A 55,472-nucleotide genomic window follows, 5' to 3' on the forward strand; every position below is an offset into this window, starting at 1 on the left:
GAACACCTCTATCGGAATGATGAATCACATTCTTTGGCATGCCTCGATCGTGCAATGCTTGCTCAAGTGCATCGAGTACCATATCTGTATTCATCCGTGTAGATACTTTCCATCCAACAATTGCTCGTGAGAACACATCAATAATAAAGGCGGTATAGACCCAGCCTGAATTTGTTTGAATATAGGTAAAGTCACCGACATAGTTGGTTTGGATAATCAGTAGTAAAATTACGTTTCACTAAATCATCCGCTCTTTTTTGATCATCTCGGCTACGGGTGGTGTGTTTATTCTTCCCACGCCAAACACCCTGTATACCTAGCTTCTTCATCAAGCGAACCACTGTACAGCGTGCAATAACATAACCTTCACGTTTCAGTTGTTGCCAGACTTTACGCACACCATATCGGCCTGAACTTTCTTTCCAAATTCGTTTGATTTTTTCAGCATGATGCAAATCATGTAGATCTCGCTTTGCTCGATGTTCTGGGTTTTCAGCAATATCTAGTGTTCGATAATAGGCAGAAGCCGAGATCGGTAAAATCCTACAAATCGTCTCAACACCATATAAATCTTTATTGTTATGGATGAAATCCACCATTATTTGTGTGGGCGGTCGAGCTCCGCCTGGGCGAAAAAAGCGGCTGCTTTACGCAGAATTTCATTGGCACGCTTTAATTCTTTAATTTCACGTTCCGTTTGCTTCATTTTTTCTTGATCAGAGATCTGTAGTACTTTGATAGGATTTTGCTCATCTAAATGCTTTTGATACCAAGCACGAAGTGTTTCAATAGTACAACCAATTTTAGGCGCAATAGCTGTGATCGCAGCCCAATTAGATGGATAGTCTTTTTCAGATTCAATCAATAATTGAACCGCTCTTTCTCTGATTTCAGAGGGTATATTTTAATTTGTTCATCGGAACATTCTCTCAGAATATTGAATCTCCGACAAACCCGGTAAGGTTCACTATATAGATGACTTTAAAGCCGGTGATTTTTATATTAATAATTCTGCTGATTTTTATTTAAAAGAAGGCGAATACCAATTTAAGGTGAAAAATTGTACAACTCATTGTGAAAATTATTCAGTTAGCTATTGTGTAAACGAAAAGTCACTTTTGAATAACTTATTACTTACAGTTGATAATAACGGCAAACCCGTTATATTAAATAATGATGGCACTAAGATTAATAATTGCCCGATTAGAGAAAATGCTCTAAATAATGTGATAAAACCAATTGAACCGAGTTTAGATAATATAAATTTAGCTGCCGATTCTTTATTTAAATTTAATGGTGGCAAACTAAATGATTTACTTCCTGCAGGTAAATCAAGCTTGAATGAACTAGCAACTAAACTTAATAACCAATATGCACGTATTGATATGATTAAGCTTACCGGCCATACCGACCGTTTAGGCAGTGAACAATATAATCAGCAACTTGCATTGCAACGTGCACTAACTGTCAAAAATTACTTAATGAACCAAGGGATTGCTGGAAACAAATTAAGTTTCGCTTCAGCAGGTGAAACTCAGCCTGTAACTAATGGTTGTTTTGATGTTCAAGATCGAAATACCTTAAAAGCTTGCTTACAAGCAGACCGCCGTGTTGATGTGCAAATTCTTGGTATAAAAAAACCTTAAATAAGTATGCGTTCCTTAAGCTAACTAGTGTTTAAGGAACGCTTTATATAAAAAAGATAAAATCTATTTCTTCGGACTTTTAAGCTTGAACGCGTTAAAATGCCTTTGAGAATTTTGTGCTACTTTGAAATGAATCATGACTTTCAGCACCACCAGCCTTCGTAAACAACTCCGCAAGCAGCGTCGTAGCCTAAACCTATGGACCCAACGACAAGCTGAACAACAAGTCCTACAGCGTTTAGTCAGACTCAGTCATTTTCAGAGCAGTCAGCATATAGGCGTGTATTTACATGCATTCGGTGAAATTCACACTCAAAAGATCATCCACTACTGTTTTGCACATCAAAAACACGTGTATTTACCCATGATTTGCAACATGAATCAGCAACTGGTTTGGGTTGAAATCTCACGTCATCAATATATTAGTAAACGTTTTTCTCATCACCCGCTCGGTATGAAAGAACCGATGGCAAGCCGCGGGAAGCATGTTTCTCACCTTGACCTTTTAATAATGCCCTTACTGGCTTGCGATAAGTACGGCACACGTATTGGTATGGGGGGTGGCTTCTACGATAAAACATTAGCGACTGCCCACTCTACCCCATACCGTTTAGGACTTGGCCATGATTTTCAACTCATTCAAGATCCCTTGGTCCGAGAAGCATGGGATCAACCGCTAGATGGCTTTATTAGCCCATCTCAAACTTTAAGTTTCAAACGTTAATTTGATATTTTTGACACTGAGTTACACTTAAAAATCACATATTTAGTCATTTTTTACACATTTTAATTGGCATGACCCTTGTAATTTAAAAAATACACATCACTATAAAAACATGGCAACACCGTTGTCACTCATTAGGAGTGCCCATGTCTGAGATTATTATGAATGAAGAAAGCTTGGAAACTACAATTCCGAGCGTATTACCGCTCTTAGCGCTACGAGATGTGGTTGTATATCCTCACATGCAAATTGCACTGTTTGTGGGTCGTGAAAAGTCGATCAATGCAGTCAATGTCGCACGTGACAGTGACAATCTTGTATTCGTAGTTGCACAAAAAGATTCGCTAACAGAAGAAATTGATCACGACAATTTATATCAATACGGTACTGTCGCGAAGATTGTGCAAGTTGTGAATCATGAGAATGATGAAAACTGTATAAAAGTACTGATTGAAGGCTTATATCGTGCCAAGTTAGAAAAAATTATCGATGCTGATAATTACCTGACTGCCGAGCATTCATTAAGCCCAATGACGGTTTCTGTAGACTCAGAAACTCAGAATAACCGTGTGGAAGAATTACGCACCTTATTTGCTCAATATGCAGAAGCAAAATTGCGTAACGCACGTGAATTGATTGCAGCAGCCAATAAAATTGATGATTTGCTACAATTATTATTCTTTGTAGCAACACGCGTGCCTTTGAATATTGATGTAAAACAAAAGTTCTTAGAGCATGATGAATTTGAAGCACATTTAGCTGAGCTGATGACGTATTTATTACAACAGTCAGAAGAACAGCAAATTGAGCAAACCTTACATGATTCTGTAAAACGCCAAATGGAAAAGAATCAGCGTGAATACTTCTTAAATGAAAAAATGAAGGTCATTCAACGCGAACTTTCTGACATGAATGGCGGTGGTGAGGATGACGTTGCAGAAATTGAAAAACGTCTAGCTGAAGCCGATTTACCTGAACATGTACGCAAGAAAGCTGAAAATGAGTTCCGTAAGCTAAAAGCTATGCAACCTGCTTCGAGCGAAGCTGCTGTCGTGCGTAACTATCTAGAAGTTATTTTAGATACGCCTTGGAACAAAGCCAGCAAAGTCAGCATTAACCTTGCGAAAGCTCAAGATATTCTTGATGCCGATCACTATGGTTTAGACGACGTGAAAGACCGCATCGTGGAATACCTTGCTGTTCAATCACGTGTAAAAAAACTTCGTGGCCCAATCCTGTGCTTAGTTGGTCCTCCAGGTGTAGGTAAAACTTCACTCGGTGAATCTGTTGCCAAAGCAACTGGTCGTGAATTTGTCCGTATGGCGCTTGGCGGCGTGCGTGATGAAGCTGAAATCCGTGGTCACCGTCGTACTTATATTGGTGCTATGCCAGGTAAAATTGTGCAATCTTTGTCTAAGGTTGGCGTAAAGAACCCACTGTTCTTACTCGATGAAATTGACAAAATGGCGCAAGACTACCGTGGAGACCCTGCTTCAGCATTGCTTGAAGTCCTAGATCCATCACAAAACAGCAAGTTCAATGATCACTACTTAGATCTTGATCTAGACCTTTCTGAAGTGATGTTCATCTGTACTGCAAACAGCATGAATATTCCAGAAGCTTTGCTTGACCGTATGGAAGTGATTCGTCTACCGGGTTACACCGAAGATGAAAAAGTGAATATTGCTGAACGTTACCTTGTTCCAAAAGCCATCAAGAATAATGGTCTACGTGCAAAAGAATTAACCGTTCACGAAGAAGCCATTCGCGATATCGTACAACGTTATACACGTGAAGCCGGTGTGCGTAGCTTAGAACGTGAAGTATCGAAAATTGCACGTAAAGTGGTAAAAGAAGCAGTGAGCAAGAAAGCGAAAAATCTTCAAATTGAAGTGGATTCGAAAAATCTTCCTGACTACTTAGGTCCACACAAATTCGACTTCGGTATGGCCGAAGAAGAAGCTGAAGTGGGTCGTGTAAATGGCTTGGCATGGACATCTGTTGGTGGAGAACTGCTAACGATTGAAGTTGCAGCAGTAAAAGGTAAAGGCAAGTTCATTACCACCGGTTCTCTTGGCGATGTCATGAAAGAATCGATCACAGCAGCGATGACTGTTGTACGTACCCGTGCAGATGAACTAGGTATTGAAGCGATTCGCTTTGAAGAAACTGATGTACACGTGCATTTACCAGAAGGTGCAACACCGAAAGATGGTCCATCTGCTGGTTTGGCCCTAACTACCGCACTTGTTTCAGCGTTTACAGGCATTGCGATTCGTCCAGATATTGCGATGACCGGTGAAACCAGTCTTGGTGGTCGTGCAATGCGCATTGGTGGTTTAAAAGAGAAACTTCTCGCTGCTCACCGTGGTGGCATCAAGCTTGTCTTTATCCCACAAGATAACGTTCGTGACTTGACTGAGATTCCAGACAATGTCAAAGAAGGTCTAGAAATTAAACCAGTGAAATCGATTGATGAGATTTTACCTCTAGCCTTGGTTGATATGCCTAAACCTCTTGCAAAGACACCGATTGTCAAAGCAACTGAAGGTGGCAAAGCTGCTCGTCACTAAGCGCTAGCAACTCGCAATAAAAGAAAAAAGCCCTGTTTCGACAGGGCTTTTTTATATCCATTATTTCATACTAAATATTCGAAACTTTTCATTCAAATTCTTCACAACCACTAGATTCAAGACAACAGCTACAACTATGGATTGGATAACTATTTCAAATTCGACATCAAGATCAAGAATAGCCAATTAGAAAGTCTTACAAAATTTGAATGCTATTACTTGAAATATCGCCCTCTATCCCACATATATAGTAGAGAGATATACGCGCTGTATGTTTCTTTATTGGTTCCAATCACGTCTAAAAGCGTGATGATCATTGGAACAAGATGGTCATCTACATCTCCAGGTAGATGACCTTTTATCGCAGTCCACAGGCTTTCGGGGCTGCGTTTTTTATGTCATGTTTTTAAAGACATGCTATTTCAAATTTAAGATGGTTTTCACCAAACCATCGATCACTTGAGCCATTTTGTCTAAGTTTAATTTATCCAAGGTATCTTGCTCGGTGTGATAGTGCTTATTACGATAAAATGCCGTATCAGTGATCATCATCGCCGGCATATCAAATTGCCAATAATTCATATGGTCTGAAAAATCCACACCCTGAATAAATGAAGGTGAAATCAAGCGCTCACATTGTAGTTGCTTCAAAGACTCCATCGCCGCACAATACGATGAGGTTAAGTCACGAGACTGAATATTCCCCACCGATGCAATAAAATTCGTATGAGATGGATAAATCCATTTCAGTCCAACTGGATAATCTTGAGTGACTTTGGGATCAAAATAACCAATCATTTCCAGAATATACACACCTGAAATTTTATCCTTTTCCTTTGCTACCGATTTTGCATGGATAAAACTGCCCATCGACTCTGTTCTAAAATATGGCGGTTCTTCGAGGGTATAAAATACAAACTCAATATTTTGTTTTAAACGCGCTTTTTCAGCCGAAAGAATCCGAGCAGCTTCGAGTACACCTGCAACGCCAGAAGCATTATCATCGGCGCCATGCTGCTCCTCAAATACATCGTAGTGCGCACCAACGATCACTCGGTTGCTATGCCCTGCATTTAAGGGACAGACCACATTACGGTATGGCTGGCTGTTTACGGTATAGGTTTGAAAACGACAATTCACACCAAATAAACGCATCTGCTCACGAATCCAAGCAGACACGCGATTTAACTCTTGAATGTTCTTATAGTTACGATATTCAGCTTCATTACCAATAATTTGTTCTAAATAGACTTTTAAATTATCTGGTTCAGCGGTTCTAATATTGTTGGCATACGCCGCAAATGAACACCATGCAAAAATTGAAAGCATTGCTGCTTGCTTGAGCAAAAATAATTTACCGTCCTGCCATGTTTTTTTCATTGTTATTATTCCAATTTTCATCTTTGATCAAATCTGTTTATGCTGCGTATTTAAACAGCAAGCAGAACACGATTTCAATTGCAAATTGTGTCTGAACATACAAAGCTCAAGCGAACCGTTATAATGCTCTTTTGTATACTTTCAGGCGCTGTATGAAAATTCGTATTCTGACAATCGGTCAAAAAATGCCAGCATGGGTTCTGACGGGTTTTGAAGATTATTTCAAACGTATTCAGCCATTTGTTCAAACGCAGATCATTGAACTGCCTATGGCTAAACGTGGCAAGAACGACTCAGAAGCCGACATTTTAAAATACCGTCAAATTGAAGGTGACAGCATTTTAAATGCCATGAAATCGAATGAAGTGCTGATCGCCTTAGAAGTCGGTGGTCGAGAGTTCAGTACCGAAAAACTAGCTGAAACCATGAAAGGCTGGATGCTTGAAGGCAATGATGTGGTTTTAGCCATTGGTGGGCCAGATGGACATTCTGAAGCAGTACGTAAAGCAGCAGCATGGCATTGGTCTTTGTCTAAACTGACTTTGCCGCATCCTATGGTTCGTGTCATGCTCATCGAACAGCTATACCGTGCAATGAGTATTAACCATAATCACCCTTACCATCGTGCGGGTTAATCCGAACTGACTCCAGTATCTACAGCAAGTACAGCGTTGCAACAATGAAACAAACCGTTGAAATTATCCGAATTGTTACGCTGAATAATTTAGTGCATGATCATCATATTCCTTTAAACAACCAACGGCGACCGCGATGAATTTACAAACACTTCCAGGTTTATTTATTTCCCATGGCTCACCTATGCTTGCCATCAATCCTGAGCAAGTCGGTCCTGCGTTGGAACGTTTAAGCCTGAATCTTCCAAAACCGGAAGCTATTATTATCATGTCCGCGCATTGGGAAAGTAACGCACTAGAAGTAAGTACCAGTGCCCGTCCTGAAACTTGGCATGACTTCCGTGGCTTCCCTGCGGAACTTTATGATATTCGTTATCCAGCACCAGGTAACCCAGAGCTCGCTGAAGAAATCCTTCATTTGCTTGCCAATGCAGGGTTATCGGCACATGCCAACAGCACCCGTCCACGTGATCATGGCGTTTGGATGCCGTTGTTGCATATGTATCCTGATGCCGACATTCCTGTAATTGAAATATCACTACCGATGACCATGTCTGCGCAAGAGATCTATAAAATTGGACAAACGCTTGCACCTTTACGTGACAAGCAAATCCTGTTGATTGGATCGGGCAGTATTACTCATAACTTAGGTGAATTGGCTTGGGATGGACGTGCAGCAGCCGTGCCTGAATGGGCGTCTACATTCCGTAATTTTGTGGTCAATAAGCTCACTCATCAAGATTTTGATGCAGTTCTCGATTGGCAAAATATCCCATTTGTGCAACGCAACCATCCGACCATTGAACATTTTGCACCCATCTTCTTTGCGATGGGTGCAGGCCCCCGCTTCTCTATTGTTCACAGTAGCTTTAGTATGGGTTCGCTCGGTATGGATATTTATCGTTTTGATTAAGCGTGAATAAACTTGATAGCTCGACTTATTCATAATTTATATTAATAAGTTAACAAATTATTATTTATGGATACATTTTGCTACTTATTTGAGCTGAATGTATTCATATTTTTTAAAATGAATGGGTTATGCTACAGGCTGAAATTCACTTAGAACAGTTAGCGTAATGAAATTAAAATATTTAGCAATTGCCCTCTTCCCTTTAGCCCTTGCAGCATGTCAATCAAGCGATATCCAAAAAGCTGGAGATTTAGCCGTGAGCGTATTACAACAACAAAATGCTGATAAAACTTTAGCTTCATATCAATGGAGCACCTCCACTGAAAATGCACCAAAACCTTTGGTTTTAAATTTTCTAGAAAATGGCACTTTGGGTATTTCAACCAGCTGTAACAGCATGTCAACCCAATGGAAAGTGGAACACAATACCCTCGTGACAGGTAATATTGCATCTACCATGATGGCGTGTCCTGATAATGCGATGAAACAAGAAGGACTTGCATCTTCACTCTTTAGTGACCGTAAAGCACCTTTTGTTTTAAATACTACAGATCCACAAAATCCAACGTTAACCATTATCTCTGCAACAGGTGAGAAACTGGTGTTCACTGGAAAATTAACACCTGAAACCCAGTACAACTCGCAAGGCGAAACGATTTTCCTTGAAATCAGCCCTGAAACTAAACAATGTACAGGCGTTGCCCCACAAACTTGCTTGCAAGTGCGTGAAGTGAAGTACGATGAAAAAGGCCTAAAAACACAAGTCGATAAAGACTGGACCTTATTTTACGATCAAATTGAAGGCTTTAAGCACACACCTGCAGAACGTCAAATTATTCGCGTAAAACGTTTTGAACGTAAAAACCCTGCTGCTGACCAATCAAAATATGCCTATATTTTTGATATGTCAGTCGAACGTGAAGCTGTAAAAGGTACGTTGTAAGTTACAGCCTATAAGAAAACCGAGGTCATCGCCTCGGTTTTTTTATATCCACAGTACGCTTTAGGATCTAGACTACCGATGAAAAATTTATTGTATTTTAGTATTTTATTCGGATTGTGTGGCTGTCAGAGTAATAGCGTATGGCAACCCAAACTTCAACACGAGACTTTTATCAGCCCAGCTTCAGATCAATTTCATCAAGTTTTACAGCACTATACATGGCAACATAATCCAACTGACAGCCGACAACCCTTTCTCATTAACTTTTCCGCACAACAGCTACACCTTTATGCGGGATGCAATTTAATCTCTAAACATTATCATTTAAATCAACAGCATTTGAAGACTGAATCTTCACAGCTGCAAACACTGATCGGCTGTTCAAAGCAATCAAATAACGATGTGCTGTTCAATCAACTCTTTCGCGATGTAAATCTAAAGCTACTTCAAAAGCAAAATGCCCTGCCTGAATTAATCGTGATGAATAATAATCAACAGACCTATATTTTTAAAGGCATACAGCGAATTGCTAATTTACGTGATTTTGAAGCAGAACAATTAACTCAAAAGACGTGGATTCTCGTAGAGAATAAGGCTCTACCTGTCCAAATAACTCTTACATTCAACAATGGCCGTATGACATTTTTTAGTGGTTGTAATCGCATTGGCCGCAATTATGATGTTGAAAAGCATACTTTGCGTTTTACAGGATATGTAGGGAGTACTGTGAAGTTATGCCCTCAGTTACATCAGCAAGAGCTTCATATTAAACGTTTGCTCAGCCAACCCTTAAATTTTCACTTCAACGTTATGGATAGCAAGATCCAACTTACCCTCATAAGCACTGAGCAACAATCCTATATTTTTCAAGCCATTCAGCCATAAAAAACCGAGGCAGAAGCCTCGGTTTTCAGTTCAACTTACGGAGAACTTAGTAAACGCCTTGAGCAAGCATTGCGTCAGCAACTTTTACGAAGCCTGCAATGTTCGCACCGTTTACGTAGTTCACAGTACCATCTTCTTCAGTACCGTATTTCACGCAGTTGCGGTGAATTTCTTTCATGATCGCGTGTAGACGCTCGTCAACTTCTTCGAAAGTCCAACCCAAACGAATTGCGTTTTGAGACATTTCAAGACCAGAAGTTGCAACACCACCTGCATTTGAAGCTTTACCTGGTGCATAAAGAATTTTCGCTTCAACGAATTTCTCAACTGCAGCCAAAGTAGATGGCATGTTTGCGCCTTCAGCAACACAGATTACGCCATTAGCAAGAAGAGCTTCAGCATCAGCTTCATCTAATTCATTTTGAGTTGCACATGGCAGCGCGATATCACATTTGATTGACCAAGGGCGTTGACCTTCTAAATATTCAAAACCGTGCTTAGATGCAAATTCAGAAATACGGCCACGCTTAACGTTTTTCAATTCCATTACTTCAGCAAGAAGTTCAGTTGTGAAACCGTCTTTTACGTATACAGTACCTGCTGAGTCTGAAAGTGAAACCACTTTCGCACCCAAGTACATTGCTTTTTCAGCAGCGTATTGTGCAACGTTACCAGAACCCGAAATCGTTACAACTTTATCTTTAAAGCTGTCGCCACGAGTTTTTAGCATTTCCTCAGCGAAATACACAGTACCGTAACCAGTTGCTTCAGGACGTGCAAGTGAACCACCGAAAGTTAAACCTTTACCAGTGAACACACATGCTGTGTCATTGCTTAATTTTTTCATCATACCAGCCATGTAGCCAACTTCACGGCCACCTACCCCGATGTCACCCGCAGGGATGTCAGTGTTAGAACCAAGATGACGGTATAACTCGATCATTAATGCTTGACAGAAACGCATGATTTCGCCTTCAGATTTACCTTTAGGGTCAAAATCTGAACCACCTTTACCACCACCCATAGGAAGTGTAGTTAAAGCATTTTTGAAAGTTTGTTCAAAACCTAAGAATTTAAGAATTGAAAGGTTCACTGATGGGTGGAAACGCATACCACCTTTGAATGGACCAATTGCTGAGTTGTATTGAACACGGAAAGCACGGTTAACTTGAGTTTGACCTTTGTCATCTACCCATGAAACACGGAACTGAATTGCACGCTCAGGTTCAACAAGACGTTCTAGCAAACCGTAGTCAGCATATTGTGGGTTCTTTTCGATGAATGGCCAAAGGCTCGTCATCACTTCTTCAACAGCTTGAAGAAATTCAGGTTGATGTTCATCACGTGTTTTAACGTAGTCTAGGAAGTCGTTAAGGCTGTTATATTTCAACACTTAATCCTCAGCAGATGTATGGATCAAAATTGATCACAATTTTGATCAAAGATATATTTTGGCGCAAAATATTAAATATCTTTTGTAACTAATCAGCAATAGTTTTTTTAAAAAATCTTTAAATTCTTTATAGAACAGCGATTTAAATTGATTAATCAGATATTTTAGTTATAAATACTATTACTTTTAGGAATATTTTAATGAATTATTTTGCTCATTTATGATGCATATATAGACCCATTTTTGCGCACAGCAATTCATACTGAAACATGCTAGAATTCAACGTCCTCTTTGGTTTTTCTCTGCCTTCATTTGTACTCGCGACTACCCATGACTTCTGAAATTTCCCTCATCCAACAAATTGATGCCCTATTGCCACAAACTCAATGTGGACTTTGTGGACACCGAGACGGCTGCTTACCCTATGCCAAAGCCATCAGTGAAGGAGAAGAAGCCAATAAATGTATACCCGGTGGTCAACCTGTGGCAGATTCACTAGCAGCGTTATTAAATCGTCCACACTTAACAGCAGAAGCCAGCGTTTGGCCAATCCAAAGTGATGGACGCCCGCAACGGGTTAAAGCTGTGATTCGTGAGGATGAATGTATTGGTTGTACCAAATGTATTAGTGCCTGCCCTGTTGATGCCATTATTGGCTCAGGCAAATTGATGCATACCGTCTTGACGGATTTATGTACGGGCTGCGAACTCTGCATTCCACCTTGTCCAGTGGATTGTATCGACCTTGTCGAAGAGCTTGATCAAGTGCCATCTGAAGCCGCTCGAATCGCAGAACAGAATGATTTACGTCGCCGCTACTATGCACATATTCAACGTGAGGAAAAGCGCAGAATTCATCGTAAAGGCCCAGTCGTACGTGCTGAAATTGACACGGAACTTTTTGCCCAATTTTCGACCCAGACAGACTCGGTACCGGTCATTGAAGTCGTGGAAAAACCTGCTACGCCAGTCGTTCAACTCGATGCAAAAACCACCATTGAACTTGCTAAAATTCGAACACAAATTAAGAAATTAGAAAAACAACTGAGTGTTCGAGACGATGCAAAAAAACGTGAGTTACTCCATACGCTCACGCAACAATTAACACAACTGCAAGGGGCTTAATCATGGCGGTTAAAAACATGACTAAGAAGCAAATTCAAACTTTTTTTGAACGCTTACGTGAGCAACGCCCCAACCCGAAAACTGAACTCAATTATAGTAGTCCATTTGAACTTTTAGTGGCTGTTACCCTATCTGCTCAGGCCACAGATGTTAGCGTCAACAAAGCCACAGATAAACTTTTTCCAGTAGCAAATACTCCTGAAGCTATTTATGCGTTAGGTGTTGACGGACTGAAGGAATATATCAAGACCATTGGCCTATATAACTCAAAAGCGGAAAATGTCATTAAAGCCTGCAAGATGCTCATTGAGAAGCACAACAGCATCGTTCCGAATAATCGTGCAGATTTGGAAGCCTTACCCGGTGTCGGTCGTAAAACTGCAAATGTGGTGCTGAATACTGCTTTTGGACAACCTACCATGGCAGTCGATACGCATATTTTTCGTTTAGGGAATCGAACAGGATTGGCTGTCGGCAAAAATGTTCTGGAAGTCGAACACCGACTCGTCAAAGTCATCCCCAAAGAGTTTATTGTTGATTCACATCATTGGTTGATTCTGCATGGGCGTTATACCTGTATTGCCCGCAAACCCAAATGTAATGAATGTATCGTTTCTGACGTGTGTAACTGGCCTGACCGTTTTGACTTTGGCGCATTAAGACCGATTAAAACCACCCAAATTGAAGATTAATCTCTTCAATTTCGGGGTAGATGGAATTTGTAAGAATCAATTGATCGAGTTGATGCTTAATTTTTATCTTGTTCTTTTTGTTTTTTATCAAGCTCTTGCTGCAGCTTTGGATGTAAGCGATATTGCTTCGGGCTCAGTTTAGCTTGCTCTACTTCTTCCACTTGCACTTTACGCAACATTTTAAAGCTGACAAATAATAAGCCCAATAACACCGCTACAGCGATGATGACCATTATAACCAAAGCAAATTTCATAACAGATTCGCCCTAAAAGCCACATAAAAAAAGAGCCCACTATGCAGTAGGACTCTTTGATTGTCAAAAATTCAAAAAAACTGAATTATTTAGACTGATCTAAAATCGCGAACAAATCAGTTTGAACTTGATCGATTGGACGAAGACCATTTAATTTGTCATAAGTCGGTGCGTTTTCGCCAGAAGCTGCACGACCTTGGTAGAAACCAACCAATTGCTCAGTTTCGGCATGGTAAGAACCTAAACGCTTACGAATTGTTGCTTCTTGGTCATCCGGACGTTGAACAAGGTCTTCACCAGTTTCGTCATCTTTACCTTCCACTTTTGGTGGGTTGTAAACGGTGTGATATACACGACCAGATGCAGGGTGTTGACGACGACCAGATAAACGTTGAACGATTTCTTCGTCAGGTACATCGATTTCAATTACGTGATCGATGCTGATCCCTTCGTTTTCAAGCGCTTCAGCTTGTGGAATCGTACGTGGGAAACCGTCGAAAATGCAGCCGTTGACACAGTCAGGTTGAGCAATGCGTTCTTTTACAAGACCAATAATAAGCTCATCAGATACAAGGCCGCCATTGTCCATGACGCTTTTAGCTTGTAGACCTAATTCAGTACCTTCACGAATCGCAGCACGGAGCATATCACCGGTTGAAATTTGTGGGATATCGTAGCGCTTACAGATCAACTGAGCTTGTGTCCCTTTACCTGCTCCAGGTGGTCCGAGTAATATAATGCGCATAAAAAAACATCCTCATTTTAAACATTGTATATGACGCTATATAGTGATCTGAACCGAAGATTCAGATCATCTTCCAGCATCTAATTATAAGAAAGCCACAAACAAATGTATTGTACCCGCGATAAAACCGGTTACACCACCCAAGACAATTAAAATCCATTCGTCTTCCTGAAATGCAGGACGTAATAGATTTTGAAATTCTTTCGGTGTTAGCTCACGAATACGGTCTCTAAACATTTGAAAGATTTTCTGTGCACGGCTCGCATTAAACGCAGGGTCGCATACAGGCACCATCGTAATTTCAATTGAGCGATCGATCAAGTCTGTCTTGAGTTTTGCGTACTCTTTTGGACCTAAAGACAACTGTAATGAGGTACGAACCAGTGGAGATTCCATAATTTCATTAATATGACGTTTCACAATGCGACGGGTCTTATCTTTCTTCCCGCCATACATCATTTCGGTCATGATAGATTTTAACGTAATTAGGTCTTCTGTGACTACACTTGCGAATACATCTGAAACTTCTTCTTGGCGTTTCATAAACGCGCCTTGAACATTGTACGTTCCAATACGTGGAATCACAGGTTTAATCCAAGGGAATTTACGATCTTTAGTTAATTCAAACAATTGTAAATACTTAACGGGGTGCGGCTCAATGGGATTAAATACCATCCAGATGGCAATCCAGTTGGTCAAAAAGCCCCAGATTGCTGCCCAAAATGGAACCGTCCAATGCCAAGGCACCACAAACCAAACGATCATCTGGAAGATACCAAAGAACATCCCAATCAAGGCACTGATATGCCAAATAAAGTTGATTTCTTTTTGGCCAACTTTAAGAAACATACGCACCATCAAGAGACGATCTGCTTCCATTTGACTCACCACCATTTCACGCATATCAACAAGTGACTCTACGTTCATGGTCAGTTCGGTCACGAGTTCTTTTAAGGTATTTGGTAGCTGTTTGTGTGCTTGGGCATAAATACGACGTTTAATCGAATACGGTAGGTTTTCCCAAAGCACCGCATTTCGGTCTAGCATGACTTCATCAATCAAATGTTCAAGCTCAAAGCCAACTTGTTCACCAATGATGCGCGCCATGTCCTCAGGATCCATTGCATCCAAAAACTCGCGCAAGGAACCCAATTTAGACAATGTATTATCAGTAATAATGCCAGAAATACGTCCAGCTTTTCTTGGTACAATCCCCTGCCATCCCACGGGTAATGGACCTAAATGGAATCCCCAGAAATTAATCGGGTAAAACACCATTTTCAGTGCCATCCAAACGTGTGCCCAGGTAACGAATGCGGTAACGGGGATAATACTCAGCACAGCCCAAAAATCGGGACGTTGCAAAAAGGTTTGCCACAATTCGTTAACGTACTCAAGCATGCATAACTTCCATATTTAATTTTATTCAGTGAGTGCGGTTATAAAATAAAGTTGATTATTTTCACTACAAACCAAAACTTAAAGTATATGAGATTTGTAGTCTCGGTTCGGTTTCCACAATCACATTACCTGATTTGTCTTCTAATTTTTCACCCGCACCCAAGCCTACACTAACCGTACTAATACGCTCGGCACTCAACATCACATAAGCAAGATCGATACCACCACCTAAACGCGCTTCATCTTCACCATCTACTTTCTTGGAGTCGATGTGGCCCGCATAAGCTCCGATATAATAACCATTTTTATCTTTGCCAGTGAAATGAACGGGGTAACGAAAGCCGACTTGTCCACCAGGTGTTTTATCATCGTTCAAGAAAACACCAGCTTTTGCATAGGCAATGCCATATGGGTTTACCCACTCACCATTCACGTGAATAATTTTTTGAGTAAAACCTGCTCCAACATTCCATGGTTGATAACCCTTACCTGTTAACTTTGCCTCAGGTAAAAATGAATTGTCATTGGCATGTGCGATGCTTCCGAGCATCATAAATGCAAGCAATGGATATAATTTAATCATTGTTTTCACAAACTTCCTTAGTATTATTTTTTGGAATATTCCTTTTTTATACGTTTCGACTTTAGCAGAATAATATGAACTGTTATACACAAAGCCCCATATTTTTCATGTCTGCAAAGTCAAAATATAGACTGCAATCACAGCAGAGTCTTTTTTATTTATCAAAAAAATGTCAGTTGCGCTAGAATATGCCTCTTCCGTTATTTTAGCTCTCAGTCTTTAAGTCGATCGCGTATGAAGCAGCATTATCCTTTAAAAAATGTCCAGCAAGAAAAGCGGATTTATCGTAATCGCGTAGTGATTTCGATAGGGATTGTCTCCTTCTTTATGCTGTTGCTTGTGGCACGATATGCATATTTGCAAATCAAAAGTTATGAGACCTTTTCGACTGCTGCCGATCAAAACCGAATTCGATTGCAACCGCTTGCACCTTCTCGTGGTTATATCTATGACCGTAATGGTGTGTTATTAGCGGATAATTATCCGGTTTTCTCAGCAACCATGAGCCGTGCGGATGTTGAAGACATTGATGATACGGTAGAGCGCCTAACGCCTCTGTTAGAACTGACTGATGAAGACATCGAACGTTTCAAAAGTCGGATTAAAACCTCTAAAAAGACTGAACGCGTTTCGATTAAACTGAATTTAAATGAAAATGATATCGCCCGTTTTAGTGAGGTGAAATATCAATTCCCGGGTGTCAATATAGAGACCCAAATGACTCGCTACTATCCACATGGTGAACTGTTTGCCCATGTGATTGGCTACGTAGGTCGTATTAATGACAAAGAACTAAAAACGATTGATAAAGATTTATACGCTGGCTCAAACCTGATCGGTAAAATTGGCGTTGAAAAATCATACGAAGAACTTTTACATGGTATGCCGGGAAATGAGTCGGTTGAAGCCGATGCCTTTGGTAATGTGTTACGACATCTAGGTCGTAAAGATCCGATTCGTGGTAATGACTTATATTTATCCCTAGATTATGGACTGCAAATGGTCGCTTCAGAGCAGCTTGCAGATCGACGTGGTGCAATTGTGGCGATTGACCCACGTACTGGAGAAATTCTTGCTCTCGTTTCTAGTCCAAGTTTTAACCCTAACTTATTTGTTACCGGGATTAGCAGCAAAGATTATTCTGAACTACGTGATAGCCTCGATCAGCCATTATATAACCGTGCTGTGCAAGGGGCTTATCCACCGGGTTCAACGATTAAGCCAATGTTTGGTCTAGGTGGTATTCATTATGGTCTAGTGGATTGGAGTACAGCCATTTCAGATCCGGGCTATTTCACGCTTCCGGGTGACAGCCATCGTTTCCGTGACCACAAAAAAACTGGTCATGGCTCAGTTAATTTACACAAAGCTCAAGTCATTTCCTGCGATACCTATTTCTATGTCTTGTCCTATCGCATGGGCATTGAAAAAATGAATACTTGGATGCGTCAGTTTGGCTTCGGTGAAAAAACCGGTGTAGATTTACCAAGTGAAAGTACGGGGCTATATCCAAATCCTGAATGGAAGCTCCGCACACGGAAGTCCAACTGGCTTAAAGGTGAAACGATTTCCGTCAGTATTGGTCAGGGTGCATTTACTGCAACACCATTACAACTGGCGATGGCGACTGCTATTACCGCCAATCAAGGCTCACATGTTACACCTCACGTTTTGCGTGAAAGTAAAGGCGCTAAGGTTCATAAAGTCCATAACGCCCCGAATGGTCGCATTCAATTTAATGGTAAACCAGATGATTGGATCAAAATGCGTGATGCCATGATTGATGTGGTTCAAACAGGGACCGGTCGTGGTATTCGTACCCCAATGTATCAAATCGCAGGTAAAACAGGGACCGCACAAGTTAAAAGTATTGCCCAAGGTAAACGCTATAACGAGTCCTTATTGACAGAGCGCCAGCTTGACCATGGTTTATTTGTTGGTTTTGCCCCTGCGGAAAAACCTGAAATTGCGATTGCAGTCGTTTGGGAAAATGGTCGTCACGGTGGTTCTGCTGCTCAAATTGCGAAACCGATGTTTGACTACTGGTTATTAACACGTAAAAAGAATCCAATTCGTCCTGCAGGCCATCAAATTAGCGGTGGTCTCATGACTGCAGGTCTAAAACCGAGTGAGTTACCAAGCGGCTCTAATATTTTATCAGCCGATCCAAATGCGAGCCCAACAGCTCAACAGAACAACAGTGCAACTCAACAATCGAATACTGCAAATACCCCACCTCGTGCTGCCAGTGCAGCACATGCAACCGATGAGGAATAATTCATGAAAAATCAATTAAGAATCATTGGGGGTGAATGGAAACGCCGTCAACTGCCTTTTGCCAGTATTGATGGTTTACGCCCTACACCTGACCGTGTGCGCGAGACATTATTTAACTGGCTCATGTGGGATGTTCAAAATGCCAAAGTTCTCGACCTTTGTACAGGTTCAGGTGCTTTGTCATTTGAAGCACTCTCACGTGGTGCAGCAGAAGCTGTTTTAATTGAACCTGATCGCACCCAAGCGAAGTTTCTCATGGACAATTTAGAACTTTTAAGAGTTAGCAAACAACGTGTGCAACTCAAAAACATGACGGCACAACAAGCCATTCCTAACTTGAAAGACCAATTTGATCTGATTTTCTTAGATCCCCCTTATAGTCTTGATTTATGGCAAGAACTTGCTGAGTTGGTCGATCCGTACATTTCAAACAATGGTTTAATTTATATCGAAGCTGATCGTGATCTTGCTCAGTTAATACTCCCGAGCAGTTGGCAGCAAATTAAACAAACCAAAGCTGGAACGGTGCGTGGAGGCTTATATAAAAAGGCTTAATGTAGATGCACATAAAAAAGGACGCCAATGCGTCCTTTTTTATTACTTGAAAATCATTAAACCTGTGGTCGAAGTGGACGCTGGCTGTTAAATCCACCTGTGGTTTTTGCTGCTGGGGCTTGCTTGTATTGGGTTTAGCCGAAGTCTGAGGCTTTGAGCTTGGACGCTGCACATTTGACGGATGCTGAGATGAAGAATTGTGTACATTCGGTTTATGCGCATTTGGTTTATATATATCGTCTGGACGGCTATTCGAATTCGGTCGTGGTGAGTTTGGTCGATGTTGCGGGCTATTCACTCGACCATATGAACGGTCATAACGCTGACTTGAGTCATAGCGCTGTCCGTATGCCCCCCCCATATTGACCTGAATAACCATATTGATTTGCATAGCCATATTGATTCGAATGGTATCGGCCATCATCAAATGGCGCCACGACACACCCTGTAAATGTAACTGCAACTACAGATAGCAAAGTAACTTGTTTAAGCATGTGTAGCACTCCTCTTTGATGAAGAGCATTTTCACTTATCGAAATGAATTCAATCGGAAGTCTGTGTACATCTGTTGTATTTAAACATTCATGTTTTATTCATGGTTTGAGGTCCAATTTTGCTACATTTGCTCAGTCAGCCACATTTATATAGAAAAATTCACTACAATAGCGCCAAGTATTTCAAAGCTGTAATTTAATGACTTGGCTGATTTTTATTCTTGGTGCCATCTTTGCAGGATTCGTACAAGGATTAACAGGGTTTGCATTCGCCCTTATCGCAATGTCATTTTGGGTTTGGATACTCCCCCCGCAAATAGCAGCACCCTTGGTCGTCTGCGCTTCAGTTTATAGCCACTTCATTTCATTATCATCAGAACGCAAAAGCATTCCGATCAATAAAAAAATCATTTATACCTATTTAATTGCAGGAATTTTAGGTGTGCCGCTAGGTACCTATTTATTAGACAGCATTAATCCAGATACATTTAAATTGGTTTTGGGCGCTTTTTTAATGTTTTGGTGCCCAATTTTATTTTTTAATCCAAAATTTTCATTCATCCAAAAGACAGGGAAATGGGCGGATTCTAGTATCGGATATATTGCTGGAATCTTGGGTGGTCTCGGAGGCTTTTGTGGTGCATTACCCTCTGCATGGCTCATGCTGAAAAATACACCCAAAGCAGAACAACGCTATATTTTGCGACATTTCAATTTAGCTATTCAGCTCGTCACACTCATTAGCTACCTATTACAAGGAATCATCCATCGTGAACATCTGCCCTATTTAGCCGTGCTGTTGGTAATTATGGCTTTTCCCGTGATTTTTGGTGCCAAACTTTTTTATCGTATTTCAGAACGCCAATTTAAACATATTGTATTAGGACTTTTATTTTCTTCAGGCTGCTTTTTGGTGACAATGAGTATCTTAACCTGATGACTCAAAACCTAAAGATATTTATCCAAATCATTCTAGAAAAACCCTTCTCAGTTAGATATTCACATCTTGTAACAATGACACAGTTCACATTTAAATAAAAATTAGCCAAATGGTAAAAAAGTAATTAATTTTTCTGACGAAAATTAATAGAATATTGCACCTCATAATTTTGCTTAAAATAAAACCATGAAAAAGTTCATCCTGCTTGCAGGTGTAACTCTGCTTAGCGGCTGTATGTTTGGCACGTCCAGCGAAATTAAAAAAGCTGAAAAACTACTCTCACATTTTCAGTGCAATAATATTGAAAGTTCACATATGACTCATAGCTCGATTACAACTTTCCATGAAGAAAAACTAGCATCAAGCAAACAAAAAGTCGTGTCTTATATCGATAGCTATAAGCAAGGCGAAAAGTTATTTCGTATCCCGCTCATCGATGTGGTTGACCAGCAATACATTATTTATAAGGCGGCATGTCAAAATCTGGGCGGTATCCATCCCGATTTTCATGATTAAATTCAATATAAAAGTCTAAACAAAATCATCTAAACGTAAAAAAAGGACAGCCAATACTGTCCTTTTTTATTGGTTTGTTAGATTAATGATAGCGTGTATCGACACTGAATTTTTCAGGAAATTTGGCATGAATTTGCGCGTAAAAATCCATGATTTCAGCCATATCTTTTTCATAATCGCCTGTAGGATAAACAATTTTACCCACACCCGTTTTTTTCTGCGCATAGTCCATATAGGCTAAAGCAATCGGCACACCTGCTTGCATGGCAACATGATAAAAACCGGTTTTCCACTTCTCTTGTTTGGCGCGTGTCCCTTCAGGCGTTACCAACATGACTAATTTCGGATGATGCTTAAATAAGTCAGCCATGAGCTCAACCATACTTTGACGTGCTTCACCATCTTGTTTTGGACGACGATTAATACCAATTCCGCCCATTGCACGTACAAAAGGCCCAAACGGGAATTTCATATAACTGTCTTTAATCGTGATACGAACATTTACCCCTAAAGCTTTCAGGGCAAGGCGTGCATAAAGTGCATCCCAATTACTGGTATGTGGCGCTGCAATCATGACACATTGGTCGATATTTAAATCCCAATGGTTATCAATTTGCCACCCCATTAAGTTCAGACTTTTTTCCGCTGTTTTTTCAAACACAATTTGCACCGACAGTTTTTTCTATGTCGCAGAGTTTAACAACGCAAAATAATTATAAAAGCCTATATTGTTCAGTTATTCACCAATTAATATATAAATGTCCTTTAGCGTTCACTTTTAGGTAAATCACCAATATTTCACTATTTACGAATTTTTAAAAATCAAATGTCTGTTTTGATGTATTAACCAAACACACAATTGTTAACAGGAATAGGCTATTTTTCTTGAGCAATAAAAGTCACGCTTAGCATTATATTGGGTACATACGGTGTATAAATCTCATGAAAAAACTAATGCTCGCTCTCTGTATGGTCAGTGCAACCTTAACGGCATGTTCAAAAACCAGCAATGAATCTGAAACTGCGACACCACCAGATAATAATGTCATTGCCAATACAGACGCAGCCTCAGAAAGTCCGATTGCCACAGGTGATAAAACCGAAAATGCACTTGATTGGGCGGGTGAATATAAAGGGATTCTACCTTGCCATGATTGCAAAGGGATTGAAACTGAGCTTGAACTCAAACTTGATAAGAGCTATGAACTCAGCCAAGAGTTTTTAGGTAAACCTGCGAACACTGAAAATAAAGTGAAAGGCAGTTTTAAGTTCTTGCCAGATCAACCTGGAATGATTCAACTTGATGCCGAGGGCGACAATCGAATTTACTTTGTAGGTGAAAACTTTATTGAGCTTCGTGGTGATAAAGGTGAAAAACTAGAAATGCCTGAAGTAAATCTTAATCTCACCAAAAAGCTTGATTAGTGTTTTACTCTAACTAGGATTGTTATAAAAAAATCCCCGCAAATAGCAGGGATTTTTTAGATCGGATGATCAGTATGAATTACATCATACCGCCCATGCCACCCATACCGCCCATATCAGGCATAGCAGGTTTGTCTTCTGGGATTTCAGTAATCATACATTCAGTTGTAAGCATTAAGCCCGCAACAGATGCAGCATGCTCAAGCGCAGAACGTGTTACTTTAGCTGGGTCAAGAATACCCATTTCTAACATATCGCCATACTCTGAAGTCGCAGCGTTATAACCGAAGTTACCTTCACCGTTTTTCACAGCATTGATTACAACTGATGGCTCATCACCAGAGTTTGCAACGATTTGACGAAGTGGCGCTTCAATTGCACGACGTAAAATGTTAATACCTACATTTTGGTCATCGTTAGCACCAGACACACCTTCAAGTGCTTTTGCAGCACGTACAAGTGCAACACCACCACCTGCTACAACACCTTCTTCAACTGCAGCACGAGTTGCATGAAGTGCATCGTCAACGCGATCTTTCTTCTCTTTCATTTCAACTTCAGTTGCAGCGCCGATTTTGATTACAGCAACACCGCCTGCCAATTTAGCAACGCGTTCTTGAAGTTTTTCTTTGTCGTATTCTGAAGTTGATTCTTCAATTTGAGCACGAATTTGAGTTACACGTTCAGCAATTTGCTCTGCAACACCTGCACCATCAACAATTACTGTGTTTTCTTTAGAAACAGTAACTTTATGCGCTGTACCTAAGTGCTCAAGTGTAGTTTGGTCTAAAGACATACCAACCTCTTCAGAAACTACAGTCGCGCCAGTTAAAATCGCGATGTCTTGAAGCATCGCTTTACGACGATCACCAAAACCAGGTGCTTTAACAGCACAAACTTTGATAATGCCACGCATGTTGTTTACAACAAGAGTTGCAAGTGCTTCACCTTCAACATCTTCAGCAATGATAAGAAGCGGTTTACCTGTTTTAGCAACAGCTTCAAGTACAGCAATTAATTCGCGGATGTTGCTGATTTTTTTATCAACAAGAAGAATGTATGGGTTTTCAAGTTCAGCTGTTAGTGTATCTTGCTTGTTTGCAAAGTACGGGCTGATGTAACCACGGTCAAACTGCATACCCTCTACAACATCTAGAGAATCTTCAAAGCCTGAACCCTCTTCAACTGTAATTACACCCTCTTTACCAACTTTTTCCATTGCTTGAGCAATAAGTTTACCAACAGTGGTATCAGAGTTCGCAGAAATAGAACCTACTTGTTCAATCGCTTTAGAGTCAGATGCAGGTTTTGCAGTCGCTTTAATTTCAGCAACTACAGCTTTAACCGCGATGTCGATACCGCGTTTAAGATCCATTGGGTTCATACCCGCAGTTACTGATTTAATCCCTTCATTAAGGATTGCTTGTGCAAGAACAGTTGCAGTTGTTGTACCGTCACCCGCGATGTCGTTGGTTTTTGAAGAAACTTCACGAACTAGCTGAGCGCCCATGTTTTCAAACTTGTCTTTTAACGTGATTTCTTTAGCAACAGAAACACCATCTTTAGTGATGTGCGGTGCCCCGAAAGAACGGTCGATGACAACGTTACGGCCTTTAGGACCTAAAGTCACTTTTACAGCATCTGCAAGTACATTTACACCCGCGATCATTTTTGAACGCGCTGAATCACCAAATTTTACGTCTTTAGCTGACATGTCTAACTCCGAATCTTTTTAAAATTTTTAACAATTTATGATGAATAAAAGGGTCTAAATGCGTGTACGAAACTTAAGCTTCAAGTACCGCTAAGATGTCAGACTCTTTCATAATAAGAAGCTCTTCGCCTGCTACTTTTACTTTTGTACCGGCATAAGTGCCAAACAATACGTTGTCACCAACTTTAACGTCTAATGCACGTACGCCATTGTCAGTTACTTTGCCATTACCTACAGCGATTACTTCGCCTTGAGCAGGTTGTTCAGCTGCTGAAGTACTTAAAATAAGACCACCAGCAGTTTTAGTTTCCTTTTCAACACGGCGAATCACAACGTTGTCATGCAAAGGACGAATATTGCTCATAGTTAACTCCAGACTAAGTCTATTTACTAGATAAAAGACGATGACATTTTGATTTCCGTAAGCCATCGACAAAAAATAATTTAGATGACACTTTTGTGGGGATGGAAAAAAACCCTTCAAGGGCAAAATTTAATTTTTTTCATTTTTTTGTATTTTTTTTCTTCAAAATTTAAATTTAAAGGATTAAAGCTCATCCAAAATATGAGTACTAAGATTTTCTTCGAATATTTTTAACTTTGAATTATAAAAATAATGCTGCACATTCATCTGCTCATCAATGACATTAAAACTGTTGGCAAGGTTATCGTGTAGGCGATATGACGTTGCAGTTCCAGCATGAATATCCCAAACTGGATGCGCAGCACCTAAAGCATAAATCTGATTGAGGTCATAGCTGGCTGGAACATGTAAATGTCCATGCAATAAACCATTTAAACTGTGTTGACTCCACTGTTCGAGTGCCAAACGCCCTTGAACAGGACAATCTTTCACACCATGCGGGTCATTGGGCGGCGTATAAAAAGGTTGATGCGCTATGATTAATTTCACTTTATTGGGCGGCGCATGTCTAAGTAATTCCTCGACATAATATATTTGCTCGAGCGATACATGCCCTCGCGTATGGTAACGACGGCGAATACTATTGATCCCAATTAAATAAAAATGCTCGGTTTCCAGTACATTTTCCATGGCACCAAAAAAAAGTTGATAACGTGCAAAAGGGCTAAAAACACGGTTCCATAAATGATATAGCGGAATATCATGATTCCCCGGCACAACGATATAAGGCAGCTTTAAGCTTTCTAAAAATTGCTTACATGCATAAAACTGACGATAACGCGCACGTTGGGTCAAGTCTCCACTGGCAACCACGGCCTCGATACGCTGTTCACGACAAAATTGCTGAATAGCGCGCATACACTCTGGCTTTTCAGTACCAAAATGCAAATCAGACAGATGCAGTATCATGTGGCACTCGTATCTTTAAGGCTTGTTTTTGCACTCGAATTCTAAGCGGCGGTTTCATTTCTACAATCTCACCATCCACAGCAACGGTCATTTTTTTTCGTTGGGTATGTATTGTGACTTCATCAGCGGCAAAACTATACACATCTGGTGCATTGTCGATATTGCCACGGATCAATTGCCATAAAATTTTAAATAACGTTTTCTTATCACTTTTTGCGACAACCACACCTGCAACTTTACCTGCCTCTGCATCTTTAGCGATTTGCAAGTTTAAATCGGCCAATTGCAATTGATTATTGCCAAAAAAGATCAAGGGCGTTTTGACTGGATAAATATGATGATCCACTTCGATTTCCAATTTCAGCTCTTTACGATCTCGAATCAGCACATCCAAACCTGAGGTATAAGCATGCAATGGGAAACGCCCAAACTTTTGATTATAAAATTCTCTTTTTTGTATAAATAAAGGATACAAGCCCAAACTGGCATTGTTTAAATAGATATGTTCATTGATTTGCGCCACGTGCACCTGTCGATTATTGCCTGTCGCAATCACCTGTGCCGCTTGAATTAAATCGAGAGGAATATTGAGTACCCGCGCCACATAATTAAATGTGCCCAAAGGTAAGACCCCCATAGGAATATCGGTATGCATCAACTGATGAGCAACAGCATTTAAGGTTCCATCACCACCTGCAGCAACCACAACACCCAAATTATCAGGGTCTTTATGGCGTGCAAATACCTTGCTCATTAAAGTATCAAAACTCGCTTCCTGCCCAAGCTCAAATGACTGTATTTCGAAATTATGATCGGATAATATCCGCACAAGTTCCTCGTAGACTTCATCTTTGTTTGCAGCATGAAATCCTGATTTTTTATTATAGATAATAGATAAAGGCTTGGCTTGTTTAATCACTTTTTATACATCTTGGCCGCTTAGTATTGTATTTTGTCGAATTTAACAGCAAATAATAGCGCCTTTATGTAAAAATCGAATTACCACCATTTATTTAATCAATAATAATTCTCAAATATCAATTACATGCAACTTTTTGTTTTTACTAAAAATAACTATATAAAATATTGTCCATCACGTTAATAAATAAAGTGAAAATTCACCACAAAATATGTTAAGTTATTGTATTTTATCTATATTTAATATAAATAGCATTAACTACCAAAAAAAATCTACCACTTCTTTAGTCTTATTTTTTTTATGATTTTATGCTTTAATACAGCCACTTTTTTTTCATCTTTTATCTGCATGATGTATCCCATGATGCAGATTATACTTTGTACGGTTAGTACATTTTTGAGATAGGCCTCACCATGACCCAAGTGAACGCACCAGAATTCGTTCGTCACCCTAAGCTCATTGCTTGGGTGGAAGAAATTGCCAAATTAACCAAACCAGCAAAAATCGAATGGTGTGACGGTAGCGCAGAAGAATATCAACGTTATATCGACTTGATGATCGCTAACGGCACTATGCAAGAACTTAACCAAGAAAAACATCCTGGTTCTTACCTTGCTAATTCTGATCCTTCTGACGTTGCTCGTGTTGAAGGTCGTACTTACATCTGTTCTGAAAAACAAGAAGATGCAGGCGCAACAAACAACTGGGAAGCTCCAGCTGAAATGCGTGCTCGTCTGAATGGTTTATTTGACGGTTCAATGCAAGGCCGTACTTTGTACGTAGTTCCTTTCTCTATGGGTCCTTTAGGTTCTCATATTGCTCACATCGGTATCGAACTTACTGATTCTCCTTACGTTGCTGTAAGCATGTCTAAAATGGCTCGTATGGGTAAAGCTGTTTATGACGTACTTGGTACTGACGGTGACTTCATTCCTTGCGTACACACTGTTGGTGCTCCGCTTGAAGAAGGTCAAAAAGACGTTGCTTGGCCTTGCAACCCTGAAAAATACATCGTTCATTATCCAGAAACTCGTGAAATCTGGTCTTACGGTTCTGGTTACGGCGGTAACGCATTGTTGGGTAAAAAATGCCTAGCTTTACGTATTGCATCTTCTATGGGTCGTCAACAAGGTTGGTTAGCTGAACACATGCTCATCCTTGGTGTGACTAACCCACAAGGCGAAAAACACTACATCGCAGCTGCATTCCCTTCTGCTTGTGGTAAAACAAACTTCGCGATGTTGATTCCACCAGCGGGTTACGAAGGTTGGAAAATTGAAACTGTAGGTGACGATATTGCTTGGATCAAACCAGGTGAAGATGGTCGTTTATATGCAATCAACCCTGAAGCTGGTTTCTTCGGTGTAGCACCTGGTACAAATACCAAGACTAACCCGAACTGTATGGCGACTCTTCATAAAGACGTAATCTATACCAACGTTGCTGTAACTAACGAAGGTGAAGTATGGTGGGAAGGTCTGACTAAAGAAGCGCCTGCTAACTTGACTAACTGGAAAGGTCAACCACACACCGGCGAAGAAAAAGCAGCTCATCCAAATGCTCGTTTCACTGTTTCAGCTGGTCAATGTCCTTCTATTGATGCTGACTGGGAAAATCCAGCAGGTGTTCCAATTTCTGCGTTCATCTTCGGTGGTCGTCGTGCAGACACAGTGCCTCTAATTTCAGAAGCATTTGACTGGGTTGACGGTGTTTACAAAGCTGCAACTATGGGCTCTGAAACAACTGCTGCTGCTGTTGGTCAACAAGGTATCGTTCGTCGTGACCCATTCGCAATGCTTCCATTTGCGGGTTACAACATGGCTGACTACTTCTCTCACTGGTTAGAACTTGGTGAAGAAGTTGCTGCTAAAGCTAAAGCTGCTGGCAATAAACTTCCTGGTATCTACAACGTGAACTGGTTCCGTCGTGATGCTGAAGGTAACTTTGTATGGCCTGGTTTCGGTCAAAACATGCGTGTTCTTGAGTGGATCATTGACCGTTGTGAAGGTCGTGCAGACGCTGTTGAAACACCTATCGGCCTTGTTCCAACATACGAACAATTGAACTGGACTGGTTCAGACTTCACTAAAGAGCAATTCGAGCTTGTAACTTCTCAAGATAAAGATCAATGGATCAAAGAACTTGAAAGCCACACTGAATTGTTCAACAAACTTGGTGATCGCTTACCAAAAGCACTTAAAGTACGTCAAGACGAACTTTTAGAAGCTGTAAAAAAATCTGCTTAATCGGCCTTTAATTTCCCTCCATTAAAAGAGGGATTAAGAAAGATTTAAAAGACCGCCTTGCGCGGTCTTTTTTATATCAACTAAGCCACATCTTGAGCTTTTTGCTTTATACGTATTGCCATTAAGTACTCGTCCAAAACATCAACTTCAGATGCACTGAATTGCAAATATAAGTTTGTGCGTCTTTGCAAAATATCTTCAGAGCTTCTCGCCCACTCATGCTCAACCAAATAATCTACTTCTTGAGCATACAAGCCATGCCCGAAGTTTTGCCCAAGCTCATCAATCGAAGTTAAATGATTCAGCAAAATCCAGACACGTGTTCCATAAGCATGCGCCCAACGACTTGCTAGACTGCTTGAAACACCTTTAACATTTTGTTGGATTTCAACTATCAACTGCTCGATTGATTCTAAATTTTCCGCACCAGGTAATGCTGTATCAGCAGTCCAAGGCTTGGATCGATGATGAAAAACAGTTTTAAGCTGATCTAGCGCCGCTTCTGCGAGTTTTCGATAGGTGGTGAGCTTGCCACCAAAAATTGATAGCAATGCTGCACCTTCTACATCTGTCAGTGCCAAAGTATAATCTCGCGTGACTGCTGCTGGATTATCTGATTCATCATCACACAGCGGACGCACACCTGAATAGGTTGAAATGATGTCCGTTTGCGTCAATTGAGTTTTAAAGTGATCATTTGACACATCAAGCAAGTAATCGATTTCTTCTTGGCTTATCTTTACTCGATTTGGGTCTGCATGATATTCACGATCTGTCGTGCCGATCAAGGTATATTGTTCTAAATATGGGATCGCAAAAACAATGCGATGATCATCATTTTGCATAATAAAAGCTTTATCACCATCAAAGAGCTTTGCAACGATGATATGGCTACCTTGTATTAAGCGTATACCATAAGGTGACTCTTGCTTTAAACCCTGTTTTATAAAGTCAGCAACCCAAGGACCTGCCGCATTCACCAATACTTTAGCCTGCACATTTTGCAAACCCTTGGTATTTTTTAAACACACTTGCCAAATGCCAGCTTTACTGTATGCATTTAAACATTCTGTTCGAGTCAGAACCTGTGCACCATATTCCCGTGCTTGTATCGCATTGAGTACAACCAAGCGTGCATCATCCACAGCGCAGTCGGAATATTCAAACCCTCGAGTAAATCTGGGTGCTAAAGGACTAACTTCCACATCAAATTCAATTCCATTGGAGCCTGCAAGCTGTTCTCGCTTACCCAAATAATCATAAAAGAATAATCCAGTACGAATTAGCCAAGCCGGACGTAAGTGCGGTTCATGTGGCATGATAAAACGCATCGGTCGAATAATATGAGGGGCTTTTTTAAGCAGAACTTCGCGTTCTGCCAGTGCCTCACGTACCAAACGAAATTCTTTATGTTCTAAATAGCGAAGACCACCATGAATTAATTTGCTACTTGCAGATGAAGTATGGCTCGCGAGATCGTCTTTTTCGCAGAGCAAAACACTTAAACCCCGCCCCGCTGCATCACAGGCAATACCAACACCATTTATTCCACCACCAATGACCACCATGTCATATACTAATTGTTGTTGTGTATTCATCGCTCCCTCCCACTATGTCTTTTTTATCCAACAATGCATCGTTTTCTTTGCTTTATTATTTTTCTCATTGATCATGATTTTTTGATCAAGATACCGATTTTGATCAAGATATCCGTATGCTGATTTTTTGTATTCCTCATTAAATGAGAAGTTATATTTTAAATGTACGTTTAAAAGCCTGCTGGCTCAAGTATGAAATCAATCATTTTAAGGCCCAAACCCTTATTCAAAGCAAAATTCATGACAAGTTGTTGATTTGTACACTTTTTAAACAAAACCTCTTTTTTAGTTTACATTTCATGCTTTTCGATACGCATAAGATATTTTCACACAATAAAAAAAGATGGATTTTAAAATGACGGAAGAAATTGTTACTCAATCAAATTTAGATACAAAGACCCGAGTAAAATCCATTCTCGGAGGTTCAGCAGGTAATCTTGTTGAATGGTACGATTGGTATGTCTATGCGGCATTCACCCTCTATTTCGCCCATGCTTTTTTCCCTCAGGCAGCCAGACTGCACAGCTTCTCCAAGCTGCGGCCATCTTTGCAGTCGGTTTCCTCATGCGACCCATTGGTGCATGGATTATGGGGATCTATTCAGACAAAAAAGGCCGAAAGTCAGGTTTAACCCTTTCCGTCACACTGATGTGTATCGGCTCATTAATGATTGCCATTTCTCCAACGCATGACCAAATTGGTATTTTGGCGCCGATTATTCTTGTGGTTGCACGACTAATTCAAGGTTTAAGTGTCGGCGGTGAATATGGCGCTAGTGCGACCTACCTCAGTGAAATGGCTGACCGCGACCGTCGTGGTTTTTTTTCAAGCTTTCAGTATGTGACACTGATTGCAGGTCAGTTGACTGCACTGTGCGTACTACTTATTTTGCAATGGGTGCTGACAGAAGAACAATTACATGATTGGGGCTGGCGCATTCCATTCTTTATCGGTGCGTGTTTAGCGGTAGTGGTTTTCCGTATTCGACGTGGCCTACTAGAAACCCAATCCTTTAAAAATGCACAAGAGCAAAAAGACCAACCTGAATCAGGCTTATTTTCTCTCTTTAAGCATTATCCGAAAGAAGCATTCACCGTATTATTTTTAACAGCTGGGGGTACATTGGCTTTTTATACCTACACCACCTATTTACAAAAATATCTGGTCAATACCTCTGGCTTTAGTAAACCTGAGGCCACACAAATCACCACCTTAGCGCTATTTATTTTTATGTGCTTACAGCCACTTGCAGGCGGTCTATCCGATAAAATTGGTCGTAAGCCTCTAATGATCGCCTTCGGGATCTTAGGGGTGCTGTTCACCTATGTTCTATTTAGTGCCTTAGGACAAACTCAAGATTATTGGACCGCATTTTGGCTCTGTCTCGCAGGTTTAGTGATTGTCACGGGATACACCTCGATCAATGCGGTTGTAAAAGCAGAAATGTTCCCTGCGCATATTCGCGCATTGGGCGTTGCGCTGCCATATGCACTTGCAAATACCATCTTTGGTGGTACGGCAGAATTCTTCGCGCTGAGTTTTAAAGAAGCTGGCCACGAGTCATGGTTCTTCATCTATGTAACCATCATGATTTTTATTTCACTATTGGTCTACGTCTTTATGAAAGATACCAAACACCATTCCAAAATTCAGGAGCATTGATCAGGGTTATTTGAAGATGAGTTATTGATCAATCTGATCAAAAACAGCATGTTTCCCCCATCAAAACCTCAGTCTATGAGGCTTTGTTTTTTTCATTTAGTCGTGAAAAATGTATCTGGTCAAAAATATCGCATTTTATAGACTAAAGTCGCATGATTTTCTGCGACAACAGGAGTATAAATTAAATAAATATAGTTCCATCTCCCATTTCGACAAAATATATTGATTTAAACTTTTCCCAAAGAGTTTAAATGGATATGTTTTGCATTCATTCCTTGGAGAATGATGTGTCAAACTCATCTGAGCCAGTTGTTCCTGAACAATTGGATAGAAAAACTCGTGTCAAATCTATCCTCGGCGGATCTGCCGGCAACCTCGTTGAATGGTACGACTGGTATGTCTACGCTGCTTTTACCCTTTACTTTGCACCGCAATTTTTCCCTGACGGTGACAATACTGTAAAACTCTTACAAGCAGCTGCAGTCTTTGCACTCGGTTTCTTAATGCGTCCAATCGGCGCATGGGTCATGGGTATTTATGCGGACCGTAAAGGTCGTAAAGCAGGTTTAACGCTGTCTGTATCGTTGATGTGTGTCGGCTCACTGATGATCGCATGTGCACCAACCTACGATTCTGTAGGGATGCTCGCACCCGCTATTCTACTTTTAGCGCGTTTACTGCAAGGCTTAAGTGTTGGTGGTGAATATGGTTCTAGTGCCACCTATTTGACTGAAATGGCAGGTAAAAACCATCGCGGTTTCTTCTCAAGTTTCCAATATGTCACACTGATTTCAGGTCAGCTATTGGCTCTTTGCGTTTTAATTATCCTACAACGCAATTTCTCAGAACAAGCTTTAACTGAATGGGGCTGGCGTGTTCCGTTCTTCATCGGTGCATTACTCGCTATTGTGGTGTTCTGGATTCGTCGCGGTTTAGTTGAAACTCAATCGTCTAAAGAAGCTCAAGAACAAGCTAAAAATGGTGGTCCAAAATCAGGTGCTTTAGCGTTATTTACCAAATACCCTAAACAAGCCTTCACTGTGATCATGTTGACTGCCGGTGGTACTTTAGCGTTCAACACTTTTACCACATATTTACAAAAATATTTGGTCAACACGTCTGGCTTTGAAAAAACCACAGCAACTGAAATTACCACTGCTGCAATTTTCATCTTCATGCTTTTACAACCTGCTGTCGGTGCGCTTTCAGACAAAATTGGTCGTAAGCCAATTATGATCGCCTTTGGTGTGCTTGGTGTGCTGTTTACCATTCCTATTTTCAATGGTATCGGTTCTACGACTAGCCCAACCACAGCATTTATGCTTTGCATGAGCGGTATGGTGATTGTCACTGGTTATACTGCGATTAATGCCGTAGTAAAAGCAGAGTTGTTCCCTGCACACATCCGTGCCCTAGGTGTTGCATTGCCTTATGCCATTGCAAATACACTCTTTGGTGGTACCGCAGAACTTGTAGCTTTGAGCTTCAAAAATGCAGGCCATGAAAACTACTTCTTCTACTACATTACATTCATGATTGGTTTATCTTTAATTACCTATGTCTTCATGAAAGATACTAAAAAACATAGCATGATCACTGACGATTAATTCGCTCAGCCCTGCTATTCCACTTAAGCTCATCAAAGCCTATTTTGATGAGCTTTTTTTATCTGCATTTCCATCTATTTAACGTTTCATCTGTATCAAAGATTTAATCAAACTTCTTTGGCTTTCTTGGTTTTCGCCATCGAGTCGACAGACGGACTATGGCATACTGAACATACAAATACACACGGCGAATGAATGATGAAAAATATTTACAAAGTTTTAAGTTTGGGTATTGTTGCAATGTCGATGTCTGCTTGCCAAAGCACTCCACGTGCTTTTAATGGTCAAACGGGCTTTCAAATAGAGTCCAAATCTGCAGATAGCGCAACACTTGCATATACTTTAGCGGGTCGCCAAAACCAACAACTGGATGCCAATAAATTACAGCTTGCTTGCCAAAAAGTATTAAATACGCAAAAGACCTATAAATTACAAATCTTAAGCGTGAACGAAATTGCAAATCCTGCTTTGGAAAATACCCAGTACGGCCGTCAAATTGGTAATACACGTGCGAACTTCGGTCTATCAAATACTCCTGATCTACGTAACTCTGAAAACTTAGGCGCGCGTGATGCACTCGATGCTCGCCCTGCCACCTTACGTGTGGTTCGCTATACCTGTTCTTAATCAAATTTGCTGTTCAAAATATAAAAAATAAGACGCTTTAAGCGTCTTATTTTTTATGGGTTCAATATTTATAGGGTTTTATAAAAACTCACATTTCGAAACTCAGGTGATTCATCCAAATCAGGCCATGTCGTCGCGCTTCGTTCATCGAGTTTTTCATATTTAGGATGACTAAAGTTTTTCACACGACTGTCTGCCACCCACACTTCTGGAGCAAACTTTAAAAATTCATCCAAAAAGAAACGGTTGCATTGGTCATATAGCACATCGGCAGCCAATAAAATATCGACTTGTTCGGCTTTATACAGATCATCCAAATATTCAAGTTCGACATTATTCAACTCTGCATTGGCACGGCAGGCATCTAGGCTCACTTGGTCGATGTCACAGCAGATCACGCGTTTCGCCCCTGCCATTTTCGCGGCAATCGCCACCACGCCTGAACCTGCACCAAAGTCCAACACCACTTTATCTTTGACATGATGCGGCTCTGCCAACAACCACTGCGCCATTGCAAGCCCTGAAGCCCAACAAAAGATCCAATACGGCGTATCATTCCATATACGGCGAATGACTTCATCATCCAATTTATCGGTTGGAAATACCGGTGGGATCAACCATAGAGAAATAGGTGTTTTAGGCAACTGTTGAGCATGTAATTCACAATGCGGAATAACTTCATGCAGTGCTTTAAGGAGGTGCTCAGGGGCTTGGGGGAATTGGAAAGTACAGCTCATATTAAGCCTTGGAGATGATTTTATTTGAATTTATAAACGTATTAGATATGCGACATCGTCATCTGCTGCTGTGCGAGACAGACCTTAATCGAATGAACACTGTTTCTGCGATACCATTAATCAAAAGACTGATTCTGTCGAGTTCAGCAGATGACAAATGGTTTTGGTTACTTTTGCCGAAACAAAAGTAACATACGAGCTTCTTACATTTTAGTCACAACGGTAAGACTCCGTTGTGACTTTAATATCTTTTTATTAAAAGATTAACCCAACGCTTTTTCAGCAGCTTCAACAGTTTGACGAATCAACGTTGTAATGGTCATAGGACCTACACCACCCGGAACAGGTGTATAAGCAGAAGCAACTTCTTCAATACCCACCAATTGGATATCACCTACACCGCCGCCATCACGTGGATGAAAGCCAGCATCAACAACCACTGCACCTGGTTTGATCCAATCTTTTTGAATCAATTCAGCTTTACCTACCGCACCTACAATAATGTCAGCTTGTTTAACAAAGTCAGCCAAGTTTTGAGTACGTGAGTGGCACGTAGTCACTGTCGCATTTGCTTCAAGTAACATTGCAGACATTGGTTTACCCAAAATTGCAGAACGCCCCACAACAACCGCATGTTTACCTGCGATTTCAATGTTGTTTTCTTTTAAAATGGTCATGATACCTGCAGGAGTCGCAGAACCATATGCTGCTTCACCCATTGCCATACGACCAAAACCTAAGCAAGTTACGCCATCTACGTCTTTTTCAAGAGAGATCGCATCGAAACATGCACGCTCATCAATTTGAGCAGGTACGGGGTGTTGTAACAAAATACCGTGAACATCTGGGTTTGCATTTAATTTTTCAATTTCAGCAAGCAATTGCTCAGTTGTAGTTTCTTTAGGGAGCTCAACTTTTAATGAATCCATACCAACACGGCGGCAAGCATTCCCTTTCATACGTACATAAGTTGCAGATGCACCATCGTCACCTACCAAAATAGTCGCAAGAATTGGGGTACGACCAGTTTTCTCTTTTAGCGCTTCTACGCGAGTCAACAAGTCAGCTTCAATTTTCTTCGCCAATGCACGACCATCTAAAACTAATGCCACGGCACTTCTCCAAGTGATGATATGAATCAATTTTGCACATAATACATGATTATTTTAAATTTTTTACCTTGTATGCTGCTTTTATGCTCATACAGATGAATCTGCTATTGTTTTTTTTTCAGAGCTTGCTAATATACGCATCAACAAGACATGGCGGGGTGGCAGAGTGGTCATGCAGCGGACTGCAACTCCGTGTACGCCGGTTCGATTCCGACCTCCGCCTCCAATCTTGTTAAGCCCGAGTGGTGAAATCGGTAGACACAGGGGATTTAAAATCCCCCGCCCACAAAGCGTGCCAGTTCGAGTCTGGCCTCGGGCACCATTCTTCTATTGAAGATGGTGTAATAAAGAACCCAGCGATAAGCTGGTTTTTTTATGCTTAAAATTTAGCAACAGATGTTACGCACGTAAAAGTAATTTCACATTATTTACCGATATTTAAATCTACTCGACAGAGTCTTACATCTAGGGATTGAATAAAGGGATTAGCCTTCGGCTGGAGGTACTTTTGTTTCGGCAAAATGAGAAGCGAAGCTTCGCAAGGAAACCATCTTGCGGTGCAATGCACCTCACCGACAAAACTCGTTCACTAGCGTCTACTTATTCAAAGTATTGCAAAAACATTTTTGATTAAAAACAACCCTGTCTCATACACTTGCGGATGAGCTTACCGCGTATCATTCTTTTATTTGAATCAAATTGTGCTTTTGATGTTACTGCGTCAAATCAGATAGGAATACAATAAAAAAGAGGGACATTGCCCTCTTTAATTATTTTAAAACACCCTGCAAATACATCGCGTTTTAAAAATAATCCTTTAGATCACTTCAACCACAATCTTACCCACATGCTCGCCTGTATCCATGGCTGCATGTGCTTCTTGAATTTGATCAAACTTAAATGTTTTGTAAATCATTGGCAGGCATTCACCTTTAGACCATAACGGAACAACATTTTCCTGAATGCCTTTGGCAATCTCTGCTTTTTCTGCAGTATTACGCGCACGCATGGTTGAGCCTGTAATGGTCAATCGCTTCATCATGATTTGACCCAGTTTTACTTCTTTGGCTTTTGCACCACCTAAGAATGCGATATAGACCAAACGACCATCACGACGTAATAGATTGAGGTTCTGCGCCAAATACGGTGCGCCAACGATATCTAAAATAACATCTACACCTTGCTCATTGGTCGCTTCATTAATCACTTGCTCAAAGTCTTGAGTCTTGTAGTTAATCGCATGCGTGATATCAGAGATCGCTGCCACTTTTTCATCTGAACCAACTGTTGCAAAGGTTTTCATGCCTAAGGCATTACACAGCATGATTGCCGTGGTTCCAATACCACTGGTTCCACCATGTATCAGCACCGTTTCACCTGCTTTGGCTTTACCCATTTGGAATACATTCGCCCATACGGTAAAGAATGTTTCAGGAATTGCTGCTGCTTGGGTAAAGCTGACGCCTTCAGGAATACGAATGGTTTGGCTTTCAGGCACCACGCAATACTCCGCATAACCGCCGCCATTGGTCAGACCGCAGACTTTATCACCCACTTTAAACAAAGTGACATCTGCACCGACAGCAACCACTTCGCCCGCAACCTCTAAACCCGGTACTGGCGTTACGCCTTTCGGCATTGGGTATAAACCTTGACGCTGCAAAATGTCTGGACGGTTAATACCAAAGGCATGCACTTTTACCAACACTTCATCCGCTTTCGCTTCTGGGATGGCAACGCTTTCATAGGCCAGTTTATCTACACCGCCTGGCTCAGTAATAATGACCTGCTGCATGCTTTGCTGTGACATTGTTTTTCCTTTTCAATTATTGACTATTCATCTATCTCTGCACTATTTGAACATAGAAATGCCGCAGAATGAATAAACATGGACTTATGTATAATCTGTACTGTATTTCATAAATGAATAATAGGCCAAGCATGTCTCAGATCGTTGAATACAATGAAGATAACGCCAGCGACTATGAATGGTTCGATGGTTTTGCCGTGATTCGCTTCTATGCTGACTGGTGCGCGCCCTGTGTGCAGAACTTCCCTGTCTTTGAGCAGTGCGCAAGCCAAATGTCCACGCAGCATACACGGCTCAAATTTGGCAAGGTGAATGTCGATTCCTCACCGATACTAACCTTGCGTTATAACGTTTATGGACTGCCTTCAACCTTGCTGTTTTATCGTGGGCAGGTGATTCAACGTATTGCAGGTGTCAAATCACTGACTGAATTAACAGCCATCATTCAAGATGCGATGCAGTCACACTCATCTCATGACTAAATGGATAAGCCTTTTATTTGGATGCAGGCTCATTTGGTAGGCGCACAAACTTCATTAACGTATTACGCACCAATGGCAACACGATCAAAATGAGCGGAAAGGCCATCATCCATGACATGCTCCATGCGCGCAGCCAAATGCCAAGAAAGCCTTCAACTAAGCCTTTATTCATCAGCATGTTAAAGCAGGAAATTGAACCGCTCATAATGCCGGACAGAATTAGGGGCATCAGCCAAGTCATGTGTTTGGGATGAAATTTTGGAAGTTGATTCATCTGTAAATACCTATTATTCGTCTTGGGCTGCGTTCTGGGCTTTTACGGTTTGTTTCAGTGTTTTCATAAACTGGCCGAAATGCGGCATGAAATCTTTAAATAAAGGATGGTCTTTATTTTCCAGCAAGGTTTCACCAAACAGTTTTAAACCCACAGCAAAGGCTTTGGTCTTTTCATCATCTAATAACTGCGCTTTAGTCAAATGCTCTAGCACCTTAAACATGTCATCATGGTTGTAAGCATTAAACTGCAAAGCTTCGGTATAGGTCGATGGATTGCCCTGAGCATCAGCAATGTGTTTGAGTGTAATTTCATATTGATGCTGTTTCATTGTGTCACCTCCATACGGCTGATTTCGACTGCTGCCTGATCGATTTTTTCTGCAATGGCATACACCTGTTCAGGTGTTAGTTCACAGTGCTGAATTTTGATGCGCAGTGATGCTTTTAAGTTTTCCATCGCACGTTTGATGTCGACGTATTGTTCATTGTTATGAATCTGCTTACGGGTATCAAAACGGCAGAGGATTTTCTCTACTGTGGCTTTTTCGGCATCCAGATGCACTAAGCCTGACTGCGTAACGCTGTATTGTTTACGGTCTTCCGCATTTAGTTCTGCATGGATGTATTGCTGTTCTTCGAGGTAATTCAGCGTTGGGTAAATTGTCCCTGTGCTTGGACTGTAACCACCGCCTACGATTGCGCCGACATCTTTAATGATGTCGTAGCTGAATTTGGGTTGCTGGGCGATAAAATGCAGGACCAAAAGCTTCATTTCACCTGCTTCAAACAGGCGTTTTCGCGGTTTGGCTGTGCTTTCGATATCTGCAATCAGATCTGATTTCGACACAGGAAAGATATAGCTTAAGGTTAATTAAGATATATCTTATTGTAATTTTATAAAATAAAAAACCACTTTTCAGTGGTTCTTAAAATTAAGAAAATACAAAATTATCCTGTAAATTCTTATATGCAATATCTATCTGGCGTGGAGTAAATTTCTTTTTATTTATATTCCAATTATGAATTTTATTTACTAATTCCTCTCTATCTTTGGAGCCTTCATATTTAGCTACCCAATGCACAGAGGCAAGTAACTCCAGACCAAATCTACTTTCAAAACCATCTACTATATCTGTAACTTTTTCAAAACGCTGCAATGTTTCAGGATAATTCTTAAGATATTCTCGAGCTTCTTCAACAGCACCAGGAACTAAACTGAGTGCTTTAGAAGGATCATCTCCACCATCATCATATCCCTGAATATAATGCCCTTCCATTACATTTAATACATGTCTTAAATTATCAGCATAAGGTCCATAAAGAGCTTTTTTATAATTTAAGCGCAAGGGTTCTCCTGCTTCCTGCATAAAATATAAAAGTTTTTGTACTTCCAACAAAGAAACAAATGGATCCAGTAGACCTTTTAAATATCTTTGCATTAATTCAATTAAAATTGCACGACCTGGAGTCATATTTGGCACTTGTTTATTGATTACTTTTTCAATTTTTATATTTGAATTTAATGGCTCGTATATCAAAATATCAATATCTGATAATCCATCTAAATAGTGAACAATTCTTTCTTTGACAATTTTCCAATCCAATCCCCCTAAACCTGCTCCTAAAGGAGGAATTGCTATAGACCTTATTTTTTTATCTTTAATCTCTAAAACTAAACTCTGCAAGCCGGATTCAATATCTTCAATACGACTTGCACCTTTCCAGTGTCTTTTTGTCGGGAAATTAATAATATATTTAGGATTAGTTAGTCCTAATGTTTCATAAATGAACATTTTTCCTGGTACTACTTCATTTCGTTTGCATGCTACAGCATAGTGTTTAAAGTTATCTGGCCATGCTTTCTTAAATTGAAGAGCAATGCCTCTACCCATTACACCAACACAATTAACTGTATTAACAATAGCTTCCACATCAGCTTTTAATATGTCGCCATGAGTAAATGTAATCATAACGAAATCTCAATAGTACCAATCTTGTTGGATTCTAACATGTGGCCTATGAGTTTGACCAACTAATAAAACGTTAACACGATTCAACATAGCTTGATTATAAACACCTATTTCTTTAACTAAATTCCATGAAATTGAATTCTCAATCAAAAATTCAGCTTGTTTTTGATCTCTACAGCTACTCCAATATCGACTAGAAATAGCATTCCAATCCAATAGACTTAGATCACTTAAATTATTGTAATCTTCAAAGAATCTAGAACCAGCATTAGTAGAGGTAAAGACCCAACGCCTTCTATTAGCTATTGCCCATTGAACACATTCATGCATATCAAAACGCAAATGAATGATATCAGACTGCCCTCCATCGTACGTTAAATCTGAATTACCCTGATTGATCATATACAGCATTACTGATCTGGGACAAAAATAGAATGGAACACATTCCCCCACATATAAATTAGGATAACAACTTAGAGTTAGCTCTGTTAAACGCCTTTGCTTTATGTGACTTAGACCAATTACCGTACCACCAAACTGATTTTGAGACACAATACTATCTGACAATAATCCATGTGATATTATCGACGAAAGTTTATCAATGTGCGCAATATGATATAAATATGGGTTAAGTGGTACTGTCATCAAATCATCCATGAATTTTTTCTATTTCTTTTTATTGGGATATTTAAAATAAAATCAACTTAAATTATTCAATTTATATCCTTTTTATAAAAAAGCCCGCTTATCAGCGGGTCTTTTTTAAATCAATTCAATCTATTACAGACGAACCAACTCAACAATTTTCTCAGCAACTTCTTCAGCAGCATCGAAGGCATAAGTCACATCAGTGCCTTCGGTCGCATCTGTAATCACAACCACACCAGTTTCACGAACCAGCGCAACTTGATCAGCAGAAAGACCCGCTTTCGCAATCGCAACCACACCTTGTTGAATCAACAAGCTTTCAATCGCTTGCGCATTTTCAAGGGCTTTTGCAGTCACAGTTACCGCAGCAGGTTTTTGACCTAAACGTGCAGCACGCGCTTCAGCAGTTACAGGCTCGTTGTGTGCAGTCCATTCAACCGCAGATTCAACCATGCCCGCACCAACAGTCACGTTGCTTAAACGGTCAATAAATATAAATGAACCTGTGTAACGGCTGTCTTGATAACGGTCAAATACCACTGGTGCATCAAATTCAATTGTAACGTCAGCAATCGAGTTCAATGCAAGTTCAGCAACTTCCGTTTTTTCCAATGTGTTTACATTGGTACGGTAGTTAATTTTAGCTACTTTCGCAGGAATAGTTTGTGTACCAAACTTCACATTATACAGTTTACCAACCACTAAAGGCGCATCTGTCATCCATACCACAGAGGCACGTGCAGAACGTGAAATTAACGGCTGTTCGCCTGCTTTAACTAAAACGTTACCACGTGAAATATCAATTTCATCATTTAGCGTAAGTGTTACCGCTTGACCTGCAACAGCATGGTCTAAGTTACCGTCAAAAGTCACGATTTCTTTAACAGTCGAAGACTTACCAGATGGTAATGCAGTAATGGTATCGCCAACTTTTACTTCACCAAGTGCAATCGTACCGCAGAAGCCACGGAAATCGAGGTTCGGACGGTTAACATACTGAACTGGGAAACGGAATTCGTGCTTGCTCGTATCATGCGAAATTTCAACAGTTTCCAAAGTCTCCATTAAAGTCTGACCTTGGTACCAAGGTGTAGATGGAGATTTGTTTACAACGTTATCACCATTCAACGCAGAAATTGGCGTGAAGATAATATTCGCAGGTTTACGATCGCCCAATTGGTTTACGAACTCGTTGTACTCTGCTTGAATTTCATTGAAGCGCGCTTCAGAGAATTCAACCAAATCCATTTTGTTCACTGCAACCACAATGTTGCGAATACCCAAAAGGCTTGCAATAAATGAGTGACGACGAGTCTGAGTTTGAACGCCATAACGCGCATCAATCAAGATGATCGCTAAATCGGCAGTAGAAGCACCCGTTGCCATGTTACGTGTGTACTGCTCATGCCCCGGGGTGTCAGCAATAATGAACTTACGTTTTTCAGTAGAGAAATAACGGTAAGCCACGTCAATGGTAATACCTTGTTCACGTTCCGCTTGTAGACCATCTACAAGTAAAGCCAAGTCAGGCGCATCACCCGTAGTACCGACTTTTTTAGAGTCACGAGTCACAGCTTGTAATTGATCTTCATAAATCAATTTTGAATCGTAAAGCAAACGGCCGATTAAAGTCGATTTACCGTCATCTACGTTACCGCAAGTCAGGAAACGTAGAAGGTCTTTATTTTCGTGTTGTTTTAAATACGCCAAGATGTCTTGGCTAATTAAATCTGATTGATGAGACATTGCTCAAAGCTCCACATATTCTTTTGAAATCGGTTTCTTTTAATCCCCCTGTTTCCCCCTTTATAAAAGGGGGACTTTCTCCTCTCTTTTTCAAAGATGAGCAGCACTGCTGCGCAAGGGGAGAGATTCTTAGAAGTAACCTTCCTGCTTTTTCTTTTCCATCGAACCTGCTTCGTCATGGTCGATCATACGGCCTTGACGTTCAGATGTTGTGGCTAAAAGCATCTCTTGGATAATTTCCGGTAAAGTTGTTGCAGTTGATTCAACTGCACCTGTCAGTGGGTAACAACCTAAAGTACGGAAACGCACCGATTTCATTTGTGGCACTTCACCTTCGTTCAAACGCATACGCTCATCATCAACCATGATCAGAGTACCGTTACGCTCAACCACTGGACGTTCAGCAGCCAAGTACAAAGGAACCAATTTAATATTTTCAAGGTAGATGTATTGCCAAATATCTAACTCAGTCCAGTTAGACAATGGGAACACACGAATACTTTCACCTTTGTTCACTTTACCGTTGTAAAGATTCCAAAGTTCAGGACGTTGGTTTTTAGGGTCCCAACGGTGTTTAGTATCACGGAATGAGTAAACACGCTCTTTGGCACGAGATTTCTCTTCGTCACGGCGCGCACCACCGAAAGCCGCATCAAACTGATATTTATCAAGCGCTTGTTTTAAGCCTTGAGTTTTCATGATATCAGTATATTTTGAGCTACCGTAATCGAACGGATTCACGCCTGCGTCTTTACCTTCTTTGTTTTGATGCACGATCAAATCAAAGCCATGCTCTTTTGCCATGTTGTCACGGAAAGTAATCATGTCTTTAAATTTCCAACCCGTGTCTACATGCAGTAGTGGGAATGGAAGTTTGGCAGGATAGAATGCTTTTAAAGCAAGATGCAGCATGACCGCTGAATCTTTACCGATTGAATACAGCATGACTGGGTTTTCGAACTCAGCAGCAACTTCACGGATGATATGAATACTCTCAGCTTCAAGCTGTTTAAGATGAGTAAGTCTTTCCTCATTTAATGACATGGACAACACCAGCTTAGAATATGTGTACTTATTACACTTTTAAAGATATATATACATTATAGTGATTAAGCTTTCATAACGATTGCTTGTTTTGTGATATTGATATTCTTATTCGTCATATACAAATTGTCTGATACTGCTTATCAATTTTAATTAATTTAATACGATAGGCTTATCAATTTCATTATTATTCTAGTCCGAGATCCGTAAGTCTACGCAATTTTTTATCAATTAACTAATCGCTAAATCCTCTAAATAATCGGTATTCAAACTCGCTCAAACCACCTAAAGTAGCTATATCGCTCTCCAATAGTTATTGATATGCCATATAGTCACTATACGCTTGAAACCTTAAAGTCGCTGATTGAAGCCGCAGGTCTTGCTGGCTATATTTATCAGCATTCTTCACACATGCTCGTGCTCCAAGAAGCTTTAAATGATGACGGCAGCCCGCTGAATAACTTTATCCAACATGAGCTGAGTGCAGACCAAATTGGCCTTCAGTTCGGTCTACGACTTTTGGACAATAAACTCGAGTTTTTGATTGGGGTGACTCATAGTAACCAAGATCGCGGCTATGAAATTGGCGCTGGCAATTTAAAGGCCGATCAACGTGCATTTAATCTGCTCTATGCTTTTTACAATTTTCCCAAAGCATTTCACTTAATCCACTTCCCGCTCGCAGCCAATAGCAGCCAGTTAGAGGAAGAGATCGAAAAGCAATTGTTTCAACTTGAAAGCATGGGCTTTTTAGACACTGCGATTAAAACCAATCCGATGGGCGAACAAGTGAAGTGGATGAAAACCTTTATTGTTCAAGCGGCTTTAGATATGAAAGTACGCATTCAAACTTCATTGTTATAAAAACGGTTAAAGCCACCTAAAAATAGCTCTATTGAACACCAGTTCAAATCTCCATATGACATCGAAAGTCACGGTAAAGCTCTCAGCACTGCCGTGACGGTTATAAATTTACATTTCCTAACATTGTTTTCTGTGCCTTTTAACAAGCCATTTCTCTCCGTTAAGCACGACCACTTATATATCTGCAATTAGACTGAAAATTTGATTGATCACAATGACTTAAATCTTAAATGGGTAAAGCAGAAATACTATTAACTTTAGATTTAGATAATCCTGACTTAATTGATCACCTATTTTTAAAGAAAAACTTAGTAATAGCTCACATAAAAGCCGACTTTTTGTTAATCTGATCTGTAATTTTTTTACACAATTTCGACAGATAATGTTATTTTATTTACTGAAAAAAATTCGGCCAGAATTATTTTTTTTGATTTTTTATAAGCATAAATATAGAGATAAATATAATGTGGGAATTGTTTACTCACCCGTCTAATATCGTGTTTAGCATCAGTCTCTGCTTAATGTTCTTGTTTGGACTTTTTGAGATTGTGTTAACAATTTTAGGGGGTGGTTCTCAAGGCTTCTTAGATCAATTCCTACCTGAGGATGTTGGTCATAATGCAGAGCTAGGTGTAGATGCCGATGCAGGTATTGTGACACGTGTTCTCGATTGGTTGTATTTGGGTCGTATTCCACTGTTTGTATGGCTCATCATTTTCTTATGTGTCTATAGTTTGTTGGGCTTTACTATTCAAGCCGTCGTTAACCAAATGACCAGTATGATGTTCAGTGCATGGATTATTGCACCAGCCTGTATTTTTCTGTGCATGCCCTTCGTACGTTTTAGCGCAATGCTCATTGCCCGTATTTTACCCCAAGATGAAACCACTGCCATTTATAGTGATGAATTGATCGGTAGAACGGCCACGATCATTTTGGGTAATGCACGACCACAGTCCCCTGCTCAAGCCAAAGTCAAAGATCAACACGGATTGACCCATTATATTTTGGTTGAACCTGAACAAGATGAAATTTTCAGTCAAGGTCAATCAGTAGTTTTAACCCAAAAAACAAATGTTGGCTTTCAAGCCACCATGCTCTAAATTTTGAATGAATTGATGCTCGATCAGTTCTTCTAACACCATATAAATACATTTAACGCATCATTCCTTCTGTAAATCTCGAAGTCATGATGAGTCAACAAAATACTGATTTTTAAACCAAACTTGTTAGCACTTTAGAGGGTTAACTTGAACTACAACAAAAGAGATAAACGTCCATGTTAGACATTATTCCAAGCGGTATCCTTGTTTCAGTCGGGATAATTTTTGCCGCACTTATTTTTATTGGTTTTATTATTGCTCGACTTTATCGTCGCTCAAGTAAAGAAATTTCATTTGTGCGTACAGGCTTCGGCGGTGAAAAAGTGATTTTAGGTGGCGGTGCTATTGTGCTTCCTGTGCTGCATGAAATTATTCCAGTCAATATGAACACCCTACGTCTTGAAGTACGCCGTGCAGATGACCAAGCGCTGATTACACGTGACCGTATGCGTGTCGACGTGATGGCGGAGTTCTACGTCCGTGTGAAACCAACCGCAGATTCGATTGCTACCGCAGCACAGACTTTGGGTCAAAAGACCATGTCTCCAAATGAGTTAAAGAATTTGGTCGAAGGTAAATTCGTTGACTCTCTACGTGCAGTTGCCGCAGAAATGGCGATGGAAGAGTTGCATGAAAAACGTGTCGACTTTGTACAAAAAGTTCAGCAAGTGGTGTCTGAAGATTTACATAAAAACGGTTTGGAACTTGAAACCGTTTCATTAACTGGCTTAGACCAAACAGGCTTTAAATACTTTAACCCACAAAATGCGTTCGATGCTGAAGGTTTAACTAAACTGACAGAAACCATTGAAGACCGTCGTCGTAAACGTAATGCGATTGAACAAGATGCAGATCTTGCAATTAAGACCAAGAACTTAGAAGCAGAACAAGCACGTCTACAAATTTTGCGTGAAGAAGAATATGCAAAACTGCAACAAGAACGTGAAATTTCAATCCGTCGTGCAGAACAGCTTGCAGAAATTGCATCACAAGAAGCTGCGAAAAAACGTGAAGCCGAAGAAGCGCGTATTGCTGCTGAACGTGAAGTTGACTTAAAGCGTATTACTGCTGCACGTGACGTTGAAAATCAAAATATTCAAAAGTCACAAATTATTCAGCAAGCCCAAGTGGAACAAAAGAAAACCATTGAACTCGCTGAGCAAGACCGTGCAATTGCCATTGCTGAAAAATCTCGTGCTGAATCTGAAGCTAAGGCACATGCCGATCAAGCCCGTGCTCAAGCGGTAAAAGCCGAAGAAGAAGTGATTACCGTTCGTCAAATCCAACAAGCTGAACGTCAAAAAGCTGTTGAATTGGTCTCTGCGAAAGAAAAAGCGGAGAAAGATGCGATTGCCATTACTGTCGCGGCTGAAGCGGGTAAACAAGCAGCCGCAGATGATGCAGAAGCGATTCGTATTGCAGCTGAAGCCGAAGCTGAAAAAGTTCGCTTAAAAGCCAAAGGTGAAGCTGACGCAAAAGTTCTGTTGGCTCAAGCGATGGAAAAACAATACCAAGTTGATGCTGAAGGTACACGTGCAGTGAACGAAGCAAACAACGTATTGTCATCTGAACAGGTTGAAATGCAAATTCGTTTAGCGATGCTGAAATACTTACCAGAAATCATTCGCGAAAGTGTTAAACCAATGGAAAATATTGATGACATTAAGATTTTGCAAGTAAATGGTCTAAATGGTGGTCATGCAGGTTCTTGCCAAGGTGATGCTCACCACGAAGGCAGCGGCAATGTTGCCTTATCAGACCAAGTGGTGAATAGTGCCTTACGCTACCGCAGCCAGGCCCCACTAATTGATAGCTTGATGAGTGAGCTTGGTATCCAAGGTGGCGATATTAACGGTTTAACTCAGAGCTTAAACAAAAAAGCTGGTTAATTCGTTTTACACGCTAAAAAAACCGCAGCTTAATCCTGCGGTTTTTTTATTGAGATCATCGACAAGGAAGACTTACGAGAGCTTAAATAATTCGTTCAGTACCAAATCATGACTTTAAAATGACGAAATACTGGATCACAACAAAGTGCAAACCAAATCACACTTTTAAGAATAACCCTCCCCCTGCAATCTTGCTACAATCTTCAAATTCATCATATTCTGCTTAGCTGTACTTGCTAAAACGTGCAGCAAAATATGCGATGAACACATTCACGAATGATAATACGCTCAGTGCAAGTATAAATATGACTTCTTCCTTAAATGCCGTTACTTCCATACGCCCCTTTAAAAAATTAATAGGTCTAATGACCTGCTTCGGTTTGGTCTTTTCAGGCTGTAGCAGTGCTGAAACGGTACGTATTATCCACCACCCTATACAAGATTTGGTCAAGCAATATGCATCAGCCAATCCTTTACATCAAACCTTGACCAGCAAAACACCAAAGCCAAGCACTACAGAGCGTATGCGCATTATGCATATCGACTTAGATTATGTATATGATGCCAATCAGGCTCAACTAGAAAAAAATATCCGCGCTTTGATCGAACGTATCCGTCGCATTGAAGCCAATACGATTTTTCTACAGGCTTTTGCAGACCCTGATGCCAATGGTTCGGCTGATGCTGTGTATTTTAAAAATCGCTATATCCCAATGCGCTCAGATTTATTTCAACGTGTTTTGCATGAGATACGACAGCAGACTCAAGTAAAAACCGTATATGCATGGCTGCCTTTAATTGCGTGGGAGTTTCCGAAACAATACCCGCTGCAATATGTAAAAAGCCAAAGTGAAAAGAAAGGTTATATTCGGATATCGCCCTTTGACCCAAGAAACCAACAATACACAGCAGAAATTTTTCTAGATTTTATTCAGCAGAATAAAGTAGATGGCATTCTTTATCATGACGATATCACTCTCAATGATTTTGAGGATAATAGTGCCGCAGCACTTCAGACATACAAAACGTGGGGCTTCGATCGACAATTGATTGGACAGCCAATGCATGCACGGCAGCTTGAATTTTCACGCTACAAAACCGCGTATTTAGACCAATTCGCTGAGGGTATCAGTCAGATTTTAAAACAGCAGCAACCCGACTTACATTTTGCTCGCAATATGTATGCTGAAGCTGTGCTGAACCCGAACAGTGAAAAATGGTTTAGCCAGTCCAATGCCAGCACGTATCAACATTATGATTACAACGCCATCATGGCCATGCCCTATATGGAAAAGGCAAATGACCATCGTCAGTTTTATTTAAACTTGATCGAGCGTGCCAAAAAATATGACCCCAATTTGAGCCGTACCATTTTTGAACTTCAAGTGACCGATTGGAATCATCAAAAACCTATTTCCAATCAGGAACTGACTGACACCATCCGTTTACTGGAACAGCATGGTGTGCAACATATTGGGTATTATCCAGATGATTTCGTGCAAAATCATCCAGATGTACAGCAAATAAAAAAGGCATTTGCACCTGCCCTAGCTAAGGACTGATACCAATGCCTACATTATCAGATTTAGAATCTTAGATCTAATAAAGAACGCCTGATTAGCTGTTGATTTTATAGTGTTCTAATTGACCATCATCCGTATAGTGCAAAGTGATATTTTTTGATTCTCGCATCGTGGCTATATCACTGGCTTTTACATGAAAGCTTTTCGCCAAATCTTCATCTTGCGCATTCTCAGGCGCCTTTCGTCGGTCTTCACCGTGAAAACGCAGCCAGTTATAACTTGCCCAAACAAATAGACAGCAAATAAAGATTCCGATTGAGAAAATCAATTTCATGATCGTTAGACTGGTCATCGGTTGGGACTGATCCATAACCTGTGAATACACCACCGTGCCTTCAAACCACCAAAACACAAGGGTTAATAGCGGTAAAAACAACCACATCCAAAGCATCCAACCGACTGCCATCAGACCATAGCCTGCGGACTTACGTTTGACGTATTCAGGTTTATCAATATATTCAGGTAATTCAAGCAATGATTCATCTTGAATAATTTTAAAATCTGAATCTGCAACTGGCTTCTGATTTTGTAAATTAACTTGGTTCATTGTTTTCCTCCCCTCTAAATCCACGGTCTGGACTGACCCAACGCGCACGCTTTTGGGTTTTAAAAATAGTCTTTGGCAAAGCAACGACCGTTGTCAGCATGGCTAAGATCCAGAAAAATAAGGGATACCAAATCACCCAAAAATAATTTCGCAGTAAACGTTTTTTGTCGTAAGCACGATCGATCCATAAACTCACGAGGAACTGGAATAAACAGGTTACACCTAAAATCACCCCATACCATTGAGGTAATAGTGATTGGATCGCCCACTCACCCGGTAATGAGAAAAATAGACCATAAAAATACAAGACAAAAATACTGAACATGACATAGGCCCAGATCACGCTAATGATAGATTCGAATGCAATCGGCCACATCCGACGTAAACGCCATTTAAATATTTTAGGTAAATAAGCAAATAACACTTCGATGCCGCCTTGAGCCCAACGTAAACGTTGTTTCCAAAGTCCATTAAAGGTTTCTGGCATATAGATATAGCAAAGGGCTTGCGGCACATAGTGCAAATCCCAATGATCGAACTGCAAACGCCATGACACATCAATATCTTCTGTGATCATGTCATCACGCCAATAACCGATGCGGTCGAGTGCCGTTTTTCTGAAACCTGCAATTGCACCTGATACTGTAAAAATACGACCATAGGTTCTTTGAGATCGCTTGATTAAGCCAATAATCGAAGAAAATTCACCGACCTGAATTTTACCCAAGATGCTTGAACGGTTCACAATACGTGGATTACCTGTTACAGCGCCCACGCGTGGGAAACTCGTCAGATGATGCATCATCCAAAGTGCCGAATGCGGGTGCAATAATGCATCACCATCAATACAAATCAAGTATTCAAATTGGCTGACCATCGCGCCTGCACGTAATGCATACGCTTTACCCTGATTCTCAGCCAAATGCACCACACGCAATTTAGGATATTCGAGTACCAATTGGTCTAGAATTTCAGCGGTTCGATCTTTACTTCCATCATTCACCGCTATCACTTCAAAATTTGGATATTGGCTCTGCATCGCATATCGAATCGTGTCACGTACCTGTGCTTCTTCATTAAAGCAAGGCACAATGATGCTACAACCGTGTACGGTTGGCACGGGAAGTTCAGGTTGTTTCCATTCACGCTTTAAGTAGAACCACACGCCTCCAGCAATCCAAATCCACGCCATAAATAAGGGATATAGGAAAGCAAAGGCAAAAAACAGATCGTTAAAACTCAGTTCCCATTCTTGCATTACTGACCTCCTTGTATATACGGATCACGGTAAGTCAGTGGACTGCCATTCAAGCTGATGCTTTGATATAGGTGATGTTGAACGCGTTCGCCATCCTGAAGCTGGTAATTATTCAGTCCGATTTTTTGAACCGATGCTGCGCGTAAAGCCTGATAGTTTTGCTGATACTGTGTCCAATCTTTCTCGCTCATTTTTGGATTGATATCCAAACTGACAATCAAGCGTTGCTTTTGCTCTGTATTCAAAGTCTTCAATGCGGACATAAAGGCTTTAAAACTTTGCGGATGTTGACCTGGGTTAATACTTAAATACAGAAAGTCCGACGCTGTTAAGGCACGAGTCACCAACGGTTTTAATCCAGAAAACTGATGTCCAGTTAAATTCACCTTGAGCGCGGTTTGGTTGTCATTACTAATATTGGAATAAAAATGCGCTTGCGCCTTACTACGCTCTTTAATTGCAATAATTTTTTGCACTTGCTCGGTACATGCGGTTGACCACTGAGCTGAATGAATTGCACAGTCCAAGCTGTTATCGGTGTTAATAATTAAACCTTCTAGCGAACTGTTATTTTTCAATAGATCTGCCGTTAGGTCTGCTAGATTAATCCCCTGCTGTAGCTCTAAACTGATTGGAAGCTGTGCATAGACTCGATTACCAATTCGTGTACGAGCTTGCCATACGGTACGATTCAGTAAATCTTGCTGCATCGGCAGTTTTGAATTTGGGAAAAATAAGGCATCAATTTTACCGTCACCATCATGATCAACTGCGGCATTTAAAAGCAATGTATTAGTTTTTAACGCATTGACCTGATCTAATAATCTCCCTAATTTCTGATCTGATTGCTCATCCGTTGGCGCTTGTAATTCAGTCAAATTAAAATTCAGGAATGTTTTACGTTGTTTATAAGGCGCACGAGCTTCAACGATAAAGTCTTCCATATTTTGGTGGATAAACTCTGGTGTTGGGTTATCCATAATCAAGGCACGCTGATAGGTATGCACTGAATCTGCCTGACTGACCACATTACCTAAGCTAAAGGACATGGGCAGTCCTGCTTTACGTGCATATCCCTCAATTTCCGGTGTAACTGCACCGTATGGCCAGAAGATTGCCATACTATGAATACCCAGTTGACGATCGAGTTCTTGTTTAGATTTCTTCAAATCTTGCACAATACGCTGCTCAAACTCAGCATCGGTTTCATAACGATTTTGAGCTGGAAAATACTGACGTGTAATCGCAGCAGGTTCCATATTTTTTTGTGGGTTTGCCAAAATACCATGATGCAGATCATCCGAATGCGATACAAATTCGGCATATCCCGACTTTTGCATTTCCCGCATTTGATCCCAATTCATCAAATTACCCACACCATAAGCTTCATAAGCATCTTTTGTATTGCCATTAATCCAACTGGTTGGAATAGCAAAAACTGCAGGAAATTGATATTGCTTTAACAATGGAAATACTTTGCTATAACTACTTAGCGCACCATCATCAAAGGTTAATAACAGCGCCTTTTCAGGTAGCTTTTTCTTTTGTAAACGCGCCTGCATGACATCTTCTAAACGAATGGGCTGCCAACCTTCTCGTTTAATCCACGCAAAATATTGCCCAAGATTTTGCGTACTAATCGCATAGACATCTCGGTCACCACGTTTGGCAACATCATCGCGAACATCATGAAAGGTCAGCGTTACAAATTGGTTATGTGCGGTACTTTCATCAAGTTCAGGCATCGCCAAATTTGCAGTTTTTGGCACATTATTGTCAGCAAAAAGATATGTCGTACTGATGGGCAAAGTCACAGCTAGAACTAAGCTTTGCTTCAACATGCGGTGTATTAATGTATTTTTCATTAGAAGCGCCCCTCAAAACCAACAACTGCATAACTACGATCTTCATCTTTTCCGTCATACGGATGTGAACCCCAACCTATGCCGTAGTTCAGTTTCCACGAGCGCGAGAGCTGCCAATCATGTTGATAAAACAAATTATAAATCGGACGACTTGAGTAGCCTTTTTGTCCGAATGTACCGATAGTTGCTGCAAAGTGCTGGTTAAAATGACGTTCATAATCACGCCATGTCATCCAATCATGTTCCAATGTCACTTCAGCGCTATAGCTTTGTTCGGGGTTAAAATAAGGCACATCAACCGGATCATTTTTTCCGTAATAACCACGCAGTGTTGCCGCAGAAATATGATGCGGAGATTGTTGGAATTGCTGTTTAAAATACCCTGACAGTTCTTGGCGTAGATTGCCATCATCAATATCGGTCAATTGATAACTTGCACCTGCTTTACGTGATTCATTTTGTTGCCAGTTCAGTGCAAAACGATATGCCTGCCCTTCATGATCCTGTGCCAAAGATTGCAATGGAATATCCGCTTGGCTGTCATAACCCAATGCATAGTTCCAATGATCATTCAGCCAATGTGACCAATCCAATTGCACACCAAAACGGTCGCCATCGGTGCTTTGAGAGAATAATGCAGATGCAGCTTTACGATCCGAAGCCCACTCCAAACCCATGCCAATCCTTTGGTCTTTTAATTTGCCAGACTCATACTTCGACCAACGGTTGCTATGATCGACAAAGAGTCGGTAATTATCGTAAAACCATGGGCTATTGATACGCGTCCAGTTTTCCTGTTCACGTGAACCTTTCAGGCGATTTTGTACACGAGGATCATCAGACTCACTTTTTGCAAAGGTACTTTGATGTTGAATTGACGCACGATTCCGATCATCTAATTCTTTTTTACTTTGTTTTACGCCCGTATCATCACCGACATGACTGACCATATATTGATTGAGTTCACGCCAAGCTTGAATTTGACTCAAGGCTTGGAAATTCTGCATGCGGTTAATTTGCGTTCCTTGTGAAATTGGCTCTAAGCTATTCTGCTGCGCCAAAGTGTGCTGGGATTGCTCTGGTTTTTCACGCCAACGTTGAATTAATGCCAAATTATTTTGATACCCAATATTGCCAGGAGCCTTTGCTGTTAAGTCATTAAAGTAACGTTCCGCTTTTTCATGCTCGTTGCGATAAGCATAGTTCAATCCCTTCAACGCAATAAATTCAGTACGATCATCGTGTGGCGCCTTATCAACACCTTTTGCATTACTATAAACAAAGGTCGGCAACTGTTTGTCCATGGTGTCGATTAACTGATTGGCTTGTTTAAATTTTTCTTGTTCAATCAAGCTATAATACAAACCAGCATAGACGTTATAGTCAGCATAATTTTTTTCAGCAAATAAACTCTGATATAAAGGCTCAGCTTTTTCAGGTTGACGTAATCTTAAATAACTGTCTGCCAAAGCATGTCGTACATAAGCTGGCATTTCTTTAGCTGTTTGACCGGTTTTTTCTACTTGTGCTAGTGCCTGCTTTGAAGCATTACGTGCATTTAATGCATAGATATATTCATAATAAAATTTACGTTTACTGGCTTCATCTGCAGGAAGTGAGTCTTCATAAGCACTCATTTCAACCAGAACACGATCTAGTGATTCAAATGCCGTTGCCCCACGCTTCATATCAAACGCATTTTTTGAGGCTTGAATGCCTTGTTGGATACGCTGTGAGAACTCATTCATCTTGAGCAAATGTTGCAACACTGGCTTAGAACTATTGAGTCCATTGGCCTGAATATAGCTTTGCGCAGTGGCAAAATCGCTATTTTGCAATAGAGCCAATATATACTGTTCTTGGGTATCAGTATTTGGCTGTTTTTCTAGCGCATATTTCGCTGCATTGAGAGATTCAGCAGGCATATCCAATAATCGATAGGCATAGGCCAATTGCGAAAGATAATCTGCACCAAGCGACTGTAAGTTGAGATTTGCCAGTTTTTGTTTTGCTTGATCTTTTTGACCTGATTCTGCCAGCAACACACCCTGCCAAATCAACCACTGTTCCGATTGATCCTGCTGATAAAATTTTTGTGCCCATTGTAAGGCTTGATCATATTGTTTAAGATCACGTAAAGCTTTGATGACACTGACTTTGCCATAATCTGGAAACGTATCTGGATTAATCTGCGCCAAGTAAGTCACATCTCTAGAGCTAAAGGTTGCATTTGCATAACGCAGGAGCGTGTAATCTGCAATGAGCTTCTGATTTTCAGGATGTTGCGCTAATAAAACTTGTAATTGGTTAAATCCCTGATCCAATTTACCGACACGGATATCCGCAACACTTTGTTCTCTTTGCTGATCAATATTATCAACTGCAAATACAACCGTAGGAAGGCTCGAAAAAATCGACAAGAAACATAGACGAGATAAATAAGATTTATAAATCATGATTATTCACGTTAGAAGAGTAATTATTCATCAAATTAAATTAATGTGACGTGCTTCACATTATATCATATTTTGACCGATTAAATTTGGTTAATTATTCATACTAAAGTGTTAATAATGAATGAGAATATGCTGATTTTATAAATTTTCTCTCTGTACACGACAAATTTCACAGAACCCTTATCCTATCAGGATTCTGCTTTCTTAAAATTGCCAAAATTTCCTTAAACTCTTCTTTTTTCCCAAAACCAATTAAACGCTGAATCGCCATTTGAAC

General features: G+C 40.5%; 49 protein-coding genes, 2 tRNA genes, 2 pseudogenes and 1 other annotated feature (1 of these 54 only partly in view). Of the genes and pseudogenes, 25 read left to right on the top strand and 28 right to left on the bottom strand.

Features of this window, described 5'->3' with window-relative positions; translation table 11 throughout:
• Positions 1 to 917 (bottom strand): annotated as a pseudogene (locus FTV27_RS14035) (IS3 family transposase); it reaches 302 nt to the left of the window's first position.
• Positions 525 to 641 (bottom strand) — a sequence feature (AL1L pseudoknot). It overlaps the preceding pseudogene by 117 nt.
• Before the next feature lie 201 nt (positions 918 to 1,118).
• Between FTV27_RS14035 and FTV27_RS14040 the strand changes: the two are divergent.
• The 3 genes from FTV27_RS14040 to lon all read left to right on the top strand — a co-directional run bounded on the left by FTV27_RS14040 (position 1,119) and on the right by lon (position 4,943).
• On the top strand, positions 1,119 to 1,646 hold the full coding sequence (locus FTV27_RS14040; RefSeq protein WP_218949572.1) for an OmpA family protein: 528 nt from the start codon (positions 1,119 to 1,121) through the stop codon (positions 1,644 to 1,646).
• A gap of 136 nt (positions 1,647 to 1,782) precedes the next feature.
• Complete coding sequence (locus FTV27_RS14045; protein ID WP_180079045.1) at positions 1,783 to 2,370, top strand: 5-formyltetrahydrofolate cyclo-ligase; 588 nt, start codon at positions 1,783 to 1,785, stop codon at positions 2,368 to 2,370.
• A 146-nt stretch (positions 2,371 to 2,516) separates the two neighbouring features.
• Positions 2,517 to 4,943: an endopeptidase La gene (gene lon / locus FTV27_RS14050; protein WP_180079046.1), complete on the top strand. Its 2,427-nt coding sequence runs from the start codon at positions 2,517 to 2,519 to the stop codon at positions 4,941 to 4,943.
• A 417-nt stretch (positions 4,944 to 5,360) separates the two neighbouring features.
• Here the strand turns inward: lon and FTV27_RS14055 are convergent, their stop codons facing one another.
• Positions 5,361 to 6,323: a M20/M25/M40 family metallo-hydrolase gene (locus tag FTV27_RS14055; RefSeq protein ID WP_373423611.1), complete on the bottom strand. Its 963-nt coding sequence runs from the start codon at positions 6,321 to 6,323 to the stop codon at positions 5,361 to 5,363.
• 152 nt (positions 6,324 to 6,475) lie between these two features.
• On the opposite strand from FTV27_RS14055, the gene rlmH reads away from it, so the two are divergent.
• The 4 genes from rlmH (at position 6,476) to FTV27_RS14075 (ending at position 9,699) form a co-directional block, all read left to right on the top strand.
• A complete protein-coding gene (gene rlmH / locus FTV27_RS14060; protein WP_078189858.1) occupies positions 6,476 to 6,958 on the top strand; it encodes a 23S rRNA (pseudouridine(1915)-N(3))-methyltransferase RlmH in 483 nt (160 codons plus the stop codon).
• Between the two features lie 136 nt (positions 6,959 to 7,094).
• Positions 7,095 to 7,871 carry a dioxygenase gene (locus tag FTV27_RS14065; protein ID WP_180079047.1) on the top strand — a complete coding sequence of 259 codons (777 nt, stop codon included), beginning with the start codon at positions 7,095 to 7,097 and terminating at the stop codon, positions 7,869 to 7,871.
• A 166-nt stretch (positions 7,872 to 8,037) separates the two neighbouring features.
• Positions 8,038 to 8,814, top strand: a complete 777-nt coding sequence (locus FTV27_RS14070; RefSeq protein ID WP_180079048.1) for an META and DUF4377 domain-containing protein — start codon at positions 8,038 to 8,040, stop codon at positions 8,812 to 8,814.
• A gap of 78 nt (positions 8,815 to 8,892) precedes the next feature.
• Positions 8,893 to 9,699, top strand: coding sequence for an META domain-containing protein (locus FTV27_RS14075; protein ID WP_180079049.1), 807 nt, complete (start codon positions 8,893 to 8,895; stop codon positions 9,697 to 9,699).
• Positions 9,700 to 9,745: 46 nt separating this feature from the next.
• Here FTV27_RS14075 and gdhA read toward each other — a convergent pair whose 3' ends face one another.
• The gene (gdhA, locus tag FTV27_RS14080; protein WP_227591817.1) at positions 9,746 to 11,092 is read right to left on the bottom strand and encodes an NADP-specific glutamate dehydrogenase; all 1,347 of its coding nucleotides are present in this window, start codon (positions 11,090 to 11,092) and stop codon (positions 9,746 to 9,748) included.
• Between the two features lie 330 nt (positions 11,093 to 11,422).
• Here gdhA and FTV27_RS14085 point away from each other — a divergent pair, with 330 nt between their 5' ends.
• Together FTV27_RS14085 and nth are read left to right on the top strand one after the other, a co-directional pair.
• A complete protein-coding gene (locus FTV27_RS14085) occupies positions 11,423 to 12,217 on the top strand; it encodes an RnfABCDGE type electron transport complex subunit B (RefSeq protein WP_180073237.1) in 795 nt (264 codons plus the stop codon).
• 2 nt (positions 12,218 to 12,219) lie between these two features.
• Positions 12,220 to 12,909: an endonuclease III gene (gene nth, locus FTV27_RS14090; RefSeq protein ID WP_180079050.1), complete on the top strand. Its 690-nt coding sequence runs from the start codon at positions 12,220 to 12,222 to the stop codon at positions 12,907 to 12,909.
• Positions 12,910 to 12,965: 56 nt separating this feature from the next.
• Here nth and FTV27_RS14095 read toward each other — a convergent pair whose 3' ends face one another.
• The 4 genes from FTV27_RS14095 to FTV27_RS14110 all read right to left on the bottom strand — a co-directional run bounded on the left by FTV27_RS14095 (position 12,966) and on the right by FTV27_RS14110 (position 15,892).
• Positions 12,966 to 13,163, bottom strand: a complete 198-nt coding sequence (locus FTV27_RS14095) for a hypothetical protein (RefSeq protein WP_180079051.1) — start codon at positions 13,161 to 13,163, stop codon at positions 12,966 to 12,968.
• An 85-nt stretch (positions 13,164 to 13,248) separates the two neighbouring features.
• On the bottom strand, positions 13,249 to 13,908 hold the full coding sequence (adk, locus tag FTV27_RS14100; protein ID WP_078189866.1) for an adenylate kinase: 660 nt from the start codon (positions 13,906 to 13,908) through the stop codon (positions 13,249 to 13,251).
• A gap of 84 nt (positions 13,909 to 13,992) precedes the next feature.
• The gene (locus FTV27_RS14105) at positions 13,993 to 15,309 is read right to left on the bottom strand and encodes a hypothetical protein (RefSeq protein WP_218948322.1); all 1,317 of its coding nucleotides are present in this window, start codon (positions 15,307 to 15,309) and stop codon (positions 13,993 to 13,995) included.
• A 64-nt stretch (positions 15,310 to 15,373) separates the two neighbouring features.
• Entirely contained in the window at positions 15,374 to 15,892 is a 519-nt protein-coding gene (locus FTV27_RS14110; protein ID WP_180079052.1) for a hypothetical protein, read from the bottom strand.
• Positions 15,893 to 16,126: 234 nt separating this feature from the next.
• Between FTV27_RS14110 and mrdA the strand changes: the two genes are divergently transcribed.
• Both mrdA and rsmD read left to right on the top strand, forming a co-directional pair.
• Positions 16,127 to 18,169: a penicillin-binding protein 2 gene (gene mrdA / locus FTV27_RS14115; protein WP_180079053.1), complete on the top strand. Its 2,043-nt coding sequence runs from the start codon at positions 16,127 to 16,129 to the stop codon at positions 18,167 to 18,169.
• Positions 18,170 to 18,172: 3 nt separating this feature from the next.
• Positions 18,173 to 18,724, top strand: a complete 552-nt coding sequence (gene rsmD, locus FTV27_RS14120) for a 16S rRNA (guanine(966)-N(2))-methyltransferase RsmD (RefSeq protein WP_180079054.1) — start codon at positions 18,173 to 18,175, stop codon at positions 18,722 to 18,724.
• A gap of 332 nt (positions 18,725 to 19,056) precedes the next feature.
• Here the strand turns inward: rsmD and FTV27_RS14125 are convergent, their stop codons facing one another.
• Positions 19,057 to 19,218, bottom strand: coding sequence for a hypothetical protein (locus FTV27_RS14125; RefSeq protein WP_180079055.1), 162 nt, complete (start codon positions 19,216 to 19,218; stop codon positions 19,057 to 19,059).
• A 199-nt stretch (positions 19,219 to 19,417) separates the two neighbouring features.
• On the opposite strand from FTV27_RS14125, the gene FTV27_RS14130 reads away from it, so the two are divergent.
• Together FTV27_RS14130 and FTV27_RS14135 are read left to right on the top strand one after the other, a co-directional pair.
• Complete coding sequence (locus FTV27_RS14130; RefSeq protein WP_180079056.1) at positions 19,418 to 20,155, top strand: sulfite exporter TauE/SafE family protein; 738 nt, start codon at positions 19,418 to 19,420, stop codon at positions 20,153 to 20,155.
• 189 nt (positions 20,156 to 20,344) lie between these two features.
• Positions 20,345 to 20,674, top strand: a complete 330-nt coding sequence (locus tag FTV27_RS14135) for a hypothetical protein (RefSeq protein WP_078192963.1) — start codon at positions 20,345 to 20,347, stop codon at positions 20,672 to 20,674.
• An 82-nt stretch (positions 20,675 to 20,756) separates the two neighbouring features.
• Here the strand turns inward: FTV27_RS14135 and FTV27_RS14140 are convergent, their stop codons facing one another.
• Complete coding sequence (locus tag FTV27_RS14140) at positions 20,757 to 21,335, bottom strand: 1-acyl-sn-glycerol-3-phosphate acyltransferase (protein WP_171262613.1); 579 nt, start codon at positions 21,333 to 21,335, stop codon at positions 20,757 to 20,759.
• A 281-nt stretch (positions 21,336 to 21,616) separates the two neighbouring features.
• On the opposite strand from FTV27_RS14140, the gene FTV27_RS14145 reads away from it, so the two are divergent.
• Positions 21,617 to 22,099, top strand: coding sequence for a copper resistance protein NlpE (locus FTV27_RS14145; RefSeq protein ID WP_180079057.1), 483 nt, complete (start codon positions 21,617 to 21,619; stop codon positions 22,097 to 22,099).
• A 79-nt stretch (positions 22,100 to 22,178) separates the two neighbouring features.
• On the opposite strand, the gene groL is transcribed toward FTV27_RS14145, so the two are convergent.
• From groL to FTV27_RS14165, 4 genes are all read right to left on the bottom strand, one after another.
• On the bottom strand, positions 22,179 to 23,813 hold the full coding sequence (gene groL / locus FTV27_RS14150) for a chaperonin GroEL (RefSeq protein WP_078192965.1): 1,635 nt from the start codon (positions 23,811 to 23,813) through the stop codon (positions 22,179 to 22,181).
• 73 nt (positions 23,814 to 23,886) lie between these two features.
• Positions 23,887 to 24,177 (bottom strand): co-chaperone GroES, encoded by a 291-nt coding sequence (gene groES, locus FTV27_RS14155; protein ID WP_078192966.1) that lies wholly within the window; start codon positions 24,175 to 24,177, stop codon positions 23,887 to 23,889.
• 183 nt (positions 24,178 to 24,360) lie between these two features.
• Positions 24,361 to 25,146 (bottom strand): metallophosphoesterase, encoded by a 786-nt coding sequence (locus tag FTV27_RS14160; RefSeq protein WP_180079058.1) that lies wholly within the window; start codon positions 25,144 to 25,146, stop codon positions 24,361 to 24,363.
• The gene (locus tag FTV27_RS14165) at positions 25,127 to 26,065 is read right to left on the bottom strand and encodes a diacylglycerol kinase family protein (RefSeq protein ID WP_180079059.1); all 939 of its coding nucleotides are present in this window, start codon (positions 26,063 to 26,065) and stop codon (positions 25,127 to 25,129) included. The genes FTV27_RS14160 and FTV27_RS14165 overlap by 20 nt, the downstream gene beginning before the upstream one ends.
• A gap of 413 nt (positions 26,066 to 26,478) precedes the next feature.
• On the opposite strand from FTV27_RS14165, the gene FTV27_RS14170 reads away from it, so the two are divergent.
• Complete coding sequence (locus tag FTV27_RS14170; protein ID WP_180079060.1) at positions 26,479 to 28,311, top strand: phosphoenolpyruvate carboxykinase (GTP); 1,833 nt, start codon at positions 26,479 to 26,481, stop codon at positions 28,309 to 28,311.
• Between the two features lie 80 nt (positions 28,312 to 28,391).
• Here the strand turns inward: FTV27_RS14170 and glpD are convergent, their stop codons facing one another.
• A complete protein-coding gene (gene glpD, locus FTV27_RS14175) occupies positions 28,392 to 29,909 on the bottom strand; it encodes a glycerol-3-phosphate dehydrogenase (RefSeq protein ID WP_180079061.1) in 1,518 nt (505 codons plus the stop codon).
• 343 nt (positions 29,910 to 30,252) lie between these two features.
• Here glpD and FTV27_RS14180 point away from each other — a divergent pair.
• The 3 genes and pseudogenes from FTV27_RS14180 (at position 30,253) to FTV27_RS14190 (ending at position 33,805) form a co-directional block, all read left to right on the top strand.
• Positions 30,253 to 31,571: pseudogene (locus FTV27_RS14180) on the top strand (MFS transporter).
• A 287-nt stretch (positions 31,572 to 31,858) separates the two neighbouring features.
• Entirely contained in the window at positions 31,859 to 33,178 is a 1,320-nt protein-coding gene (locus FTV27_RS14185; RefSeq protein ID WP_078190125.1) for an MFS transporter, read from the top strand.
• 198 nt (positions 33,179 to 33,376) lie between these two features.
• Entirely contained in the window at positions 33,377 to 33,805 is a 429-nt protein-coding gene (locus FTV27_RS14190) for a hypothetical protein (protein ID WP_180079076.1), read from the top strand.
• Positions 33,806 to 33,873: 68 nt separating this feature from the next.
• Here the strand turns inward: FTV27_RS14190 and FTV27_RS14195 are convergent, their stop codons facing one another.
• Together FTV27_RS14195 and folD are read right to left on the bottom strand one after the other, a co-directional pair.
• Positions 33,874 to 34,542 carry a methyltransferase gene (locus FTV27_RS14195; protein ID WP_180079062.1) on the bottom strand — a complete coding sequence of 223 codons (669 nt, stop codon included), beginning with the start codon at positions 34,540 to 34,542 and terminating at the stop codon, positions 33,874 to 33,876.
• A gap of 263 nt (positions 34,543 to 34,805) precedes the next feature.
• Positions 34,806 to 35,654 (bottom strand): bifunctional methylenetetrahydrofolate dehydrogenase/methenyltetrahydrofolate cyclohydrolase FolD, encoded by an 849-nt coding sequence (folD, locus tag FTV27_RS14200; protein ID WP_078192972.1) that lies wholly within the window; start codon positions 35,652 to 35,654, stop codon positions 34,806 to 34,808.
• 152 nt (positions 35,655 to 35,806) lie between these two features.
• Here folD and FTV27_RS14205 point away from each other — a divergent pair.
• Both FTV27_RS14205 and FTV27_RS14210 read left to right on the top strand, forming a co-directional pair.
• Positions 35,807 to 35,880, top strand: a tRNA-Cys gene (locus tag FTV27_RS14205).
• A gap of 10 nt (positions 35,881 to 35,890) precedes the next feature.
• Positions 35,891 to 35,976, top strand: a tRNA-Leu gene (locus FTV27_RS14210).
• A 495-nt stretch (positions 35,977 to 36,471) separates the two neighbouring features.
• On the opposite strand, the gene FTV27_RS14215 is transcribed toward FTV27_RS14210, so the two are convergent.
• Entirely contained in the window at positions 36,472 to 37,464 is a 993-nt protein-coding gene (locus FTV27_RS14215) for an NAD(P)H-quinone oxidoreductase (RefSeq protein WP_180079063.1), read from the bottom strand.
• Positions 37,465 to 37,595: 131 nt separating this feature from the next.
• Here FTV27_RS14215 and FTV27_RS14220 point away from each other — a divergent pair, with 131 nt between their 5' ends.
• The gene (locus FTV27_RS14220) at positions 37,596 to 37,946 is read left to right on the top strand and encodes a co-chaperone YbbN (RefSeq protein WP_180079064.1); all 351 of its coding nucleotides are present in this window, start codon (positions 37,596 to 37,598) and stop codon (positions 37,944 to 37,946) included.
• Positions 37,947 to 37,959: 13 nt separating this feature from the next.
• Here the strand turns inward: FTV27_RS14220 and FTV27_RS14225 are convergent, their stop codons facing one another.
• The 7 genes from FTV27_RS14225 to cysD all read right to left on the bottom strand — a co-directional run bounded on the left by FTV27_RS14225 (position 37,960) and on the right by cysD (position 43,630).
• A complete protein-coding gene (locus FTV27_RS14225; RefSeq protein WP_180026651.1) occupies positions 37,960 to 38,220 on the bottom strand; it encodes a DUF2798 domain-containing protein in 261 nt (86 codons plus the stop codon).
• Positions 38,221 to 38,233: 13 nt separating this feature from the next.
• Positions 38,234 to 38,551: a DUF3861 domain-containing protein gene (locus FTV27_RS14230; RefSeq protein ID WP_180011006.1), complete on the bottom strand. Its 318-nt coding sequence runs from the start codon at positions 38,549 to 38,551 to the stop codon at positions 38,234 to 38,236.
• Positions 38,548 to 39,078 (bottom strand): PadR family transcriptional regulator, encoded by a 531-nt coding sequence (locus FTV27_RS14235; protein WP_373687158.1) that lies wholly within the window; start codon positions 39,076 to 39,078, stop codon positions 38,548 to 38,550. The genes FTV27_RS14230 and FTV27_RS14235 overlap by 4 nt, the downstream gene beginning before the upstream one ends.
• A gap of 76 nt (positions 39,079 to 39,154) precedes the next feature.
• Entirely contained in the window at positions 39,155 to 40,192 is a 1,038-nt protein-coding gene (locus tag FTV27_RS14240; protein WP_180041682.1) for a macro domain-containing protein, read from the bottom strand.
• Between the two features lie 9 nt (positions 40,193 to 40,201).
• Positions 40,202 to 40,837 carry a DUF4433 domain-containing protein gene (locus FTV27_RS14245; protein WP_180079065.1) on the bottom strand — a complete coding sequence of 212 codons (636 nt, stop codon included), beginning with the start codon at positions 40,835 to 40,837 and terminating at the stop codon, positions 40,202 to 40,204.
• Positions 40,838 to 40,972: 135 nt separating this feature from the next.
• Positions 40,973 to 42,586 (bottom strand): sulfate adenylyltransferase subunit CysN, encoded by a 1,614-nt coding sequence (cysN, locus tag FTV27_RS14250; protein ID WP_180079066.1) that lies wholly within the window; start codon positions 42,584 to 42,586, stop codon positions 40,973 to 40,975.
• A gap of 129 nt (positions 42,587 to 42,715) precedes the next feature.
• Positions 42,716 to 43,630 carry a sulfate adenylyltransferase subunit CysD gene (gene cysD / locus FTV27_RS14255; protein ID WP_078189893.1) on the bottom strand — a complete coding sequence of 305 codons (915 nt, stop codon included), beginning with the start codon at positions 43,628 to 43,630 and terminating at the stop codon, positions 42,716 to 42,718.
• A 321-nt stretch (positions 43,631 to 43,951) separates the two neighbouring features.
• Between cysD and FTV27_RS14260 the strand changes: the two genes are divergently transcribed.
• The 4 genes from FTV27_RS14260 (at position 43,952) to pgaB (FTV27_RS14275) (ending at position 49,048) form a co-directional block, all read left to right on the top strand.
• Positions 43,952 to 44,494 carry a hypothetical protein gene (locus FTV27_RS14260; protein WP_078192980.1) on the top strand — a complete coding sequence of 181 codons (543 nt, stop codon included), beginning with the start codon at positions 43,952 to 43,954 and terminating at the stop codon, positions 44,492 to 44,494.
• A gap of 464 nt (positions 44,495 to 44,958) precedes the next feature.
• Positions 44,959 to 45,597 carry a YqiJ family protein gene (locus FTV27_RS14265; RefSeq protein WP_180079067.1) on the top strand — a complete coding sequence of 213 codons (639 nt, stop codon included), beginning with the start codon at positions 44,959 to 44,961 and terminating at the stop codon, positions 45,595 to 45,597.
• Positions 45,598 to 45,773: 176 nt separating this feature from the next.
• Positions 45,774 to 47,486 carry a flotillin family protein gene (locus FTV27_RS14270; RefSeq protein WP_180024120.1) on the top strand — a complete coding sequence of 571 codons (1,713 nt, stop codon included), beginning with the start codon at positions 45,774 to 45,776 and terminating at the stop codon, positions 47,484 to 47,486.
• A gap of 305 nt (positions 47,487 to 47,791) precedes the next feature.
• Positions 47,792 to 49,048: a poly-beta-1,6-N-acetyl-D-glucosamine N-deacetylase PgaB gene (pgaB, locus tag FTV27_RS14275; RefSeq protein ID WP_180079068.1), complete on the top strand. Its 1,257-nt coding sequence runs from the start codon at positions 47,792 to 47,794 to the stop codon at positions 49,046 to 49,048.
• Positions 49,049 to 49,103: 55 nt separating this feature from the next.
• Here pgaB (FTV27_RS14275) and pgaD read toward each other — a convergent pair whose 3' ends face one another.
• Genes pgaD through pgaA form a run of 4 tightly spaced genes read right to left on the bottom strand, consistent with a single transcriptional unit; the run spans position 49,104 to position 55,195 of the window.
• Positions 49,104 to 49,616: a poly-beta-1,6-N-acetyl-D-glucosamine biosynthesis protein PgaD gene (pgaD, locus tag FTV27_RS14280; RefSeq protein ID WP_180079069.1), complete on the bottom strand. Its 513-nt coding sequence runs from the start codon at positions 49,614 to 49,616 to the stop codon at positions 49,104 to 49,106.
• On the bottom strand, positions 49,603 to 50,874 hold the full coding sequence (gene pgaC, locus FTV27_RS14285; protein WP_180079070.1) for a poly-beta-1,6-N-acetyl-D-glucosamine synthase: 1,272 nt from the start codon (positions 50,872 to 50,874) through the stop codon (positions 49,603 to 49,605). The genes pgaD and pgaC overlap by 14 nt, the downstream gene beginning before the upstream one ends.
• Positions 50,874 to 52,739 carry a poly-beta-1,6-N-acetyl-D-glucosamine N-deacetylase PgaB gene (gene pgaB / locus FTV27_RS14290; protein ID WP_257230021.1) on the bottom strand — a complete coding sequence of 622 codons (1,866 nt, stop codon included), beginning with the start codon at positions 52,737 to 52,739 and terminating at the stop codon, positions 50,874 to 50,876. The genes pgaC and pgaB (FTV27_RS14290) overlap by 1 nt, the downstream gene beginning before the upstream one ends.
• Entirely contained in the window at positions 52,739 to 55,195 is a 2,457-nt protein-coding gene (gene pgaA, locus FTV27_RS14295) for a poly-beta-1,6 N-acetyl-D-glucosamine export porin PgaA (RefSeq protein ID WP_180079071.1), read from the bottom strand. Before pgaA ends, pgaB (FTV27_RS14290) begins: the two co-directional genes overlap by 1 nt.
• Positions 55,196 to 55,472: the final 277 nt, after the last annotated feature.

This window comes from Acinetobacter sp. YH12251 (assembly GCF_013417465.1).
Lineage (GTDB): Bacteria > Pseudomonadota > Gammaproteobacteria > Pseudomonadales > Moraxellaceae > Acinetobacter > Acinetobacter amyesii.

Bases quoted from the DNA above. Each gene is read 5' to 3' on its own strand.
- FTV27_RS14095 (WP_180079051.1), bottom strand. From the start codon at position 13,163: ATGAAATTTGCTTTGGTTATAATGGTCATCATCGCTGTAGCGGTGTTA.
- cysD (WP_078189893.1), bottom strand. From the start codon at position 43,630: ATGTCATTAAATGAGGAAAGACTTACTCATCTTAAACAGCTTGAAGCT.
- FTV27_RS14260 (WP_078192980.1), top strand. From the start codon at position 43,952: ATGCCATATAGTCACTATACGCTTGAAACCTTAAAGTCGCTGATTGAA.
- pgaD (WP_180079069.1), bottom strand. From the start codon at position 49,616: ATGAACCAAGTTAATTTACAAAATCAGAAGCCAGTTGCAGATTCAGAT.
- rlmH (WP_078189858.1), top strand. From the start codon at position 6,476: ATGAAAATTCGTATTCTGACAATCGGTCAAAAAATGCCAGCATGGGTT.
- FTV27_RS14055 (WP_373423611.1), bottom strand. From the start codon at position 6,323: ATGAAAAAAACATGGCAGGACGGTAAATTATTTTTGCTCAAGCAAGCA.
- groES (WP_078192966.1), bottom strand. From the start codon at position 24,177: ATGAGCAATATTCGTCCTTTGCATGACAACGTTGTGATTCGCCGTGTT.
- FTV27_RS14220 (WP_180079064.1), top strand. From the start codon at position 37,596: ATGTCTCAGATCGTTGAATACAATGAAGATAACGCCAGCGACTATGAA.
- FTV27_RS14105 (WP_218948322.1), bottom strand. From the start codon at position 15,309: ATGCTTGAGTACGTTAACGAATTGTGGCAAACCTTTTTGCAACGTCCC.
- FTV27_RS14075 (WP_180079049.1), top strand. From the start codon at position 8,893: ATGAAAAATTTATTGTATTTTAGTATTTTATTCGGATTGTGTGGCTGT.
- pgaB (WP_257230021.1), bottom strand. From the start codon at position 52,739: ATGAAAAATACATTAATACACCGCATGTTGAAGCAAAGCTTAGTTCTA.
- pgaB (WP_180079068.1), top strand. From the start codon at position 47,792: ATGACTTCTTCCTTAAATGCCGTTACTTCCATACGCCCCTTTAAAAAA.
- adk (WP_078189866.1), bottom strand. From the start codon at position 13,908: ATGCGCATTATATTACTCGGACCACCTGGAGCAGGTAAAGGGACACAA.
- FTV27_RS14125 (WP_180079055.1), bottom strand. From the start codon at position 19,218: ATGCTTAAACAAGTTACTTTGCTATCTGTAGTTGCAGTTACATTTACA.
- FTV27_RS14195 (WP_180079062.1), bottom strand. From the start codon at position 34,542: ATGAGCTGTACTTTCCAATTCCCCCAAGCCCCTGAGCACCTCCTTAAA.
- cysN (WP_180079066.1), bottom strand. From the start codon at position 42,586: ATGTCTCATCAATCAGATTTAATTAGCCAAGACATCTTGGCGTATTTA.
- glpD (WP_180079061.1), bottom strand. From the start codon at position 29,909: ATGAATACACAACAACAATTAGTATATGACATGGTGGTCATTGGTGGT.
- FTV27_RS14145 (WP_180079057.1), top strand. From the start codon at position 21,617: ATGAAAAAACTAATGCTCGCTCTCTGTATGGTCAGTGCAACCTTAACG.
- pgaC (WP_180079070.1), bottom strand. From the start codon at position 50,874: ATGCAAGAATGGGAACTGAGTTTTAACGATCTGTTTTTTGCCTTTGCT.
- FTV27_RS14110 (WP_180079052.1), bottom strand. From the start codon at position 15,892: ATGATTAAATTATATCCATTGCTTGCATTTATGATGCTCGGAAGCATC.
- FTV27_RS14270 (WP_180024120.1), top strand. From the start codon at position 45,774: ATGTTAGACATTATTCCAAGCGGTATCCTTGTTTCAGTCGGGATAATT.
- nth (WP_180079050.1), top strand. From the start codon at position 12,220: ATGGCGGTTAAAAACATGACTAAGAAGCAAATTCAAACTTTTTTTGAA.
- FTV27_RS14160 (WP_180079058.1), bottom strand. From the start codon at position 25,146: ATGATACTGCATCTGTCTGATTTGCATTTTGGTACTGAAAAGCCAGAG.
- groL (WP_078192965.1), bottom strand. From the start codon at position 23,813: ATGTCAGCTAAAGACGTAAAATTTGGTGATTCAGCGCGTTCAAAAATG.
- FTV27_RS14085 (WP_180073237.1), top strand. From the start codon at position 11,423: ATGACTTCTGAAATTTCCCTCATCCAACAAATTGATGCCCTATTGCCA.
- FTV27_RS14135 (WP_078192963.1), top strand. From the start codon at position 20,345: ATGAAAAAGTTCATCCTGCTTGCAGGTGTAACTCTGCTTAGCGGCTGT.
- rsmD (WP_180079054.1), top strand. From the start codon at position 18,173: ATGAAAAATCAATTAAGAATCATTGGGGGTGAATGGAAACGCCGTCAA.
- FTV27_RS14070 (WP_180079048.1), top strand. From the start codon at position 8,038: ATGAAATTAAAATATTTAGCAATTGCCCTCTTCCCTTTAGCCCTTGCA.
- FTV27_RS14045 (WP_180079045.1), top strand. From the start codon at position 1,783: ATGACTTTCAGCACCACCAGCCTTCGTAAACAACTCCGCAAGCAGCGT.
- FTV27_RS14190 (WP_180079076.1), top strand. From the start codon at position 33,377: ATGAAAAATATTTACAAAGTTTTAAGTTTGGGTATTGTTGCAATGTCG.
- FTV27_RS14225 (WP_180026651.1), bottom strand. From the start codon at position 38,220: ATGAATCAACTTCCAAAATTTCATCCCAAACACATGACTTGGCTGATG.
- FTV27_RS14265 (WP_180079067.1), top strand. From the start codon at position 44,959: ATGTGGGAATTGTTTACTCACCCGTCTAATATCGTGTTTAGCATCAGT.
- lon (WP_180079046.1), top strand. From the start codon at position 2,517: ATGTCTGAGATTATTATGAATGAAGAAAGCTTGGAAACTACAATTCCG.
- FTV27_RS14130 (WP_180079056.1), top strand. From the start codon at position 19,418: ATGACTTGGCTGATTTTTATTCTTGGTGCCATCTTTGCAGGATTCGTA.
- FTV27_RS14240 (WP_180041682.1), bottom strand. From the start codon at position 40,192: ATGATTACATTTACTCATGGCGACATATTAAAAGCTGATGTGGAAGCT.
- FTV27_RS14230 (WP_180011006.1), bottom strand. From the start codon at position 38,551: ATGAAACAGCATCAATATGAAATTACACTCAAACACATTGCTGATGCT.
- pgaA (WP_180079071.1), bottom strand. From the start codon at position 55,195: ATGATTTATAAATCTTATTTATCTCGTCTATGTTTCTTGTCGATTTTT.
- FTV27_RS14215 (WP_180079063.1), bottom strand. From the start codon at position 37,464: ATGTCACAGCAAAGCATGCAGCAGGTCATTATTACTGAGCCAGGCGGT.
- mrdA (WP_180079053.1), top strand. From the start codon at position 16,127: ATGAAGCAGCATTATCCTTTAAAAAATGTCCAGCAAGAAAAGCGGATT.
- FTV27_RS14170 (WP_180079060.1), top strand. From the start codon at position 26,479: ATGACCCAAGTGAACGCACCAGAATTCGTTCGTCACCCTAAGCTCATT.
- FTV27_RS14065 (WP_180079047.1), top strand. From the start codon at position 7,095: ATGAATTTACAAACACTTCCAGGTTTATTTATTTCCCATGGCTCACCT.
- FTV27_RS14245 (WP_180079065.1), bottom strand. From the start codon at position 40,837: ATGACAGTACCACTTAACCCATATTTATATCATATTGCGCACATTGAT.